Origin of the sequence: Dysgonomonas mossii (assembly GCF_004569505.1) — a bacterium.
In the GTDB taxonomy this organism is placed as follows: Bacteria; Bacteroidota; Bacteroidia; order Bacteroidales; family Dysgonomonadaceae; genus Dysgonomonas.
The window spans coordinates 173,015-230,685 of sequence record NZ_SPPK01000003.1; the positions used below are offsets into that span (position 1 = coordinate 173,015).

General features: G+C 37.3%; 43 protein-coding genes and 1 tRNA gene (1 of these 44 cut by a window edge). 22 read left to right on the plus strand and 22 right to left on the minus strand.

Annotated features, from left to right (window positions below):
* Both E4T88_RS10690 and E4T88_RS10695 read right to left on the minus strand, forming a co-directional pair.
* Nucleotides 1-265 carry the 5' portion of a DUF5004 domain-containing protein gene (locus E4T88_RS10690; protein WP_135105436.1) on the minus strand. The gene continues 224 nt to the left of window position 1, outside the view, so the window shows 265 of its 489 coding nt (coding positions 1-265); the start codon lies at nt 263-265; its stop codon lies beyond the left edge, outside the window.
* Between the two features lie 204 nt (nt 266-469).
* Nucleotides 470-1,060 (minus strand): bifunctional nuclease family protein, encoded by a 591-nt coding sequence (locus E4T88_RS10695; protein WP_006841702.1) that lies wholly within the window; start codon nt 1,058-1,060, stop codon nt 470-472.
* A gap of 220 nt (nt 1,061-1,280) precedes the next feature.
* Between E4T88_RS10695 and E4T88_RS10700 the strand changes: the two genes are divergently transcribed.
* On the plus strand, nt 1,281-3,074 hold the full coding sequence (locus E4T88_RS10700) for a helix-turn-helix domain-containing protein (protein ID WP_135105437.1): 1,794 nt from the start codon (nt 1,281-1,283) through the stop codon (nt 3,072-3,074).
* A gap of 496 nt (nt 3,075-3,570) precedes the next feature.
* Here the strand turns inward: E4T88_RS10700 and E4T88_RS10705 are convergent, their stop codons facing one another.
* The 7 genes from E4T88_RS10705 to susR form a co-directional block, all read right to left on the minus strand.
* Complete coding sequence (locus E4T88_RS10705; RefSeq protein ID WP_228093898.1) at nt 3,571-5,757, minus strand: glycoside hydrolase family 3 C-terminal domain-containing protein; 2,187 nt, start codon at nt 5,755-5,757, stop codon at nt 3,571-3,573.
* A 135-nt stretch (nt 5,758-5,892) separates the two neighbouring features.
* Nucleotides 5,893-7,347 (minus strand): endo-1,6-beta-glucanase, encoded by a 1,455-nt coding sequence (locus tag E4T88_RS10710; protein WP_135105439.1) that lies wholly within the window; start codon nt 7,345-7,347, stop codon nt 5,893-5,895.
* Nucleotides 7,348-7,421: 74 nt separating this feature from the next.
* Nucleotides 7,422-8,870, minus strand: coding sequence for a glycoside hydrolase family 30 protein (locus E4T88_RS10715; protein WP_135105440.1), 1,449 nt, complete (start codon nt 8,868-8,870; stop codon nt 7,422-7,424).
* A 71-nt stretch (nt 8,871-8,941) separates the two neighbouring features.
* Nucleotides 8,942-10,309 (minus strand): DUF5016 domain-containing protein, encoded by a 1,368-nt coding sequence (locus E4T88_RS10720; protein ID WP_228093882.1) that lies wholly within the window; start codon nt 10,307-10,309, stop codon nt 8,942-8,944.
* Nucleotides 10,310-10,333: 24 nt separating this feature from the next.
* Nucleotides 10,334-11,854, minus strand: a complete 1,521-nt coding sequence (locus E4T88_RS10725) for a RagB/SusD family nutrient uptake outer membrane protein (protein WP_135105442.1) — start codon at nt 11,852-11,854, stop codon at nt 10,334-10,336.
* Nucleotides 11,855-11,866: 12 nt separating this feature from the next.
* Nucleotides 11,867-14,857, minus strand: a complete 2,991-nt coding sequence (locus E4T88_RS10730; RefSeq protein ID WP_135105443.1) for a SusC/RagA family TonB-linked outer membrane protein — start codon at nt 14,855-14,857, stop codon at nt 11,867-11,869.
* Nucleotides 14,858-15,163: 306 nt separating this feature from the next.
* Nucleotides 15,164-16,810 (minus strand): SusR family glycan utilization regulator, encoded by a 1,647-nt coding sequence (gene susR, locus E4T88_RS10735; protein WP_135105444.1) that lies wholly within the window; start codon nt 16,808-16,810, stop codon nt 15,164-15,166.
* Nucleotides 16,811-17,058: 248 nt separating this feature from the next.
* Here susR and E4T88_RS10740 point away from each other — a divergent pair, with 248 nt between their 5' ends.
* Entirely contained in the window at nt 17,059-18,447 is a 1,389-nt protein-coding gene (locus E4T88_RS10740; protein WP_135105445.1) for an alpha-L-fucosidase, read from the plus strand.
* Between the two features lie 576 nt (nt 18,448-19,023).
* Here the strand turns inward: E4T88_RS10740 and E4T88_RS10750 are convergent.
* On the minus strand, nt 19,024-22,602 hold the full coding sequence (locus E4T88_RS10750; RefSeq protein WP_135105447.1) for a glycoside hydrolase family 2 TIM barrel-domain containing protein: 3,579 nt from the start codon (nt 22,600-22,602) through the stop codon (nt 19,024-19,026).
* 271 nt (nt 22,603-22,873) lie between these two features.
* Between E4T88_RS10750 and E4T88_RS10755 the strand changes: the two genes are divergently transcribed.
* The 3 genes from E4T88_RS10755 to E4T88_RS10765 all read left to right on the plus strand — a co-directional run bounded on the left by E4T88_RS10755 (nt 22,874) and on the right by E4T88_RS10765 (nt 26,211).
* Nucleotides 22,874-23,587, plus strand: a complete 714-nt coding sequence (locus tag E4T88_RS10755) for a terminase small subunit-like protein (protein ID WP_135105448.1) — start codon at nt 22,874-22,876, stop codon at nt 23,585-23,587.
* A 256-nt stretch (nt 23,588-23,843) separates the two neighbouring features.
* The gene (locus E4T88_RS10760) at nt 23,844-24,707 is read left to right on the plus strand and encodes an AraC family transcriptional regulator (protein ID WP_135105449.1); all 864 of its coding nucleotides are present in this window, start codon (nt 23,844-23,846) and stop codon (nt 24,705-24,707) included.
* Between the two features lie 196 nt (nt 24,708-24,903).
* Nucleotides 24,904-26,211 carry an alpha-L-fucosidase gene (locus E4T88_RS10765; RefSeq protein WP_135105450.1) on the plus strand — a complete coding sequence of 436 codons (1,308 nt, stop codon included), beginning with the start codon at nt 24,904-24,906 and terminating at the stop codon, nt 26,209-26,211.
* Nucleotides 26,212-26,296: 85 nt separating this feature from the next.
* Here E4T88_RS10765 and E4T88_RS10770 read toward each other — a convergent pair whose 3' ends face one another.
* Complete coding sequence (locus tag E4T88_RS10770; protein WP_135105451.1) at nt 26,297-27,358, minus strand: tyrosine-protein phosphatase; 1,062 nt, start codon at nt 27,356-27,358, stop codon at nt 26,297-26,299.
* Between the two features lie 228 nt (nt 27,359-27,586).
* On the opposite strand from E4T88_RS10770, the gene E4T88_RS10775 reads away from it, so the two are divergent.
* The 5 genes from E4T88_RS10775 (at nt 27,587) to E4T88_RS10795 (ending at nt 32,612) form a co-directional block, all read left to right on the plus strand.
* A complete protein-coding gene (locus tag E4T88_RS10775) occupies nt 27,587-28,543 on the plus strand; it encodes a tyrosine-protein phosphatase (RefSeq protein WP_135105452.1) in 957 nt (318 codons plus the stop codon).
* 290 nt (nt 28,544-28,833) lie between these two features.
* Entirely contained in the window at nt 28,834-29,238 is a 405-nt protein-coding gene (locus tag E4T88_RS10780; RefSeq protein ID WP_006841719.1) for a DUF5856 family protein, read from the plus strand.
* Nucleotides 29,239-29,391: 153 nt separating this feature from the next.
* The gene (locus E4T88_RS10785; protein WP_135105453.1) at nt 29,392-30,249 is read left to right on the plus strand and encodes an N-acetylmuramoyl-L-alanine amidase-like domain-containing protein; all 858 of its coding nucleotides are present in this window, start codon (nt 29,392-29,394) and stop codon (nt 30,247-30,249) included.
* A gap of 4 nt (nt 30,250-30,253) precedes the next feature.
* Entirely contained in the window at nt 30,254-31,153 is a 900-nt protein-coding gene (locus E4T88_RS10790) for a CPBP family intramembrane glutamic endopeptidase (RefSeq protein WP_135105454.1), read from the plus strand.
* A 49-nt stretch (nt 31,154-31,202) separates the two neighbouring features.
* Nucleotides 31,203-32,612, plus strand: a complete 1,410-nt coding sequence (locus E4T88_RS10795; protein WP_135105455.1) for an undecaprenyl-phosphate glucose phosphotransferase — start codon at nt 31,203-31,205, stop codon at nt 32,610-32,612.
* Between the two features lie 7 nt (nt 32,613-32,619).
* Here the strand turns inward: E4T88_RS10795 and mltG are convergent, their stop codons facing one another.
* The gene (gene mltG, locus E4T88_RS10800; protein ID WP_135105456.1) at nt 32,620-33,633 is read right to left on the minus strand and encodes an endolytic transglycosylase MltG; all 1,014 of its coding nucleotides are present in this window, start codon (nt 33,631-33,633) and stop codon (nt 32,620-32,622) included.
* A gap of 22 nt (nt 33,634-33,655) precedes the next feature.
* Nucleotides 33,656-34,879, minus strand: coding sequence for an S-adenosylmethionine:tRNA ribosyltransferase-isomerase (locus E4T88_RS10805; RefSeq protein ID WP_135105457.1), 1,224 nt, complete (start codon nt 34,877-34,879; stop codon nt 33,656-33,658).
* A gap of 87 nt (nt 34,880-34,966) precedes the next feature.
* Between E4T88_RS10805 and E4T88_RS10810 the strand changes: the two genes are divergently transcribed.
* The 3 genes from E4T88_RS10810 to E4T88_RS10820 are packed head-to-tail and all read left to right on the plus strand — an operon-like array spanning nt 34,967 to nt 36,953.
* Entirely contained in the window at nt 34,967-36,013 is a 1,047-nt protein-coding gene (locus tag E4T88_RS10810) for a DUF2027 domain-containing protein (RefSeq protein WP_135105458.1), read from the plus strand.
* A gap of 33 nt (nt 36,014-36,046) precedes the next feature.
* Nucleotides 36,047-36,631 (plus strand): LEA type 2 family protein, encoded by a 585-nt coding sequence (locus E4T88_RS10815; protein WP_006841726.1) that lies wholly within the window; start codon nt 36,047-36,049, stop codon nt 36,629-36,631.
* A 46-nt stretch (nt 36,632-36,677) separates the two neighbouring features.
* Complete coding sequence (locus E4T88_RS10820) at nt 36,678-36,953, plus strand: GNAT family N-acetyltransferase (protein WP_135105459.1); 276 nt, start codon at nt 36,678-36,680, stop codon at nt 36,951-36,953.
* A 79-nt stretch (nt 36,954-37,032) separates the two neighbouring features.
* On the opposite strand, the gene galE is transcribed toward E4T88_RS10820, so the two are convergent.
* Both galE and E4T88_RS10830 read right to left on the minus strand, forming a co-directional pair.
* Nucleotides 37,033-38,067, minus strand: coding sequence for a UDP-glucose 4-epimerase GalE (gene galE, locus E4T88_RS10825; protein WP_135105460.1), 1,035 nt, complete (start codon nt 38,065-38,067; stop codon nt 37,033-37,035).
* Nucleotides 38,068-38,175: 108 nt separating this feature from the next.
* Nucleotides 38,176-39,237 carry a S66 peptidase family protein gene (locus E4T88_RS10830; RefSeq protein WP_135105461.1) on the minus strand — a complete coding sequence of 354 codons (1,062 nt, stop codon included), beginning with the start codon at nt 39,235-39,237 and terminating at the stop codon, nt 38,176-38,178.
* Between the two features lie 276 nt (nt 39,238-39,513).
* Here E4T88_RS10830 and E4T88_RS10835 point away from each other — a divergent pair, with 276 nt between their 5' ends.
* From E4T88_RS10835 to guaA, 6 genes are all read left to right on the plus strand, one after another.
* Nucleotides 39,514-39,768, plus strand: coding sequence for an outer membrane protein assembly factor BamD (locus E4T88_RS10835; protein ID WP_135105462.1), 255 nt, complete (start codon nt 39,514-39,516; stop codon nt 39,766-39,768).
* A gap of 29 nt (nt 39,769-39,797) precedes the next feature.
* Nucleotides 39,798-41,492, plus strand: coding sequence for a glutamine--tRNA ligase/YqeY domain fusion protein (locus E4T88_RS10840; RefSeq protein ID WP_135105463.1), 1,695 nt, complete (start codon nt 39,798-39,800; stop codon nt 41,490-41,492).
* A 199-nt stretch (nt 41,493-41,691) separates the two neighbouring features.
* A complete protein-coding gene (locus E4T88_RS18285) occupies nt 41,692-42,828 on the plus strand; it encodes a hypothetical protein (protein WP_228093884.1) in 1,137 nt (378 codons plus the stop codon).
* Nucleotides 42,829-42,898: 70 nt separating this feature from the next.
* On the plus strand, nt 42,899-44,317 hold the full coding sequence (locus E4T88_RS10855; protein ID WP_135105464.1) for a tetratricopeptide repeat protein: 1,419 nt from the start codon (nt 42,899-42,901) through the stop codon (nt 44,315-44,317).
* Nucleotides 44,318-44,484: 167 nt separating this feature from the next.
* Nucleotides 44,485-44,557 (plus strand) — tRNA-Lys (locus E4T88_RS10860).
* Nucleotides 44,558-44,834: 277 nt separating this feature from the next.
* The gene (guaA, locus tag E4T88_RS10865) at nt 44,835-46,355 is read left to right on the plus strand and encodes a glutamine-hydrolyzing GMP synthase (RefSeq protein WP_135105465.1); all 1,521 of its coding nucleotides are present in this window, start codon (nt 44,835-44,837) and stop codon (nt 46,353-46,355) included.
* Nucleotides 46,356-46,423: 68 nt separating this feature from the next.
* Here the strand turns inward: guaA and trxA are convergent, their stop codons facing one another.
* Nucleotides 46,424-46,891 carry a thioredoxin gene (gene trxA / locus E4T88_RS10870; protein ID WP_135105466.1) on the minus strand — a complete coding sequence of 156 codons (468 nt, stop codon included), beginning with the start codon at nt 46,889-46,891 and terminating at the stop codon, nt 46,424-46,426.
* A 10-nt stretch (nt 46,892-46,901) separates the two neighbouring features.
* Nucleotides 46,902-47,066, minus strand: coding sequence for a hypothetical protein (locus tag E4T88_RS17980; protein ID WP_167755448.1), 165 nt, complete (start codon nt 47,064-47,066; stop codon nt 46,902-46,904).
* 291 nt (nt 47,067-47,357) lie between these two features.
* Between E4T88_RS17980 and mutS the strand changes: the two genes are divergently transcribed.
* From mutS to E4T88_RS10885, 3 genes are all read left to right on the plus strand, one after another.
* The gene (mutS, locus tag E4T88_RS10875; protein ID WP_185146742.1) at nt 47,358-49,940 is read left to right on the plus strand and encodes a DNA mismatch repair protein MutS; all 2,583 of its coding nucleotides are present in this window, start codon (nt 47,358-47,360) and stop codon (nt 49,938-49,940) included.
* 206 nt (nt 49,941-50,146) lie between these two features.
* Nucleotides 50,147-51,088, plus strand: a complete 942-nt coding sequence (locus E4T88_RS10880) for a UDP-glucuronic acid decarboxylase family protein (RefSeq protein WP_135105468.1) — start codon at nt 50,147-50,149, stop codon at nt 51,086-51,088.
* A 12-nt stretch (nt 51,089-51,100) separates the two neighbouring features.
* Nucleotides 51,101-51,760, plus strand: a complete 660-nt coding sequence (locus tag E4T88_RS10885; protein ID WP_135105469.1) for a porin family protein — start codon at nt 51,101-51,103, stop codon at nt 51,758-51,760.
* 96 nt (nt 51,761-51,856) lie between these two features.
* Here the strand turns inward: E4T88_RS10885 and E4T88_RS10890 are convergent, their stop codons facing one another.
* From E4T88_RS10890 to E4T88_RS10910, 5 genes are all read right to left on the minus strand, one after another.
* Nucleotides 51,857-52,975, minus strand: a complete 1,119-nt coding sequence (locus tag E4T88_RS10890; protein ID WP_135105470.1) for a glycosyltransferase — start codon at nt 52,973-52,975, stop codon at nt 51,857-51,859.
* Nucleotides 52,972-54,009, minus strand: a complete 1,038-nt coding sequence (locus E4T88_RS10895) for a glycosyltransferase family 9 protein (RefSeq protein ID WP_135105471.1) — start codon at nt 54,007-54,009, stop codon at nt 52,972-52,974. Before E4T88_RS10895 ends, E4T88_RS10890 begins: the two co-directional genes overlap by 4 nt.
* 21 nt (nt 54,010-54,030) lie before the next feature.
* Nucleotides 54,031-54,642 (minus strand): DUF4254 domain-containing protein, encoded by a 612-nt coding sequence (locus tag E4T88_RS10900; protein ID WP_135105472.1) that lies wholly within the window; start codon nt 54,640-54,642, stop codon nt 54,031-54,033.
* Between the two features lie 33 nt (nt 54,643-54,675).
* A complete protein-coding gene (locus E4T88_RS10905) occupies nt 54,676-56,220 on the minus strand; it encodes a YifB family Mg chelatase-like AAA ATPase (RefSeq protein WP_135105473.1) in 1,545 nt (514 codons plus the stop codon).
* Nucleotides 56,221-56,308: 88 nt separating this feature from the next.
* Nucleotides 56,309-57,445 carry a redoxin domain-containing protein gene (locus tag E4T88_RS10910; RefSeq protein ID WP_135105474.1) on the minus strand — a complete coding sequence of 379 codons (1,137 nt, stop codon included), beginning with the start codon at nt 57,443-57,445 and terminating at the stop codon, nt 56,309-56,311.
* Nucleotides 57,446-57,671: the final 226 nt, after the last annotated feature.

A 57,671-nucleotide genomic window follows, 5' to 3' on the forward strand; every position in this document is an offset into this window, starting at 1 on the left:
TCTTGGCTTTGAATGTGCTGTCGAGTTTGAATGCATATACATTATTTGCAGCATCATTCATTTCTTTAATCGCAGCTACTACTTTTTCTTTTATCTCCGGCTTAGTAACCTCTACTTCGGCATCCGTTTTTGTATGTTTCCATGTGCCGGAAATCACAGATACATCATTACCGTTGTCTTTATTGTCGTCATCGCTACACGACATAGCACCAAAACTAAAAATAGAAGCGCACAAAGCTAATCCTAGAATCTTTCTAAGTTTCATAATTTATTTCTTTATAATTAACAAATAATTTTTTACTCAAAGAGTGATATCAACCTCTAAAAAGAAACCTCCGGATTTGTTTCTTTTAAAAAGATGATCGGGACACGCTTTTCGTTGCATAAGCGAATCCTTATAAAACTTAAAAAAGGTTTAGGTTATGGAAATAATGGGTGTAGCGTATTTATTATAAGCTAATTGCGAAAATTACTTAGGGTCATCTTTTTTCTTAAGTAATTCGTCTCGGAGCAAGGATGCCAGTTCGTAGTCTTCTCCGTCAATAGCATCTTTAAGAAGGCTCTCCAATTCTTCTTCGTTTAATAAGGAATAATCCAGTGCCAAATTATCTTTTTCGTTTTCCGACGCATTATCTTCCGACGTATTGTCATCAAATACAACCGCCTGTTCTTGCATAATAATTTCGGAGGTATATACCGGTGATTTGGTTCTTAAGGCAATTGCTATTGCGTCCGATGTTCGTGATTCTATTTCTATTATTTCTGTTCCCTGGCGCAGTATCATTTTAGAGAAAAATACACCATCTTCATATTTGTAAATATTCACCTCGAGCAGTAGAATACCAAGCTGTGCCAATAAAGTCTGAAAGAGATCATGTGTTAATGGACGAGGAGGGATTGACCCCTGTAGTTTGAAAGCGATAGATTGGGCTTCAGGTGTTCCTATAACGATCATTAAGCGGCGTAACCCATCTTCTTCAGCCAATACTAGTCCATACGTTCCGGATTGAGACTGGTTGAAAGAAAAGCCAAGCACAGATAGTTTTATTTTGTTTTCCATTTATATTTCAAAATTATATATTTATTTCATTACTTTGATACAAAGCCCCGTTGTTTTAAAACATTTTACTTTCAGAATATCTCTAGATTCTATTTTTTTGAGATTTTCTTATGTTAATAGCAAAATTTATTTTATTTTGCATTGATTTTGGTATATAACAAAATAATAAGACAATAACACAAATTAAGAGGTGCCCTATAAACTTATAAACTACACAAGGATGAGAAGACTATTTCTGATTCTTTTCTTCTTATTAGCAGTATCTACCGTCAATGCTTTTAGCATAGACAGTATATACGTGAAACAATACAACAGAGTGCACTACTTCTGCTCTGATTCTGTTTTCTATAAATTAGCTCATCATGGATTTATTAAAAGCGTGGATGACTTGTCGGATTATTATGAGGATATATTTAATTATCTTCCTTTAGACAAACAGCTTAAGGAAATATCAAGGGTAAGGCAAGATGCAAAGAAGTATAATTCATCAGAGTTGGATATAGAAGCAGACTATATGTATGCTTTAGTTTTACCCGTGGGTGAAAATAATGATATCTCTTACAAAATAGCCAAAATGGAAGAGGTTGTTAAAAAGGCAGAGAGACAAAACAATATGGTAATGAAAATTAGGGCGATGGAAGCCATATTTAATATATACTGGAAGTCTTCTTTATATGCTAAAGCCTTTGCCCAAACTTACGTTATAGACGAACAACTAAAAAATATCACCGGTGAAGAATATCCCGGAAGAGGGTATGCTTATTATCAAATAGGAAGGGCATATTACTTTTTTCGTAACTATGATAAAGCTATCCCATATCTGCGGCAAGCTTTAAAGCCTCCAAAATATTATTTCGATCGTTCCAACTTGTTGGCACGAAATGCAATTGGCTCGTATTATAATTTGATTGGAAACATAGATTCGGCAGAGTATTATTTCAGATCGGCATATTTTAGTGTAGATAATGTAAAGCTGAAGCCGGTTATCGATGCGGTATCGCTTAGTAATATAGGAAAATGTTTGATTAGTAGAGGTAAGCCGGATGATGCAATCCCATATCTTCGTGCCGGACTAAACCGGATGCTCATGGATAATGATTATGAGCTGGCTTCTGATGTTAGTTTAGAATTAGCCAAAAGCTATCTTTTGAAGAATGATTTTAAAAAAACGAAGACCTTAATAGATTCTACTCAGCTATTTATACGAAGAACCGAAAACACAGATCTTTATCAATCATTGTATCCTCTGATGTGTTGTTATTATTCCAAAGTGGGAAATAAAGAGCTGGCACTTGCTTTTTTTGATTCCACGCTGATGATTAATAAATATTTTCAGGATAAGTATAGTAGCCTGATACTTCTAAAGGCTGAACAAGACTTATATGAGACCAAGGCTCGGGTAATGAATGAGGATATGAAAGCCAAGGAGGATGCTTTTAAATACAAAATATTCTATGGAAGCATAATTATGCTGATTATTTCGGTTGGGTTTATCTTTTCTATCGTATTGTATCATAGAAATAGGATGGCATATAGGGCTTTGGTATATAAAAATCAAGAGTGGGCAAGCGAGATGTTGCCTTATGCTTCTTATGAGTCCGCGGATGTATTACAGGAAGACGACAAATCAGAAGAAAAAGCAATAGAAGAGGAGCAACCTACACAAGAAGATGTTGCTTTGATGAAAGAAGTACATGAACTAGTTTCGAAAGAAAAGATTTTTAAAAATGCTGATTTGACTTTAGATTTAATGGCTAAACAAATGAGTATAAATAGAAATTATTTATCGAAAGCAATTAACCAAACTACAGGGAAGAATTTTAATACTTATATCAACGAATATAGAGTAAAAGAAGCTATAAAGATTTTATCAAATGAAAAGTCTGATGTCATTTCTATTGATGCTATAGCCTTTGATGTCGGGTTTAATAACCGCACATCTTTTTATCAATCCTTTAAGAAAATAACGGGACTTTCTCCCTCTGACTTTAGAAGTAATAAACCAACTGTATAAACTTCTAAAGGTCTGTCTAATAATCTTATATTTGATTGTAAGTTGTTGTTTGTTATGTGTTTATATATCTTGTGGTAAGGAATTATAAATATTAACCAATGTGTTGAATTTATCACTTACCTTTGATATTATTAAATTCCATAACAGAGGTCCCAACCTTAGTTAATTGAATTATTATTCTCAATTACACAACACACTTTACAAAACAAATTCAGTATGAGGGGCAAATCGAAAAAGATTTTGCCCTTTCATTTTTTTAGAGGTAATATGATGCGTTTGTATACATGTGCTTAAGCTTTTTATGTAAATTCCCGACATACTTTGATAATTAGGATTATATGGTAAAATGTGAGGACAATCTGTAAATATTTATAAATACTTATATTTATTATGTTTATTACTAGTGTTTTATTTGATGGCAGGGTTCTGCGTGCTTTTATACAAAAAAAAAGCACAGATCATTTGACCTGTGCCTTCCTGTTTTTATGTAAGGATTTTATTTTAGTTTAAATCCTACCTTCGATTTTATATCTGTTGAAGATGCACCGATGATTGCTTCAAAGTCACCATTTTCGGCAACCCAGTCATGTTTATCCGCATCAAAGAAGCTTAGGGCTGACTTGTCAATCGTGAAAGTCACCGTTTTTTCTTCTCCTGCTTTCAGGTTTATTTTTTCAAAACCTTTCAACTCTTTTACAGGGCGGGGAAGGGATGATTTCAGATCGCTTATATACAACTGAACTATTTCTGCACCGTCTCTGCTCCCTGTATTTTTTACATTTACAGAGAATGTGATTTTTCCATCTGCTGTCATTTCTTTCTTATCGGCAGATACTTTTCCGTACTCGAAAGTAGTATAGCTAAGTCCGTGTCCGAAAGGGAATAAAGGTTTAATTTTTTCCTTATCGATCCAACGGTATCCCACGAAGATACTTTCTTTATAAGTAGCTTCTTTGTTTACACCCGGATAGTCGCCTAGCTTATGAGCTCCGTTGTCTTCGAGCTTCACAGGGAATGTGAAAGGCAGTTTTCCCGAAGGGTTTGCATCACCTGTAAGAATTGAAGCCAAAGCCGTACCTGATTCAGTACCGTTATACCATGTTTGAACAATAGCCGGAACTTCGTTTATCCAAGGCATTGCTACAGCATTACCCGAGATATTTACAACAACAAAGTTTTTGTTTGCCTTTGCCAGTTCTGAAATTACTTTATCCTGACCATAAGAGAGACTCAATGATTCGCGGTCATTGCCTTCACTATCCTGTCTGTCACTTTTGTTTAATCCTCCGATAAATATAACCAAATCAACGTTCTTGGCAAGGCTTGTTGCTTCTGCTATCAATTCGCTTGCTGAGCGTGAGTCGTGAAGGTCTCTCTTTAGCTTTACGCCGTTGTATTCGCTTGTAGGGTCACCTACATAGCCACGAGCATATATAACTTCCGCTTGTGTTCCCACACGATTGATTATTCCGTCCAACGGAGAAATTTCATATCTAGCTTTTAATGAAGAGCTACCTCCTCCTACTGTCATTGGTTTAATTGCGTTTTCTCCAACTATGAGTATTTTCTTCGTTTTATTCAGATCGATTGGTAATACACCGTTGTTGTTCTTCAACAATACAATTCCTTCTTCTGCTATTTTGCGTCCTGCCGCTGCATGCTCCGGTGTTCCAAAAGAGCCCCAAGGACGTTTTGTGTTCATTGTAGTACGGAATGAAAGACGAAGAATATTGCGAACTTTTTTGTCTACTTCTTCTACCTTTACTTCTCCCGATTGTAATAGTTTCAAGAATGGTTTTGCCAGGTAATAATTGTCATAGGCATTGCTTGCCCCTTCGCTCAGTCCATCAGTCCACGAACCGAATTCCATATCCAGGCCATGATAAATAGCTTCCTTTGTGCTGTTTACTCCACCCCAGTCGGATACAACCACTCCATCAAAGCCCCATTCTCCTCGTAAAATGTCATTCAGTAAATATTGATTGTGGCAAGCCCATTGTCCTTTATATCTGTTGTATGCACCCATTATAGCCCAAGCTTTTCCTTCTTGTACAGCCGCTTTGAAAGCCGGAAGGTATATCTCGTATAGTGCACGATCATCTACATTTACATTTACTGTATGACGATCTATCTCCTGATTGTTGAGAGCATAATGTTTTACACATGCTGCGACTCCATTGGCCTGTACTCCCTGTATATAAGGCACTACCATATGTGAAGCCAGATAAGGATCTTCTCCCATATACTCGAAGTTTCTTCCATTGAGTGGCGTACGGTAGATATTTACTCCCGGACCAAGTAGTATATTCTTGTTACGATATCGAGCTTCTTCTCCGATGCTTTTTCCATACAGCGCAGACATATCTTTACTCCATGTTGCAGCCAGACATGTAAGAGCCGGAAAAGCGATACACGAATCGTTAGTCCATCCGGCCTGATCCCACTCATCCCACAAAACTTCGGGGCGAATACCGTGAGGACCATCTGTTGCCCAATTCTCAGGAATGCCTAAACGGGGAACTCCTGCCGAACTGAATTTAGATTGTGCATGGCACATGGCGACTTTTTCTTCCAGAGTCATTCTGGAAAGCGCATCTTCAACTCGTTGTTCAATAGGTTTTGTTTCATCTAAATAGATAGGCGTTTTGTTTTGCCCTATCATATTTAAGCTTATAGCTCCCATGATTAGGATGCCTAACAGCGTTTTTCCTCTTTTCAGCATAAGTATGTAATTAATAATTTAGTATTTTCTTCTTTTTGCAAAAATTGGTCGCAAATATAATCTTTTTATTATTCAGCTTTTAATATTTCAACCGATTCATTTCCAAATGCACGAAATTACAGAACTCGCCGGTACGTTGTAGCTGAATGATTTGTTTCCAAGTTGTACTGTAACAGTGTGCTGTGTAGGGGTGTCATTTAGCAATACGATAGAATAGGTTTTGTCGGGATTTTCAAATGCCGAATAGTAGATACCTTCTATTGTTTGTCCTTCCGACTTAATGCGATGGCTACCCGGTTTTATAACTTTTGACAGATGAGCCATTGTATAGTAATGACTATTTTTGTCTGTTGTTTTATAATCGTTAGAGTCTATCGTGATGCAACCCAAACAAATATCACATCCGCCCGGACGGTCGGGGCCATGCTTGTCGTCAAGCATATAGTTCCACATGATAACAGCTTTGTTATAGTTGTTGATCGTACCGATACAAACCTCACGCATGTTCCACATCAAGTCTTTTGCAAATGAATATCCTTCACCCCAAAGCCCGATTGACATTTCTGTGAAATATAAATTCTTGTCAGGACGGCTGTTGTGAATCTTCAGCAACTCCTCTTTATCACCTCCATAGGCATGAAAAGCAGCACCATCGATATATTTTGCAGCATCCGCGTCTTCATATATTTTCAATGGATATTGTTTCTGATCGAAGTTTTCGGCTTTATCTTCATCGTAGTTGTAATTATGATCATACACCAATATTTTAGTTTTTATGCCTGCTTTTTCAAATGCCGGGCCTAATGCAGATTTTACAAAATCTCGTTGTTCCTGCCAAGTCATATATAGAGACATGGAATTACCTCTGTTCAACGGCTCATTTTGTATTGTTACAGCATCTATCTTGAAGCCTTCTGCTTCCATTGCCTGAATATATTTTACAAAGTAGGCAGCATAATCTTGATAATATTTAGGATTTAGCTGTCCGCTTGTCCAAGAGTCGAAAGGTTTTAGTTCTTGCAGGTTGTTTACCTTCATCCATTTAGGGCAAGACCAAGGTGAGGCCATAATTTTCACATCCGGATTAATCGCCTTTATTTCTTTCAGAATTGGAAACAGATCGCGTTTGTCATATTCATGCATAGCGAAATTTTCTATTCCCGGTTTGTCACAATATGTGTATTCGTCTAACGAAAAGTCCGAAGCCCCCAGTGATATACGGATATAGCTGTATCCGTACCCATTCACCGGATCGAATGTTTCTTTCAGTAGTGTAGTTCTGTCCTCGGCTGTCATCTTTAAAAGATTATAACAACTTGACCCGGTTATGGCTGCACCAAAACCGTCCATTTCCTGATATTTCTCTTCAGGATATAGTGTTATTATATTGTCAGTAGCTTTTGTGTCTGATTTAGCAGAAAACGCTACCGAGTCTTTTTGCATTGTCTTTTCTTTATCTGCCGTAGTAGTGTATATTTCTACATACTCCTTCTTCTCGGTACAAGAGAATAGGATAGAACAGAAAAGCGCTGCGTAAACAATTTTTTTCATGAGCATTTAAATTATTCAAATTTCAAAAAGGAGTCTGCATAGAATGAATTCTATACAGACTCCACCAAACAATCTTATTTCAATATAAATGACGCAATAGCCAAATTCGGAACGTTGTACACGAACCGTTTGCTTGTTGCTTGATCTTTTACTGTAAGATTAATACTATTGCCGGATTTGTTGACAATCACAAGGCCTTTGCTGCCATCAGGATTTAAGAAAGCAGTAGCTGTAACTCCATCAGGAAGTGTCCCAAGAAATGAAGTACTAATCATTTTTGCTCCGCTTCGGCATACCTTACCAAAGTGCCCTAATAGATAATATTCGAGCTCTTTCTTATATACATCTCCATCTATAGTTACAATTCCTCTGCAATCTTCGCAAAATACTCCTCCCGGAGTAACGGGGCCATGTTGCGAATTAAGCGCAACGTTGAACATCATATAGTTGCTAGATCCGTTTTGTATACATGGTACAAGAAAGTCTGTAAGATAATAGAATAGGGTTTCCATTTCTGTACCTGTATTCCATCCTCCTCCTGATAATTCTGTTTCGTATATACTTTTATCAGGAAATTCTGCTTTAACAGGATTGATAGCCGATGGATTCCCTGCATAACCATGAAATGCTGTTCCGGCGATATATTGATTTGCGGTAGCATCTCGTAATACGTTGATTGCGTAGCTATAAATGTCGAAGTTGTGGTCTAGTATTAATATTTTAGTTGTAATACCCGCCGTTTTGAATTTAGGGCCAAGATATTTTCCTATTATTTCTGCTTGTTCCTGCCATGACATTTTCATAGAAGGGTGCACGCCTGATTCGAAATCGGCTTCGTTTTGCAATGTAATAGCATCAATTGTAATTCCTTCAGCTTTCATTGCCTCTACATATTTTACAAAATAGGTAGCATAAGCATCATATACTTCAGGTCCTTTAAGTTTGCCTTTATTTAATTGTCCACTACTCTTCATCCATGCCGGAGGTGACCATGGGCTCGCTATCAGCTTAATTTTAGGATTAATCGCTAGTATCTCTTTCAATACAGGTAATAAATCACGCTTGTCTATTTCAGGAATTGCAAAGTTTTCTATTCCCTCTTTATCACAATATGTATATAATGCCATCGAAAAATCGGAAGCCCCAATACATAGCCTTAAGCTTTCTAATCCTGCACCTTCTTTCGGATCGAACAGCTCTTTGAGAACCTTTGCCCGAGCTTCGGCACTCATTTGTTGGAGGAGATATGCCGACGAGCCTGTAAGACCACCACCAAATCCATCTATTGTTTGATATTTCACAGTGGGATCGAGGCGTAATACAACGTCTGTAATGTCATTCGAATACTTGATCGGAAGTTCTTTCATCATATAAACTTTCGATTGAGTAGTCAGCCACATTCTTACGTCATTATTCTCCGTAGGCCCATTCTGATCATCATCTGTTGATCCCGGATCGGTATTATGATCGGTGCATGCTATAGCCAGAAGCAGAGATAATACAGGTATTAAATATTTTTTCATGTTTTTTTATCGTTTATTATTGGCCTGTACTTTTTTCGTACAGGCCAATAAGGATCTAAGTTGTGCTTAATTTAAGGAAGAGTTACACTCTCTGCTGTAACTACCTTAGTTGCCAGATTGATCGTTATTTTATAGTTGCCTGATACCGCTCCTTCTGCAGCATACCAGTTACCATCAGTCTTCCCTAAATCTGTATCTTTGGCCAATATAGAAGGCATCGTGAAGTTTGTTGATTTCTTCTCATTAGCCCATGATCTGTTTTCAAATGGTTTGAAGTTCGCTTTAGATGCATCGAAGTAGACTACAGCCTGATATGTGTCTGCTGCCACTTTACGGAAAACAATAGCTTGCAATGGGGCGTTGAAGTCCCATGTTGTATGTGCTCCGGGTTTCACTTTCGACGGATAACCAAGACCTTCTCCGGCGGCAAGCAATACGTTTGGATATTCTCTTACCGAAGGATCTATTATGGCTACTTTGCGAGTTTCGCTATAATACAGATCATAGCTTCCTGTGTCGCCAATAAATTTGATCTTATCCTCAGCTGTACGTACAAAGTAATTGAGATCATATACAATATCTGTAGAAGCAAGATCGGCGAATAGGTTTATTTCCTGATCTTTCTCAAATGTGCGTGATAGTTTCTTAAATGCTTCACCACTCGCTGTTACATCGCCAAAGTTATCTATTACAAGGTCGTTAGGATTGTATTTGTCTCCGGCTAAGCTTGTTGTAAACTTATAGTTGTCAAATACAATATTTGTAATATAGTCAATACTTGTGTTCGCAGTAGTAATATAGTCACCGGTTTCATCTACCAATTGAACGGCTCCTGATTTACTTCCCCATACATGTCCTGAGAAATCGATCTGATTATCTGTAGTAATTTTCTCAGCAATTCTGTAACGGATACTATTTGCCTTGAGCTTAAGTTCAGATGATTTGTACTTATCAGATTTCAAAGCTTCAGGAGTTAAGGTAATTACCTGTCCATTATCCAGTACAAGATATAATTTGCTATAATAAGTCCTTTTTCCTTTCACTCCTGTGATAGTACCTGTCGTTTGATCTCCTTCAACATTCGTTAGGGTTAAAAGAACTTCAACGCTTGCGTCTTCCGGCAGTTCGCTTGTATAGGCAACCTTAAATTTAGAAGATACTTCGGTGCTATTACCAGCAGTGCGTATTGATTGCTGTGCAACAAGCACGTCGTTCACTATCATTTTCATTTCCAATGTCGAAAGAGGAGTCGTAGGATCAGAAACTTTCGCCGTGATAGTAACAGAATCCCCATAAGAAAATGTAGAAGGATTGATTGCCGCCGACTCAATTACCGGTGTTGAATGCGGAAATACTTTTCTTGTATCTTCTTCCTCACATGAGGCGAGGAGAATACATGAGCACAATCCGCACATAATTGCTTTATATATAGATTTCATATTTTTCTGCATTTAATTTATAGATTAATAGCCAGGGTTTTGAACAAGATTAACATTCAGGTCTAGTTCGCTTTGAGGAATCGGCCACACAAGTTTATTTTCATTCAGACGAGATGCATATGCGTTCTGATGGTCGGAAGCGGATCTCATTACCTGAATAAAACGACCTCTGCGTTTAAGATCCATCCAGCGTTTTCCTTCGAAAGCAAACTCAAAACGATTCTCGTTTTCTATCGCTAAGCGCATAACATCTTTCGTATTAGCCGGAGTGTCAGCCAAGTCTACACGTTTTCTGATTTTATTTACCAGATTTTTTGCTTCACCTATATTCCCTAATTCATTTTCTGCTTCGGCTAATAATAATATTGCTTCCGGAAGACGGAATATAACGATATTACCGGCCTCTTGAGATCTGAGTTTATAGCAATAAGGATATTTGTTAGAAGGCCAATACTTGTCTGTCCATTTACCTGTAACATCTCCAAACATGATAGATGCATCTCTACGTACTACATCTCCCGCAGAAGTGAATGCTTTGTACAAATCCTGACTTGGTGTATTGAATTTTTTCCAGTCGATGCCGTAGAACATCTGTGCTCCCCAGTTTCCTAAAGTAGACCAGCTATTGTAATCTACCTCGAAGATGGATTCCTTGCAATGTTCATTTACCAGATTTACACTAGGAAGGACTCCGTTAGAAGGTGTTTCGGCAACGGCAAACAAGTCATCGTAGTTATCCATTAATCCATAACGAGTATCGTCTACAACCGCTTTGGCGTACTGTTTTACTTTGTTCCAGTCTGTATTTTCAAAACCGTCTTTGGTAGCATATACTTGTGCTTGTATAAGATGTACAAGCGCTTTGGTAATCTTAAACTTGTTTGCTGAATAATCCATCACGTTTGCTTCGGCATATTCCAAGTCATTTACAATCTGGGTATAGATATTTTCTACAGTTTCTTGTTTAGGATACAACAATGGGTATATAGTATCAATATTGCTAATGCTTATTTCAGGTACATACTGTGTAATTAAAGGCACACTTCCATATATGCGAACAAGATTAAAATAACACAATGCTCTCATAAAATGAGCGTCACCTGCTATTTGGCCTCTACGTTGCTCTGTTAGAGCAGTATCTTTAATTTTAGGAATCCATTCTATAATTGTATTTGCCTTCGATATTTGAGAATATAGATATCCCCAGTCGCGCTTTACACCACCATTAGAAGCTGAAACTCTAAGCTCATCAAATTGCATGGTCATCTCTTTCGGTTCACCGGCATAAGCGTTATCCGATTGGGCATCATTCATTATATACCAGTCTAGTTGCCAAAATTCGTTAGCATAATCATTATATGCACCTGTTAGCAACTGTTCCATTTGAGTGGCTGTGGTATATTCGGTAGAATGGTCTTTACCTCCCGATCCCCAGTTTTCATTTGTTAGTTCCGAATCAGGTGACTCATCAAGGAAACTATTACATGAAGCAAGGGCCATACATGTAACTGTTCCTAATATTATATTTTTTATATTGTATTTCATTGTATTCAATTTTTAGAATGTTAAATTAAGTCCAAAAATAAATGTACGAGATTGAGGATAAGTTCCATAGTCTATACCTAACTGTGCTGCATTACCACTGTTTGTCCAGCTTAATTCAGGATCGTATCCTCTGTATTTTGTTAATGTAAACAAATTGTTTACTGTTCCATATACACTCAGTTTAGATAGACCCAATGGTCTTAACGTTTTTTGATTGAATGCATAAGATAGAGTCAGGGATTTCAATCGAATAAATGAACCGTCTTCAACAAAGCGTGAAGAGTTTAATGAATTGGTAAGAGCCCCTGCTCTTGGTACGTCTGTAATCATACCCGGACGAACCCATCTATTTAATACAGTTGTAGTTTGATTTTTGGAGTCGAACATTCCTTCCGAATCAATTCTTGAGGCGTTGAAAATGTCATTGCCATAAGATCCATTGAAGAATGCACTCAGAGTGAAATTCTTCCATGAGAAATTATGTGTAAATCCGAATGTGAAATCAGGTTGTGCATTACCGATAATTGTTCTATCTCCTGAATCAATCACTCCGTCTTTGTCTACGCCTGCAACTCCATTATTATTCAGGTCTTTATAGATGATGTTTCCTGTGTCCGGATTAACTCCTTCTGCAACGTATCCGTAGAATGCACCCAAAGGTAGTCCTTCTTTAATCATGATTACATCATCGCCATTACTCTCTATATTAGCTACAGTAAACTGAGGAGTTAAACCTAGTTTAGTAAGCTCGTTTTTATTAAACGACATATTAAGAGATGCATCCCATTTAAATTCACCTGTTAGTATCTGTCCATTCAGGTTAAATTCGAACCCTTTATTTACCATCTCTCCGTCATTACGCATCGGTAATGATGCTCCTACTGTAGAAGGTAATGTAATATATAATAAAAGGTCTGTAGTCTTTTTATAATATGTTTCAAATTCTGCTGTTAGTCTCGAATTGAACAATGATAAATCTAACCCTGCATTATATTGAGTTGTAATTTCCCATTTCAAGTCACGATTTCCAAGTCTTCCCGGAGTTATGGCAGGTCCTTGTCCTGTGGTTTCTTGTTTGCTAATATTATATTTATCATACAGGTCATAGTTTCCGATACCTCCTTGGTTACCATTACGTCCCCATCCGATTCTTAATTTAGCATCGTCAACGACTGAGGTTAGAGGTGCAAAGAATTTCTCACTAGAGAAACGCCATCCTGCAGATAGTGAAGGGAAATAGGCCCATTTATGATAAAGTTTTGAAGATCCATCTGCACGGAAATTTGCAGTGAATAAATAACGGCTTTCATAATCATATTGTACTCTGGCCAAATAAGACATCAATGAGTTACCATCTTTAGATGTATAAGCATTATTTATTTTGTTGGCCATATTCAGAGTCATTGTTTTGAATGTTGTATTTTTTACAAAATCCTCAACAGACATGTAAGAGTTGTTGTGTCTGTAGCGTTGCATAGTAATACCTCCCAAAGCAGAAAAATTATGCTTATCGTCAAATTTCTTACTATAAGACAACACGTTTTCACTTTGCCATGTCAAATAACCATCATCAACGTGTTCTCCACGTCCATTCGCTTGACGTCCATATTGAGTTTTAATCGGATCGATGAATTTATCCCAAGTATGTGAAGTATAGTCTACTGAGAATCTAGGTTTGAAATGTAGTCCTTCTAGCAGGGTGAAATCTAATTCCAGATTACCCATAAAACGATATTCTTGGTTCTTGTCATAAGTGTTTGCTTGCGCATAAGGATTTTCCCATGACGATTGGAATGGATTTGTCGAATATTGATCTGGTTTTTCAGGATCCCATATAGGCATAAATGGAGGCGTGTTGAGTATAGACATAATAACACCGCCACGACCAGAGTTTGCATTGTCTGTTGCATCCATGCGTGAATTACGAGCAAAACTTAGGTTTGATGCAATCTTGAACCAAGGCTTAACTTCGGTAGAAAGATTACTTCTGAAAGAATATCTGTCATAGTCGGCAGGAGAAATAATACCTTCTTCTTTTTGGTAGCCTCCCGACACATAATAATTGGTTTTATCTGTGCTGCCCGAAATAGAAACCTGATAGTTTTGTTGAACACCTGTTCCATACATTTCTTTGGCCCAGTCTGTATAATTCTGATTTGTGCGGTCTACACTTATGCCGATTTCACTCATCAAATCATAGTACTGATTTGTATTAAGTGTTTTTATTTTTTTTGTAACATTTGAGAACCCTGCATACATATTCACGTCTACCTGAGTTCTTCCTTTTGCTCCTCTTTTGGTTGTAATAAGAACAACACCGTTTGCTGCACGGCTACCGTAGATAGCAGCAGATGAAGCGTCTTTCAATATCTGCATGCTCTCAATATCAGTTGGAGAAATGTTGGTAATGTCATTCGTAATGATACCATCTACAACGTAGATCGGGTCATTGCCTGCATTAAGTGAAGAAGCGCCACGCACGCGAACCTGAATCCCTACTCCGGGTTTTCCTGATGGTTGTATTACTTGTACACCAGCTGCTTTCCCTTGAAGAGCTTGTTGTGCCGATATAATCGGTCTGTCTGCCCATTCGTCGGCAGATACGCTGGCTACAGATGTGGTGAGGTCGGCTTTACGCTGAGTTCCGTAACCGATGACAACAACTTCGTCCAGATTTTGTAATGCTTCTTCTAAAGTGACGTTGATAGTTGTTTTGCCCGCTACTGCAATTTCTTTAGTCTTCATTCCCACATAAGAGAATACAAGTGTAGCGTTGTTTGGTGCAGAAATAGAATATTTTCCGTCAACATCAGCCATTGTTCCGGTAGTAGTGCCTTTCACAGCTACACTAGCTCCGATAATAGGTTCTCCGGTTTGGTCGGTAACAATACCCGAGATGCTTACTACATCTTGAGCCATTACTGTACCGGAAACCAACAAAGCAAAAATTAGACAAATCTTATACAAGAATTGTTTACTTGTTCGTTTTTTATTACATTCCATGATTTCTTTAGGTTTAAATGTGATTTTGGATTTTTGGTTACATAATAGTGTATACTAATACTACTGTAAAATGTACAGATTAGAGGTTATAACTGAGAGTCATGCCATGGTATTATAAAAATTTAGATTATTGATTAGGAAATATTTATTTTCCGGTATTAATTATCTCAAAATTATGGGTATAAATGCCTGTAACTTTTTTTTGAACCAAAAAAGTAGTGTTTCGATATGCTTATATTTCTGTATTACAGTATATTGGTGTTTGTGCTGTAGGCTTAAAAAGTAGTGATCTTAAGGTGTTTTAACTTATCTGTTTCTCTGTATAATGCCAATTCTCATCACTAAGTTCTCAAACTCGTCACGCGATACAGCGGCTTTATTGCGGGCTTTGGTGCGGTAGTTATAGATGGTGCTCAATGAATAGCGAAGGAAGCTTGCAATCTTTACACTATCTGTTATTCCTAAACGGATCAGGGCAAATATCCGCAATTCGGTATTGAGTAATTCTCCGGGCTTAAGAACTATCTGCTCTTCGCTTATAAGAAGGGTATTGAAGTCTTCTACAAATGTAGGATAAAGACTTAAGAATATATTATCAAAATTCTTATATAATTCTTCCAGCTCATTGTCAACAAAGGCTGTTGACTTTAGTGTTTTGAACAAATCATCCAGTTGGTTATTCGCAGCCTTCTTATTCAGAGATTTGCGATAATCCTCCAATTTGGTGATGTATGTTGAGCACAAATCGAAGAAGTGCGCAATATATTCCTCTTTTATATGATTTGATTCAGATAGCTGAATATTTACCTCTTTGAGCTGCTTGTTGGTATCCGTAATTCCCTGATTCAAGTCGATCAGTTTTACATTCGCTCGATACAATTCTTTCCTTATTCGCGAAACTCTCTTCATTTGTTTGTAGACGTATATCACAGCAACGATAAGGAATACGGTGAGGATACTAATAAGTATAAGGTATAATTGTAGTTTACTTTTTTGTTTTGCCTCTTTCGCCTGATAGGCTGTATTAATAATTGAGTAAAACTCTGAAATACCTATCGTCCTGAATCTTACATTGCAAAAAACAGCGTCATCGATAGACGACTTGGTAAATTTATAAGCCTGATCTATGTCCCCTTCTTCATAGTAAACCAACGCCAGACTTTGCAAGGAGGCGTTATCTTTTATTGAGTTTTTAATATCCGATAGGGCTGAAAGAGCAAAATATTTTTTTTGCAGGTCCTGCTTCTTTTTATTCTCATAGACTTTCCCCAATAGATATGCCACAAAAGCATAATCCGGGTCATCTTCCGGTATTTCATCCATGAGTTTCAGAAGGCGGTTTTCGGCAATTTCTATTTGTCCTTGATAGAATATTTTCTCGGCATATGTTATTCGATACCTCACAGAACTAGAGTCTAAGGCTGTGAGTAATGAGTCTCTATAAGCTTCATTTATCTGAAAATAAGCGTGCCTGTCATTGCTTTGCGCATAATGTCCGTAAAACTGACTATTGGATTCAAAGTAAAGTGGAACTAATTTTCCGGATAATGATTTTCTGTCAATATGATTTAATATATCCTTTGCTTCGAGGTACATTCCTGTTGCAGAGTATAATAGCGACAAGTTTAGATTGGTTTCGTTGATAACGTCCATGCTATTTAACTTCTTCGCTATATCTTGATTCTTTTCCATATAGTAAACTGCCGAATCCATTCTGTATTTCCTGTATTCTTTCGACAGTTTGAAATTTATATCATATTCTTGTGCAAGAGAGAGATCTGATATGTGTAAGAGCTGTTTAAGGCTATTTATCTTTTGCTCTTTCTTTTCATCATAGTATTTTTTGTTATTTATTGCTTTATTCAGTTCATTAATATAACTGTTCCCTATATCGTTTGCAGATACGATAGTAGCAAGAGAATATAAAAATAGGATGATTGGGAGTTTTCTCATATCATAAAGAGCTTATGAAACAGGATCAGACTTTTTTACTTAATAGTGCGAAGTTAATCAAAAAAATGTATCAATATATTTTATTTAATTTTTTCATTCTTAAAAAAGTCTTCATAACAGATCAAAATATAACAAAAAATAATATCAATATAGATAGCTCAAAAGTATTATGAATTTTCTATATTATTTTCTGTTTCATCCTTCTCCAAAATACTTATATTCGCATAAATTAAAACCCTTTATTTATTATGAAAAAATGCCCATTATTAATTCTTAGCCTGTTTTTTATTTTGTCCGGCTATTCTCAAGTAAAATCATTACCCGATCTCCAGCAAGAGTTTATAAACCTGCGTTTTGGAATGTTTATCCATTTCAATATCCCTACCTTTATGAGTGATGATTGGGCCGACCCTGATGCTTCACCCTCAATTTTTAATCCTCGAAAGTTAGATTGTAATCAATGGGCCAAAACAGCAAAAGAAGCCAACATGACTTATGGATGCCTTACCACCAAACATCATAGCGGCTTTTGCATTTGGGATACCAAGACTACAGACTATAACGTGATGAATAGCCCATTGAAGCGCGATGTTGTAAAGGAATACGTAGATGCTTTCAGAAAAGAAGGTCTGGGGGTAATGTTGTATTACTCCATCCTGGATACACATCATAAATTACGTCCGGGCTTTATTAGCCCTAAGCATATAGATATGATAAAAGCTCAGTTGACAGAACTCCTTACCAACTATGGCGAAATAAAAGCCCTGATAATCGACGGGTGGGATGCTCCGTGGTCACGCATTTCTTACGACGAAATACCTTTCGAAGATATATACTATCTGATCAAGTCTTTGCAACCCAATTGCCTTGTGATGGATCTGAATGCAGCAAAGTATCCTACTCAGGCATTATTTTATACAGATATAAAATCGTATGAACAAGGTGCTGGTCAGCATATTTCTAAAGACAGCAATTCTCTGCCTGCTCTGTCTTGTCTGCCAATAAATTCGGCTTGGTTTTGGAAAGAAGATTTTCCTAAAACGCCAGTAAAAGATCCGGTGAAATTGGTTAACGACAATATAATACCATTCAATAAGGTCTATTGCAACTTTATTCTTAACGCTGCTCCGAACAGGGATGGATTGATCGACGATAATGCTGTTGCCGCTTTTCGCCGGATAGGTAAATTGTGGAAAAATGAAGGAGCATTAAATAACTTGCCCAAAAATGAAGCTCCGATTATCTCTTCGAATATAGCAAAGTTTAAGCCGGCAAATTCGAGTTGGAGCTGGGATATGCAGCTCATGGATTTTGCGAATGATGATAATTTCAAAACAGGATGGGAGTCAAATCCATTGGTAAGCAAACCATGGCTGGAAATAGAGCTAGGCAACAATGAACAGCCATTCAATATGATTACAATAACTGAGAAAAATAACAATAACGATATACAATCTTATAAATTGGAATACCTCCATAATGGAAAATGGCAGACTATTTTTTCAGGCACAAAATCGGATGTCATTAAAATACATAGGTTTGATAAGGTATGGGGAAATAAAGTTCGCATATCAATAGAGGAATCTAAGGGCTCTCCAACTATAGCAGAATTTGGAGTTTATAACGAACGAAGATAAATTGAAAAAGAGGAGATTTCTTAAAAATCTCCTCTTTTGTTTATTTCTAGATTTTCGATAAAGTAGATGTGTCTATTCTATCATTCCTCAGATTTGTTTTGCTCAGCTGGCTCTGTTTTGTATCAAAAAAAGCCTCTCTTTCCTTATATATCAGAATCTCAGTTGTTATCATTGTTATACAATAAACGACAAACGGAATAATTATAAAGTACGGAATATATTCTACATTTCCGTTAAAGCTGAAATTACTTAAAGCGAGAATTAGCAAATAAAGGAAAAACACGATGTATGAAGCTTTCTGTATTGTTCTATATTTCTTATACCTTTCCATAATCAGTGGCATTTAATATGTTACAAACTATAAGAAATTGTATTTTCTTAATGATCAAACGAGAAGTATATTCATACGCAATCCTTTCTTTAGAATCGTTTTTAATTTAGGTTAAGAGTAAATATAAGATTTAAAATGTAGATTTACAAATATTTTATAGAGTATTCACAATACGTCATACCTCCAAACAAAAAGGCTCGTAATGAATTTTCACTACAAGCCTTTGCTATTCTGTTAATGTTTGCTTATTCCACTCCTTGTATTCTGAACGAATAACCTAGGTTCTGATTAGCCGGAATCATGTATTGCGGCAGTGGCAGAGGTCCGCAACTTGCGTTACCTAGACCTTGTTGAATACAATCCAGACTTAAATAAACTTCGGGTTTACGGATCTCATTCAATTTGAAATCATGCACGGCTTCCCACAACGCCTGATCGGTGAAATGCAGAGCACTAAATCCTAACCTGTCTTTCGATTGGATTTTAATCCCTTTCTTATTTTGGTCTGTGATGGTAACCCATCTTACTTCTTCCCTATTACCCATGCTTTGCGCTCTCACATAGTGCTCTTGCTCCATTCCTTTTGCGGTGGTCTGATATTGCCCTATATATGCAGAAACCTTTCTGTCCCAATAGTTTTCGTGAGGGCCACGTCCATAATAACGGACATTTTCCATTCCCTCCGGCAATACGACTTGCAAGCCTAAGCGGTGAACAAATGATCCCGCAGAAGGCGACGTGAAATTCGCATCTACATCAATTGTTCCATCTCCGTAGATCGTATACTTTACAGTATATGGGATTCTTACTTCCTTCGGACTTTTTATTGTAGCTGTAGTGGCAGACAGAATAGTTACAGATTTTTTGTCCGGCGACAGTTGATAACTGAACATCGGTTTGTCATTCTCTGTCGTATAATAGTTCTGATCGGTGTATTTGTCGTTATTCACACTACGATACCAGTTGAGGTTAAATCCGCTTTGGTTGTGTATCATTTCCTTTCCTCCATATTGAAGAGAAGTCATTATGCCTGTTTGTGAGTTGAATGCAGTCTTGAAATTACGGCCGCCTATTACAAGGTTGTCACCTTGTGTGCTCACTTGTACGTCACTCATAGATGATGTATCAACCGAAGATAAAGGCTGTCTGCCGTTCAGTGCAAACTGTGCTGACGCCATTTCGTAGCCTGCTTTTTCCCAATTCGTATCGTTCTTTAGTGTGAAGTATATATTCAATAGATACTCGCTTCCGGCATCTAGATTTTTATTATATGGGACAGTGATTGTCGTTTTTTGGTTCGGTGCTAAGTCTATTGAAGGCATTGTTCCCGATTCGGATTTAACCCCATCTTTAAGAACCTCCCATTTTATATTAAACTCATTCAGATTGGTAAAGTCATACTTGTTTTCAATCTCAATTTTGCCTGTATTCAACGATAGTTCACGGAATTTGATGTATTGATATATTTTCTTTATCTCCAGCAGCTTTGCTGTAACTCTACGATCGGGAGTTGTTAATCCGTTACATACAAAGTCGAAGTCATTTGGTTTGTCTCCAAAATCACCTCCTAGGTAATATTGATTGTCCGGTTTTCCGTACATGTTCAATCCCTGATCTACCCAGTCCCAAACGCATCCGCCTATCATACGTTGCGATTTGTTTTCTATATAATCCCAATATTCGGCAATGTTGCCCGGAGCATTCCCCATCGAGTGAACATATTCGCACAAGAAATAAGGTTTGTCGGTATCTCTTTGGTCAAAAGCAGCCATACGTGCCAAATCGGGATACATGTGAGAGTCTATATCGGCTACTTCATTCTTGCCTTCATAGTGAACGGGGCGTGATGGATCGAGCAGCTTAGCAACTTTATACATCTCATCAAAGTTGTCGCCATTTCCACCTTCATTGCCCAAAGACCAGAAGATGACGGACGGATGGTTCTTGTCTCGTTGTATCACTCTTTCTATTCGGTCTTTGAATGCAGGAATCCAGCTCGGCATACCACTTATCGAATGATTTCCATGATTTTCGAGGTCGGCCTCATCCATTACATACAATCCGTAGTAATCGTATAACGCATACATCCTTGGGTCGTTAGGATAGTGGCTCGTGCGTATTGTATTCAGATTATGTTGTTTCATCATCACGATGTCCTGTATCATCGATTCTACAGGCACCGCTTTTCCGAATCTGGGATGAATGTCATGCCTGTTTGTTCCTTTAAAGAAAACCTGTTCATTGTTGATATAAACACGTTTGTTCTTGATCTCTATTTTTCTGAATCCAAACTTCGAGGACATTGCTTCCAATACATTTCCATTATTGTCTTTCAGGGTAATGATTGCAGTATAAAGGTTCGGCTTTTCGGCAGACCATAATGAAGGGTTCGTAACACTTGCCTGTATATCATATTCCTGTTCTTGGTTTGCCTTCAATGCTCCAACAGGTTGTGTGATGTTTGCAACCTCCTTGCCTTTAGTATCTAAAAGTGATACACCTAGAGTTGTCGCTTGAGATGCTTTTTTATAATAATTCTTTATCGAAGCTTTCACTTTGAAAAGGGCAGAGCTGTAATCATCACCTTTAAAATCTGACTGTAAGAAGTAATCACGTACATGTACTTTAGGTGCTGCGTATAAGTACACCGGACGATGAATTCCACTCAGGCGGAACATATCCTGATCTTCTATATAGCTAGCATCCGTCCAGCGATAAACTTCGGCAGCAATGGTGTTTGTCCCTGCTTTAACGTAATTTGTAATGTTAAATTCGGCAACATTGTTCGCACCTTGGCTATAGCCTACTTTTTTACCGTTGATCCATACATATATTCCACTGTATACACCATCGAAGTGTAAGATGATTTCTTTGCCATCCCAATCTGCCGGAATAGAAAAATCACGGCGATACGATCCTACGGGATTTACTTCTATCTCGTTGGTGTATCCTTTTTGCGGTTGTATAAATGGAGGATTATTCTTGAATGGATAGGTTATATTCGTATAGATGGGTGTTCCGTATCCGTGCATTTCCCAGTTGGAAGGCACAGGTATTTCTTTCCAAGACGAAACATCATAGTTTGTCTTATAGAAATCTTTAGGACGTTCCGAAGGTTTTTTTACCCAATGAAATTTCCAATCACCATTCAGAGATAAATACAAGGATGATGACGGTTCTTCCCACGGTTTATCGAAGCTTTTATCTTTTTTAAGGCTTTCTACAGAAGGGAAGGGGATATAAGTTACGTGTCCGGGTTCTTTGTTTATTGCAAAGATTGTTTCATTCTCCCAGTCGTTTTTACTTGGTTTTAACTTTTCCTCTTTAGGCGGTTTGATATTCGTAGGAACCAGCCTCCATGTTTGAGAAGAGTTTGGAAGTTGCGACAACTGCGCGCCGATGGCATCCTCTCCGGTGAAAGCCAGTGCCATTTGGCTTGCTTTATGAATGATGGCAAAAGCACCTGTACCTGTTACATTCAATTGCCATTGCTGGTTTATGTTTGACTTGTTACTGTCCCACTGAATGATTGGGTTGCCATTCCCTGTTGTCGTATTGTTGTTGTCAATACTTTTGTAAATAAAGGGGTTGGAGATCATGTAAGAACCGTTTGTCAACTTTTCTATTTTCCACACTTGCCCTTGGCTGCTCTTTTCATTTTTGGACAAATAAAGAGATGCGGCATTGTCGTGCACGTCTCTGTTATCTACTACAAAACCTGAGGGGCTAACAATCTTGTATAAGATGTTTGGGTTTATTTCCTGAGAGAAGAGTTTTGGGCATATTAACATACTCAGGAAAAAACAAAAATAAATAATTCGCATTCGCTTTAATTTTTAATAAATTCTGTTTTCTGATACTTTAAGGGTGTTTTTTCGAATGTTAAAGATAATATTTATATTCATAATAATACTAACCGCTGCCCCACATTCCCGATATATTGTATATTCTCTCATCAATTCATTTTTCTGGCAACTGTAGGGGCGATCCCTTGTGATCGCCCGAATATAAACGGGCAGAGACAAGCCACTGCCCCTACTTATTCATCACTTTTCTAAATAATTATCTATTATAAATAACATTATTATAACAGATATGGCAAAGTATACTGAAAAACTGGCAGAAAAGATTGTCTCGCTGATAGAAGAAGACACATACTCTATCACAGAAATTTGCAAACACCTGAAAATAACGCGCAAATCATTCTATGAATGGAGAGACAAGAAACCCGAATTTAGAAAAGCAATAGAAGCGGCAATTGAAAGCAGGGATGAGACACTGGCAATCACTGCCCGCCGATCGTTAAAGAAAAAGCTGGAAGGTTATACACTCACCGAGATACGGACTACCTATGTTCCTGACAAAGAGAATCCAGAAAAACTAGTACTGAAAACCCGGGTAGTCAGACAAAAAGAATATGCCCCCGATACACACGCTATCAGGCTGGTATTGTTGCACAACGAAACAAAGGAAGAAGAGAACAAAGAGCACAAGCCTTTAACGATAATCGTACAAGACCCCAAAACGAGAGATAGTTTGAATGAGCTGCGTGAAAAACTGATGAATAATAATGTACCAGTCGAAAAGAAAATAGAAAAGGAAGAGTTTATTTCTGAACCGACCGAAAAAATATCGCATTCTGATAATTTGCAGGATGTACAGATTGAAGAGGACGACGAAACAGTAACCCAAAAGAAAGAAGAATCGGAATATGTCTTTATCAGAGATTATTGCCTCCCTCCGCCCCATCTGTACCGAAAAGTGAAAAGGAGCGAAGTGAAAGAAGGTGACATAATACGACCGGACTGAAAAGTGTCACTTTTGTCACCTTTTTCTCAAACCACAGCGTAAAAAGAGCAACATAGCGTTTCTTCTAATGCAACAAATACGTGATTCTTTTTTTAATTAGTTAATAGAAAGATTATAGCATGCTGAGGTAATCCGAAAAAGACGAATATAAATCCTTTTTAGTACTTATTAAAAGTTTACATTCACTTATACTGAAAATTTCTCCTAATAAATGAATATCTTTGCATAAAATCGGGAAATAAAAACGACAACCTGTATGTCTAAAACCGCAGAAAGACCTAAATTTATATTGCTGAATGTCGGTTATTCGGAGCTAAATGCAAACTGGAACTGGAAGTCAGTGTATAGTCCTTTTGCCCGTATATATTATGTAACCGGAGGCAAAGCGATCACATACATCAACGGAGAGCCATTTTCTCTGAAACCGGATCATCTATATCTTGTTCCTCCGTTTACAATGCACGACAATGAGTGCGATAGCTTCTTTTCGCTTTACTATATTCACTTTTATGAAGAAACGGTGAGAAAGGAATCGATATTCGATCAATACGATTTTCCGATAGAAGTTAAATCCGACTCATTAGGCTTAATGCTCAACAAGCGATTGCTTGAAATCAATCCGGGAAGGCATTTGAGGCATTATGATCCCAAACTGTATGATAACCCTCGTACATTTGATCAGTATGTGGCAGATAACAGCAAGATGTCGATACACTCGAGATATGAAACGCAAGGAATTTTGTATCAGCTTATATCCAGATTTTTCACATTAGCTAAAACTAAATCGGATAATAAAGATGTGCGCATAAGCAATACACTCAGGTATATACATGAAAATACAGGGAAGGATATTACATTGGCCGAGCTTGCAAATGTAGCTTGTGTTTCCGAAGATCATTTGATTCGGGTATTTAAGAAAGAAATGAACTGCACACCCCTCAGATATGTGAACATGAAAAAGATAGAAAAGGCTCAACTACTTCTGCTTACTACCGATATGCCAATAAGGGATGTGGCAATGGAGCTGTCTTTGGATAATATCTCTTATTTCAACAGGGTTTTTAAGCATCATATAGGAAAGACTCCCAGCGAATACAGAGAGACATATAACAATTTATAATTAAACGCTTGCCGATCGTTTTTATACTATATTGAGAAATATAGGTGATAGATAATATCGAATTTGTACTATTGGTTTATCGGAAAAGTAGAAGTGGGTGACACTCTAATTGTTTATTTTTGTATCTACCTCAGGTATATAAAAAGCTCATATTAATTAAATTGAGAATGACCTTAATGTCTAAAATAAAAACAAAATGAAGAAGTATTTTTTATTGTTTGCTTTAATATTCGTTATGGCAAATTTGTCCGCACAAACGAAAGCCGGAAAACCCGATGTTAAGTGGTTTGAAGATGCCCGCTTTGGTATGTTCGTCCATTTTGGACCTTATAGCGTGCTGGGTGATGGCGAATGGGTGATGAACAACCGCCCGATAAAAACGAATGAATATAAGCGACTCCAAGATTTCTTTAATCCGCAGGAATTTAATGCGGCAGAGTGGGTTCGGATAGCTAAAAGCGCAGGTATGAAATATATTGCGTTTACCTCTCGTCATCACGATAGTTTCAGTAATTGGGATACCAAGCAGTCGGATTGGAATATAATGAATACCCCTTATGGCAAGGATATTGTTAGGCAGCTAGCTGATGAATGTCATAAACAAGACATGAAACTTGTATTGTATTATTCGATTCTGGATTGGATGCGTTCCGACTATCAGTATGAAACAGGACGTACAGGAAAAGGATCGGGACGTACAGAAAAAAGTGATTGGAACAGCTATATTAATTTTATGAAGGCGCAGTTGACTGAGTTGTTAACCAATTATGGACCAATAGCCGGTATCTGGTTTGATGGTCATTGGGATCAGACAGAACATGAAAATAGAACAGATCAGTCTACTTATGTTGATTGGCATTACCCTGAAATATATGAACTGATTCATCACCTACAACCTGAATGTTTGATAGCAAACAATCATCACTTACCTCCTTTTGAGGGTGAGAGCTATCAGATATTTGAACGTGATGTGCCGGGCGAAAATAAAGGAGGGCTGAGTGGACAAGAGGTGTCTAAACTTCCGTTGGAAACATGTCAGACCATAAATGGATCTTGGGGATTTGATATTACTGATGATAAATATAAATCGACAAAGGAACTTTTGCATTTGCTTATCCGTACAGCTGGGACAGGCGCAAACCTGTTGTTGAATGTAGGCCCAATGCCGAATGGAAAGATTCAGACGGAATGTGTAGAAAGGCTTCAACAAATGGGAGAATGGATGGATAAGTACGGATATACTATATATGGTACAAAGCAAGGCTTTACTCTTCCTCAATCGTGGGGAGCAATAACCAATAAGGGCAAGACCTATTATATTCACATTCTGGAGAAAGATACTCCATCCGTTACATTAAACATTCCTAACATAAAGTCGGCGAAGTGGCTGAATGTAGATTTCAAGCTTGTTTGGAATAGAGATAAAAAGACCGGAGATGTGACATTTACAATCGATGGAAAGCTGGATGATATAAGTTCGATTATAGAAGTAGAGGTAAAATAACAGGCTATAGCAAATACAAAAATGAGACTTGGATTTGCCGTTGATTGCATCCAAGTCTCGTTATTATATAAGTTTATTGTTTCGTTTAGTGCAGTAATATTGCTTTCAGCTTTTTCCTCTTCTCGGGAGTCAGCTTCAATTCATGGAGCATGTAGTCTTCTACCGATCCCCGTTTTTCTCTGATGCAGGAGATACCATATTTCAAGTATGCTAAATCTGTTCGTGAAAGCATTGTGAAAGCTTCTTGCCGCGATTCTGAAAGGCTATCAGCATTCCTTACCAGCTTTGTGCGGTCGATCACCATATCTGAAGCCATATAGTCGTCTTCTATTATATCCATAGGTACATCGAGTGCTCTGAGCAGGAAGAATGTAGCCAGCCCCGACTGGTCTTTGCCTAAGTAGCAATGAAAAGCAATCGGGTAATTGTTTTCATCGCATAGGTAGTCGAAGAATTCTGCATACTGACTGGCAAAGTTGTTGATCATATCCTTGTATGTGTCCTGTGTATATATAATAGCATCACCACGAAGGAATCGGCCATCCATTACTTTTTGTGATATAGAGTTGTATCCATTATAAGCAATAGGAATGCGGATGTTTTTGAAGGCTGTATATCTTTCTATATTTTTCTTCATTATATCCTCCGACCTGAGGTCAATAACGGTTTTTATTCCTAGGCTACTCATTTCTAAACTGTCATGAGTTGTCATGCGGAAAAAGTTTCCGGAACGGAATATCTTACCCCATCGCACACGTTTGTTATCGTTTGTGATGTATCCGCCAATGTCTCTGAAGTTTTGAATACTATCCATTTCAAAGAATCGGTTTGTAACAACCTCAGAGAGTACGCCTGCGACCTTTATGCGGAAATATTTTCGTTTTTCAACAGTGTCCGATTCATTCTTTATAACGGCAATGTAGTCATTCGAGTTGGTTATCAGTTTTGCATTTGAAGGAAAAGAACTGTCATTATCCGAAACGAATATTTCAACAGGAGTGTTGTCTACTTCCGGATACAACTCCCATTTCAGGATGTAATTTCCTTTACGATCCTGTTCACACATTACTGTCACCGTAGTTGGGTTAGGGGAGCAGTTGTATAAAAATAGTATGCTTATTAACGAACTTATTAGCTTAATCTTCATGAAAATAACTATTTATCACACTGTTGTATTTCAACAAAGATACATTAGTTGTAAATCCTTATCAATACTTTGTGTCTTTTTTGTAAACATTTATCTTTTTTTACATATTCTCTGTTTTAATCGGCCAGTTAGCAATATTTCAACTAATTCTGTATATTTGTCATGGTTTTATAAAAATCCTCTTTAGCATTTGCTATCATTATCAAGAAATGAAACTTTAAGGAATCAATGGATACGGCTATATTAAAGGCGCAAATAATACGTGATAAGTATACTAAAGCCGCAAGTTTCAGACTGGAAACTGAAGGTAATTGGTCCTTATACGCCGGCGATTCATTCGATAGTATAAACCATAAAGAGCCAATACTTATCGGTAATGGTAGTGGGATATATCCTTTGAATGTGAGCACATCCATTCGTATCTATTTTGAGCTGCATAACAATGGCGGGATTCTAAATCTGTCTGAACGCCATCTCCCAATGGAAGGGTGTTATAATTTTCGCGACTTAGGTGGCTTCAAGACCAAAGACGGTAGATATACTAAATGGGGTAAATTGTTTCGTGCAGATGAGTTGTCCAGCCTGACCGATGGCGATATCGCTTATTTGGCAAGTATTCCTATAATATCCGTTGTAGACTTTAGGGCACAAGCAGAAACGAAACGTTATCGAGATAATTTACCATCAACAGTTCAATTTACGTATCCCATTGCCATTACTCCGGGTAACCTGAGTAGTGAAGGCATACAAGCGAATCTTCTGAAAACGAATATCGACAGCCATATGAAACACATGAACCGTCTGCTAGTAAGTGACCCGGCATGTGTGCGAGCTTATCGGATCTTCTTTGCCATCATACAAAATAATCTGAGTGCTCCATTAGTCTTTCATTGTTCTGCCGGTAAGGATAGGGCGGGTATGGCAGCTGCTCTTGTTCTATACGCATTGGGAGTTGATGAAGAAACTATTATGCAAGATTACCTTTCTTCCAAAATATACCTGAGTGATAAATACGATGCATTCATTGCCAAGTATCCACGAGCGGAACCTATTTTTACAGCGAAGCGTATGTTTTTGCAAGCCGGTATTAACCAGATAAAACGAGATTATGGGACTATCATGAATTTCCTTACTAAGGAGTTGAAGGTAGATCTTATAAAGATGAGACGACTTTACCTAGACTAACATTCTTCCACAGTTGATATAAAATCATATCGACTCTAGGGGTAATATATCAATATCTTCCTGAATTATGTTTTTTTAAACATTCAGCACCATAATAGGCTTAATAGAGTAAACAAAGAGTTGCATTATATCGTTTTATAATATGCAATGCGTTACTTGTATTGAGAGAACGATCATAGGTAGCGTCTATGTCAGTATCTAGATATTCAATTGTATATATTTGGAATTCTCTCTTTTTATTATTATATTTGTCTATATAAAAACAATTTTAATAAATAAATTTTATCATCATGAGTACTTCAACATTAAAAGAAAAAAAGAATGTATCAGTAAATGCTGATATTGCAAAATTTGTTGGAAAGATGTTTTCTTTCAACAATAGTTTAAAACTTTATCATTGGCACGTTACAGGTAAGGGCAGCTATGCGCAACACATTGCATTAGACCAAGCCTTGGAAGACCTTCTTGACGTTACAGATCGTCTTGTAGAAACTTCTTATGCAGTAAAGGGAGATTTAGATATTGTAATTCCTGAAACAGCTAATCCTGCAGACATAGTAAAACATGCCGAGGAGTTTTTCAAATATACTGAATCTCAGAGAGAGTTGTTTGCAGAAGCTTTTACACAGGCAATTATAGATGACTATCAAGAAGCTATACAGCAATTGCTTTATCGCCTAAAACGTCTCCAATAATTGACCAATAGTTTCCGCAATGATAATAATATTGAAAACGGGAGTCTAGAATAATAGACTTCCGTTTTTTCATTTAAAAGAGAAAACGAACATCTTTAATTTCATATATTTGCAAATAGGTAAAAACTATACCTAAGTATTAAATGATAGGTTATGAAATTCTATAGATTTTTTGCTTTGTCTCTTTTAATCATACTTCCTTTTCAAATGAAGGGAGATAATGGTGTAATATATCAGAAAGAAGACTCTTTGACTTTTGTTCGCTACATTGAGCAATTTAAACCACAGAAAGACCTTCCCTTTAATCAGTTATTGATAAAAACTGCTAAGTTCTTTCTTGGCAAGCCTTATGTTGCATCTACTCTGGAGGCTTCAGGCGATGAAACTCTCATTATAAATCTTAGAGAGCTGGACTGTACAACTTTTGTCGAAAATTGTATTGCTCTCACACGTGTCATAAAATCAGGAGATAGTTCTTTCGAAAACTACTGCTCTTGTTTAATCAATATGCGTTATCGTGGCGGAGAAATTAAGGGCTATACTTCTCGTCTTCATTATACAAGTGATTGGATATATGAAAATGAAAGGAACAATCTATTGAGAAATATCAGTACAGATATCGGAGGTAAAATAGTAAATCATCCGCTGAGTTTTATGTCGGGACAACCTCAATCGTATAAACATCTGAAAGATAATGAGGCAAATGTCTCAAAAATGAAAGAAATAGAAAGAACAGTGAATAACAGGAATAATTATAGAATTATTCCTGTTGAATCTATATCTAACAATAAAGAAAAAATAGAGAGTGGTGATATTGTTGTATTTGCGACCTCACTTCAAGGTCTTGACTATTCTCATATAGGTGTTGCATATTGGCAAAACGGAGAACTTCACTTTATACATGCGTCGAGTAAGCAGAAGCAGGTTGTGATAGAGAAGAAGACTTTGGTTGAGTACTGTGCCGACTCAAAAAGCTGTTCAGGAATAAGTATACTCAGGATCAATAATTAATAAAATGGAGCAAAATAACAAAGGCTTATTATACGGAATGGGCGGTTGGGCCCAACTTTTCTTTTTTATTTTCTTAGCTTTCTCAGGGCTAATATTTACAACTTTAATAATTTCTCTTAGTGGACACTTGGACGAATTGAACCAATCTGTAAAGATTACAAGGATGGCATTGACTGTCCAGGCTTCATTTTTCTTTATTATACCTTCGCTGGTATTTGCTTTTTTGTCACAGAGCAATACTAAAGAATATCTGAAAATAGATGAATCTTACAATGTTACTTTTCTACTATTAGGAGTTTGTTTAATAGTCGTAATACAGCCTCTTATCAATTTTATTGGATACTATAATCAGCAGATCGTATTACCCGAATCGATGTCTGCTATTCAGACTTGGATGAAAGAGAATGAGCTGGCGGCAGAAAAAACGACAGGTCTTTTATTCCTCGATAAATCAATGGCCGGGCTTATCCTAAATTTATTAATTATTGCAGTGGTTGCCGGGCTCGGTGAAGAGCTCTTTTTTAGAGGGTGTTTGCAGCAAATCATACAAAAAATAGTAAAGAATCAACATTTTGCCGTTTGGATAGCTGCGATCGTTTTTAGTGCAATGCATTTTCAGTTTTATGGATTTATACCTCGTGTATTACTCGGAGCTGTTCTCGGCTATATGTTTGTTTGGTCAGGGACAATCTGGGTTCCGGTTGTGGTACATACTGTAAATAATGTAATAGGAGTTGTACTCGCATTTGTATATTATGGAACACCTCAATACGAAGATTTGAGTGTTTACTCTTTGGAGAAAAATATGTGGATTACGATACTTAGCCTTATTTTTACTGTTATCCTTATAATATTTATGTACAAGAAGCGATATAAGACACCTGAAAATGCGGAATTACGTTAAGTTTTAGTGACAAATAGTTATATTTGCATCTTTATATTTATATAGTGCTATGAATGTAACAGAAGGAAAAGACGGATATGGATTTATGATTGATTGGATAATTCGCATTGGCGATTTACTTCTTATCAACATATTTTTTTTAACAGCATTTTATATCTACCATGAGCCGATACATATGACGACTGTGTATTCCGAAGAGTTCATGATAGCATTTTTGCTTATAAACCTATGCTATTTTTTTGTAGCTTCCTTTGTAAATGTTCAGATTGCAACCAATGTTATATATTTAGATAATATCGCGCAGAAATCTACTATATTTATTGCGCTATATGCATTCTTGGTTACTACCGGATTTTCTGTATTCAACGTAGTTGCTATCCCTGTTATACCATGGATTATCGGCTTCTTTATCCTTGCTACATCGTTTATTATTTGGCATATTATTTTCAGAATAGCCCTAAAATATTATCGTAGAAAAGGTTACAATTATAGGCAGGTTGTTATAATCGGAGGTGGTACGAATGGGATAAAAATACATGAATCACTATTGTTCAGTGACTTTGGATATAAAGTAATGGGTTTCTTTGACGATAACCCGGATAAGAAAGATGTATTGCCAAATTATTTAGGAAAGGTGTCTGAAGTTAGAGCATATGTTCAGCAGGTGAAGATTGATGAAATCTTCTGTACCTTACCTAATAACAAGGAAGAGACGATAGTGGATCTAATTACTTATTCTGAAAAGAATATGATTCGTTTCCATTTAGTTCCTGAGTTTCATAAATATATAAAGCGGCGTTTTGCTCTAACGTTCTTAGAGTCTACTCCAATTCTTAGTCTTAGAAACGAGCCTTTGCAGCATTTTTCTAATAGATTGGTAAAACGGTCTTTTGATCTTATTCTTTCTGTATTTGTCCTTCTTACAATATTTCCTATTGTCTATATCATATTTGGAACAATAATCAAGGCAACATCGAAGGGGCCGGTCTTTTTTAAGCAGAAAAGAACAGGAAAGGGAGGCAGAGTTTTCAACTGTTATAAATTCAGGTCTATGCGCCCGAATAAGGAAGCTGACAAATTACAAGCTACTTCAGGAGATCCGCGCGTGACAAAAATAGGCGCTTTCATGCGGAAAACAAGTATAGATGAATTTCCTCAATTTATCAATGTACTAAAAAATGATATGTCAGTTGTGGGGCCACGCCCACACATGCTTAAGCATACGGAGCTTTACTCTTCTATTATCGATAAATTTATGGTGCGCCATTTGGTGAAGCCCGGTATTACAGGATGGGCACAAGTCACAGGATATAGAGGCGAAACCAGGACTGTTGAGGAAATGGAAGGTCGTATCGTTAGAGATGTTTGGTACCTCGAAAACTGGACATTTTTCCTCGATCTGAAAATCATTTATCTGACCATTGCAAACGTCTTTAAAGGAGACCAGAATGCTTTCTGATCATTCATTATTTAATTCCTCTAGCATCCAAAGCCTTGATATATAAAGACCTGTTTCTTAAATGCTCCTGATAATTTGCCGCAAAATTATGATATCCTGAAAAGTCTTCTTTTGCACACATGTACAGATAATTATGTTTTGTATAGTTCAGTACAGCATCTATCCCTTTGATGGATGGAATACGAATAGGGCCCGGAGGCAATCCTTTTACTCTATAGGTATTATATGGAGAATCAATTTCGGTATGCACATTTAAAATACGGCGTAGACTAAAATCGCCAACAGCAAACTTCACAGTAGGATCTGCTTGCAATACTTGCCCGATGTGTAAACGATTCATATATAGACCTGCAACTTTAGGGTATTCATCCGAATATGTACATTCTTCTTCCACAATAGAAGCAAGCGTAGAAATCTCAACAGGAGTCAGCCCTATTTCTTTTGCCTTCTCTAAACGATCGTTAGTCCAAAATTTTTCATATTCTTTCTTCATTCGCTGTAGAAAATTATCGATGGTTACATCCCAGTAATATTCGTACGTGTTGGGTATAAACATGGCCACTACAGTTTGAGGATTAAATCCGAGTTCTTTGCATTTAGTAGAATCTTCCAGTGTGTTAAGTAAAGTTTCTTTATTTATCATTAGCTGCTCTGAGATGCGTTGAGCTAGATCTTCCTTTGTCCGTATATTATTAAACTTGAGTTTTACTGGAGCCTGATGTCCACTTCGTAAGTCTTTTATTAAATCATATACACTCATGTCCGGCGTTACAGCATAGCGTCCGCTTCTTATATTCGATTTGTAATCTAATAAAAGAGCGAGTATGTCAAAGCTCGAAATGCTTTTTATTTTTGCACTATCCTTTATCTCTTGGTGCAATGTATTATAATCTTTGTCATCATCGATATATAGATATACAGTTTTATCTATATTGAATCCGGTACTAAAAATCCGGTATCCATAAAAGAATAAACCTATAACAAGAATGGCCAGAATAATATATATACTTTTCTTTTTCATAAATTTTACTCTTTAGTTTATGTTAATCTTTTAATAATAAAGAACTATCTCCATAACTTAGAAAACGATAATCAGAGGAGAGGGCATGTTCGTATATATTTTTCCAATTATTGTTACCTAAAAATGCTGATACTAACAACAGGAGTGTACTTTGAGGTTGATGGAAGTTGGTTACTATGCCATCTACTATTTTGAACTCATAGCCGGGTGCAATGATAATTTGAGTATCTGCAATCAGCGTGCTTAGTGAATTCGCCTCTAAATATGCTAAGATATTTTTTAAAGCATCCTTTTTTGATAGCCTGTTGTTCGAATCACTGTAGGGCATCCATTGTGATACGTGTAGATGTGACTGCTTTTGGCTTTCGAGTGATACTCCGATATAGTAGAGGCTTTCGAGTGTGCGAACGGATGTTGTGCCTACTGCGATTACTTTTCCTTCGAATCTTATTAGCTCTTCAATGAAACTCTTTTGTACCGATATAAATTCAGAGTGCATTACATGATCTCCTATTTCATCCGATTTTACCGGGCGAAAAGTTCCGGCTCCTACATGGAGAGTAACCTCTGCCAGTTTCATGCCCTGATCCTTCAATGATTTCATGACTTCGGAGGTAAAATGAAGCCCTGCTGTAGGTGCGGCAACAGATCCGTCTATTTTAGAATATACGGTCTGATATGTTTGTTTGTCTTGTTCTTCCGTTGCCCTGTTTAAGTATGGTGGAATTGGTAATTCTCCCACAGCATCAAGCAGCTCTGAAAATGTCACTCCTTGATTATCCCACTCGAAGTCTATAACGTGAGCGTCACCATGAGATTTTGTACGGGTAGCCGTGAAGTTTACAATTTGCTCATTTACATTTATTTGCCGGGTAAGGCTTCCCTCTTTCCACTTCTTGAGGTTACCGATCAAGCATACCCATGAGCATTTTTCAGTTTGTTGAAAATTTAGCTGATAGTCGTTCGGTATACAAGGTTCAAGGCAGAATATCTCTATCTGAGCTCCGGTTGTTTTCTGAAAATGAAGCCTTGCTTGTATTACTTTGGTATTGTTAAATACCATAAGACAATTTTCGGGCAGAAAATTATTTATATTACTGAAAACAGTATCGGTTATTTTCTCGTTCTTATATACAAGAAGTTTTGAGTTATCCCGTTTAGTCAGGGGATATTTGGCAATACGGTTATCCGGAAGATTATAATTATAATCTTGAATATGTATTTTTTGAGGGCTGGATATTTCCACTTATTACTTTTTTTATCCGACAAAAATAAGGAACTTTGCGTGAATAAAAAAGCTGAATAATAGCTTAAAAAAGAATAATTAAGATTTATGAAGATCGGAGATAAAGTTCGTTTCCTCAATACTACAGGTGGTGGTGTTGTACGGGGATTTCAGGGAAAAGATATTGTGTTGGTAGAAGATGAGGAAGGGTTTGATATTCCCGTTCTTATCCGTGAGACAGTCTTGATAGAGCCTGCAAACGATATGCAGGTGAGACAATCGACCAAATCTTCTCAGCAAACGTTTGTTCAGCAAACATTAACGATAAAGCAAGAAGAGGAATATAAGCCCGAGGAGACAAAAGAGGGAGAGCTCTTGACTGTCAATCTTGCTTATCTGCCTGTGGATATAAAGAGCCTTAGTAATACAAACTTTGAGTGCTATCTTATCAATGACAGCAACTATTATTTGTCGTACAACTATATGGGTAGGGCTGAAGCAGGATGGGTTAGTAGAGCTACAGGGGTTATTGAGCCGAATACGAAACTCTTTCTCGAAGAGTTTGAGAAGGCAGAGTTGAATGATATAGAGAAGGTCTGTTTACAGTTTTTTGCGTATAAAAAAGGGAAGCCCTATTCTTTAAAAAATGCATATTCTGTTGAACTTCGGATTGATACAGTTAAGTTTTACAAACTTCATAGCTTTAAAGAAAATGACTATTTCGAAGATGATGCTATGCTATATTCTATTGTTCGTCGCGATTTGGCAGAAAAAGAATTTATTATTTCTCCCGAAGAAATAGCTTCTGCTATGCAAGAGAAAGAAGTCTCGCAACGTCCTCGCATACAGCCAATCGTAAAAAAAGAACAAAGTACGATTATTGAGATTGATTTACATGCGGATGAATTAATCGATAATACCCAGGGGATGTCTTCTTCTGATATTCTTGAATATCAAATCAACAAATTCAAAGAGGTGATGGATGAAAATAAGCGGAACAAAGGGCAGAAGATTGTATTCATACACGGTAAGGGTGATGGCATACTAAAGAACGCTATACTGAAAGAATTAAGCTCAAAATATAAATCAGCATATTATCAAGATGCTTCCTTCCGTGAATACGGCTATGGAGCAACGATGGTCACTATAAAGTAATTTCGAGAAAATGTAATAATTACAGACTAAAAAATGAAGAAGAAAATCTTATCACTACTTATCATCATGGCTATATTTATTAGTTGTGATAGTGTTCAAAAGAGTTTGTCGGGTACATATAACATGATAAACTGCGAGTATAACTATAAGTCAATCTCGGGTTTGACTGTTTCGGGTATTAATTTGTCGAATGGACTCTCTGTAACTTCTATACCAAAAGTAACCTCTATTTTGAGTGGAAATGCTTCCTCTATTCCTTTGAATTTTACATTAAATTTGGATGTGAAAAATCCGAATACGTCTGCTGCTATGATGAATGGGTTGCAGTACATAATAAGTGTTGACGATATTCAGCTTACTACTGGCTCTCTGAATCAAGCACTCAGTGTTGAAGCGGGACAAACCAAAACCTTGCCTATTGCAATAGGGGTAGACCTGGCAACTCTGATGAAGAATAACTCTAAAGATGCGGTTGTGAACATTGCTAAAAATTTCATCGGTATAGGAAATAAAGAATCGAAGGTCTTTGTTCAGCTCAAACCAACATTCCTTATTGGTAATGTTCCTATCACTTCACCATCCTATATACCTTTGGTATTCAATTTTGGAGGGAACTAAACAGAAGGTTAGATTGTTTATACTTTGTAACCAAACAAATGGGAATATGGAATATAATATTAAGCATAATGAACTCAATAATCGTTTTGAGACAGAAGTAGAAGGTAAGATCGCTCTTGTGGACTATAGAGTGAATGACGGAGTTTATGTGGTGACTCACACCGAAGTTCCAAAAGAGTTGGAGGGTAGGGGTATTGCAGCAGCACTGACTAAATATCTGTTAGACTATGTTCGCGAAAACGGACTGAAAGTTCATCCTGTATGTCCTTATACAAAAGTATATATACAAAAACATCAAGAATATAATGACCTTTTGGCGTAAAGGAAATGTTTATCAAAAAGGATATTAATAAAAAAGCAGCTGATTAATCAGCTGCTTTTTGTATTGTATATTGAAGCGATTACATAATTCCTTTTTCTCTTAGCTTCAATTGCCAATTCCACGCAGACTTTATTGTGTCTTCTATGTTTTCTTTGGCAGTCCATCCCAGTACGGTATTTGCACGTTTAGGATCAGCCCATATCTTTTCTATATCACCTTCTCGGCGACCTACTATTTTATAGTTTAATTTTACACCCGATACCTGTTCAAATACTTTGATAAGTTGCAGAACCGAAACTCCGACGCCTGTACCAAGATTGAATATTTCAACTTTTTCCAGTGATTTCTTTCCTGTCATACGATCTATTGCTATCACGTGCGCTTTTGCCAAATCTACAACATTGATAAAGTCGCGAATGCATGAACCGTCAGGAGTGTCGTAATCGTCGCCAAATACACTTAACTGTTGACGTACTCCTATTGCAGTTTGAGTGATATAAGGCACAAGGTTTTGAGGGACTCCGTTTGGAAGCTCTCCTATTTCTGTCGATGGATGCGCACCTATTGGGTTAAAGTAGCGTAGTATTGTACTTTTTATATCAGCACCCGAGCGTACCACATCTTTTATTATTTCTTCATTTATTTGTTTGGTATTTCCATAAGGCGATTCCGCCGGCTTCACCGGGGCTGTTTCGTCTATCGGATTCTTGTCCGGCTCGCCGTATACGGTGCACGAAGATGAGAATACAATGTTTTTGATGCCAAATTCAGGCATCAGATCGAGTAGATTGATCAACGAATTCAGGTTGTTTCTATAATATAGTAGTGGCTTTTGAACCGATTCGCCCACTGCTTTACTGGCGGCAAAGTGTATAATACCATTGATATCCGAATGAGTAGTAAACAATTTTCTCAATCCGTCGATATCGTTGCAGTCCAGTTTTTCAAAAATAGGGCGTATGCCTGTTATGCGTTCAATGCCATCAATGGAATCTGCTGTCGAATTAGATAAGTCATCAATAATAACGACAGAGTAGCCTGCGTTTTGTAACTCTACTACAGTATGAGAGCCAATATATCCGGCACCACCCGTAACAAGAATTTTTCCTTTCATTTTCAGTGTTTTTTAATTGAGCCTTAAAGATACAAAAAACATGTTGTTTGCAACTATATAGTTCTCTGATCTCAACGAAACTTTTATAAAAATAGAAGAACGAGTATCTTAAATAACAGATCTTTCGAGTAGCTTTACTGTCATATTCGTTGCATCTAATTCTGCTTTTATTCCGATGGGAAAAGTAAAGTTATTATCGATGTGTCCAAATGATAATCCATGCACTGCCGGAATATTTAATGGCTTAATCCGATCCTCGATTACTTCCCTGAGCGTAAATGAATTTGGAGCGGTTGACTTTTCTGATTTGTCGCAATCTTTATTAACTCCGATTGCAATTCCGGCAGCTTTAGTTAATTCTCCTGTAGCTATCAGTTGCGTCAGCATTCTATCAATTCTGTATGGTTCTTCTCCAACGTCTTCAATCATCACGATTTTGTTCTTTAAGTCTATTTGATAAGGAGTTCCTATCATAGAACAGATGAGAGTCAGATTGCCCCCTGTTAGTTCCCCTTTCGCCTTGCCGTGATTTATTGTATATCGTTCATATATCTTCTCTTCTTCCGCTTTCAGGAGGTCTTCCGGTGCACTTACTATTGTATATTTGTCGGTCGGATTAACTGCAATATCTTTGAATTGTTTTCTCGAATAGTCATTATCCAGTAGCTTAGCCACAGGACCATGAAATGTTATCAATCCTGTCTTTTTATATATCGAATTGATGAGGGCCGTATCGTCGCTAAATCCCATAATAAGCTTTGGATTTTTCTTGATCAGGCTGTAGTCTACCATATCAAGAATCCGGGCACAACCATATCCTCCGGCGGCAAAGATTATTCCTTTTATTTCAGGATTTTTAATCATATTGTTAAATTCCTCGGCTCTTTCTTTGTCCGTTCCACTAAAATAGCCATACTGGTCGAGGATCTTTTCTGAATATACCGGCTCAAAGCCAAGTTGCCTTATATTCTCTATGGATGATTGCAACCCGCTTTCGCTTAACAGCCAAGCCGGAGCCATCAGCCCAATTTTATCGCCGAGGTTTAATCTGGCGGGTTTTATAACTTTATTCGTTGCTTTGTATGCTTCGTTTCTTGCTGCCAATTTGCTGGGAAGCAACGAAACCAAAGACAAACCAATCCCTACATTCAAAAAGCTTCTTCTATTCATATCTCTTGTTTATGATTTTGCCGGAGGATTTATCTTCCGTAAGATCATGTTCGTTAATGTTCTGACAAATGACTAACTTAAGACAAAGATATAATATTGGCACTGTTTTCGTTTCAAGATTTCCATATTCTTCATTGATTAAAATTTAAACGATTACTCAATCCTCAAAAAAAAATCTATGTGAAAGTGTAAAATGCATCACCTTCAACTTATAACTCACAACTTACAACTCATAATCCAAAAAAACATATCTTTGTATCTTAATTTTTTTATGAAATGAAACATTTTGTGTCTTTTATTTTTATTTTATTTATGTTCGCCTCCTGTTCGTCATTGGATAGTGACGCAAAAAAAGCGGCTGAACTGAATAAAGAATCCTTGAAATATGTAAAAGAACTTGATTTAGAAAAGGCGGAAAAATTATATATGGAAGCTCAAGAAATCATATCTGAATACAAGGGCACGGATAAAAATGAGGAATTTCTGCAAGCATATTACAAGTACCTTACAGAAGAAACAAAAGCAAACTAATCTGGGAATAAATAAAATCCTATACTTATATGTCTGAAAATACGTTGAATACGGAAGAACCTAAGAAGAGTCTTAATTTTATAGAGGCTATTGTTGAGAATGACCTGAAAGAAGGTAAAAATGACAGCCGTGTACAGACTCGTTTTCCGCCCGAACCGAATGGATATTTACATATCGGGCACGCAAAAGCTATCTGCATAGACTTTGGTATAGCACAGCAGTATGGAGGAGTATGTAACCTTCGGTTTGATGATACCAATCCTGTAAAAGAAGAAGTGGAATATGTAGATTCTATCATGGACGATATACACTGGCTGGGATATGACTGGGCGAATGTATATTATGCATCCGATTATTTCCCTCAGTTGTGGGATTTTGCAGTACAATTGATAAAAGAAGGAAAAGCTTATATAGACGAGCAATCGGCCGAAGAAATAGCGAAGCAAAAAGGAACTCCTACCGAACCCGGAGTTGCCAGCCCATATCGTGACCGTCCTATTGAGGAGAGCCTCGATCTATTCCAAAAGATGAACGAAGGTGTTTTTGAAGAAGGAAGTATGGTGCTTCGTGCTAAGATAGATATGGCTGCTTCGAACATGCATTTCAGAGATCCTATTATATATCGTATTATCAATCGTCCGCATCATCGTACCGGAACTACATGGAAGGCTTATCCAATGTACGATTTTGCACACGGACAATGCGATTATTTTGAAGGTGTGACTCATTCGTTGTGTACGCTTGAGTTTGTTCCTCATCGTCCGCTTTACGATTGGTTTATAGATCAGTTGGCAACAGACAGTTATCGCCCTCATCAATATGAATTCAATAAATTGCAATTTACATATACTTTGCTTAGTAAGCGCAATTTGCGAGCGATGGTAGAAGAAGGTATTCTTAGCGGATGGGATGACCCACGTATGCCTACTATTACGGGATTCCGCCGGAGAGGGTATACTCCTGAGTCTATCCGTATTTTAATGGATAAGATAGGCTATACAAAGTATGATGGTGTTAACGATATTGGCTTGTTTGAGTTTGCTATACGAGAAGACCTCAATAAAAAAACGACTCGTGTATCAGCTGTTCTCGACCCTGTTAAGCTTGTGATTACAAACTATCCTGAAGATAAGACAGAAGTGATGGTGGCTCAGAACAATCCTGAAGATGAAAACTCGGGAAGTCATGATATCTTGTTTTCTCGCGAACTGTATATAGAGCGTGACGATTTCATGGAAGATGCTCCTAAGAAATATTTCCGTCTTACGCCGGGTAATGAAGTGCGTTTGAAAAATGCTTATATCGTAAAATGTACAGGCTGTAAGAAGGATGAGGCAGGAAATGTGATAGAGGTATATGCTGAGTATGATGAGCTCACAAAAAGCGGTATGCCCGAAAGCGGACGCAAGGTGAAAGGAACTATACATTGGGTTTCCGTTCAAGATTCTTTCGATGCTGAGGTGCGTTTATACGACCGCTTATTTATGGTTGAAAATCCAGCTGATGATGGAAGAGATTTCAGAGAACTTTTGAACCCCGATTCATTAAAAGTGCTTAAAGGCTGCAAGATGGAGTCTTATCTCAAAAGTGCTGTGGAAGGGGATAAATTCCAGTTTCAACGTACAGGCTATTTCTGCGTAGATAAAGATTCTACTCCCGGGAATATGGTCTTTAATCGTACTGTGTCTCTTAAAGATTCTTGGGCAAAGGCAAAAGATAAGTAATTAATTTTATCTATTATATAGTATTGCGTTCTTTACGTTGTGAAAATATTTCAGGCGTATGGAACGCAATTGTTTTTAGGTGACAGTTTGAAGTATCGTAAAAAGTGTCACTTTTTGCGTGATAAGTAGGGAGCTGATGTATTTCTGATTCTTGTTATGATTGGATTTTTTTTTAGGCGTTGTAGATATGATTCGCAGAATGAAATTAAAGTATAAAATATTATTATTCCTGTTGTCCGGATTTATAGTTTGGACAATAGCGATACAATTTCAAACCTATACTTATCCCGATAAAAAGGAGCTGAATCTTCGATTAAATTATCTCGAACGAGTAATCAAAGAACCTTTAGCCTCTCATTCTGAAGTTATGCTTTTAGGGAGGGAAAGTTATGAGTTTATGTTATTTTCATATTCTTATTCTACTTATGCCTTTACTAATTTGGCTGTTAAAGATTCTACATACAAAGAACGGGTTCTACCTACTATAAAGGAAAGTATAATAAAGGTTCTGGATAATAAAATAACCTCTTTTTACAACGTACCAGAAAACTTTACCGAGCTGGATTCTGTTCCTGATTACTCGGTGTTATATTTAGGACATTTAAACTTGATGCTTGGCTGTTATCGATTGCTTTCTGATGATACCACATTTGATAATCTGAACGATAAAATAGCCAAATCCCTTTACCTTCGGTATCGGAAGACTCCATTTCTTAATCTCGAATCTTATCCGTCGGCAATATGGATACCCGATAATACGGTTGCTTTAGCTTCATTGGCTCTTTATGCTCATAATACTGGAAGTGGATATGATTCTGTGTGTAGAGATTGGGCGCAATATGCTAAAGCTCATTATATAGATAAAAAAACAAGGGTATTATGTTCTACCGTTAATCCTTTGACCGGAGAATTTGGTGAAGAGCCTCGAGGTTCGATGTTGGGGTGGAGTATCATGTTTATATACCAGTTTGACCCTGTATTTGCTGTCGAGTTATACGATGCTTATAAGAATTCGTTCAGTAATGAATTCATGATTTTCAGACTCTTTAAAGAGCGATATCGGAGTAGTGAGATAAGCCTCGGAGATATTGATTCAGGTCCTGTGCTTTTAGGCTATAGCATTCCTGCAAACGAATTTGCTCTAGGTGGAGCAGTGATAGCGAAAGACTTTAAAACGGCTCGAAAATTGCAGCGATTGATCAACTTTGGTACTTCTAGCTCGGATGAAAATGGGGAACTGAAATATAATGTACGTTTTGTAGATATGAATATTAGTCCGATGGCAGACGCTTTGGTTTTAAATTCATTAACTATAACGAGATGGATTAAAGATTGATATTGCAAGTTGCACTGAAACAATTTAAAAAAGAGTTACCTTTGTAGCCTTTTATGGATTAAATATAATAATGTCGAAAAAAGATATATCAATACTTGTAACAAAATATGAGCAGTCGGTAGAGTCGGGCAAGCCTATTTATCTTGATGCAGACGAATTTGACGAACTGGCAGAATATTATGATTCTCTCGAGAAAACAGATGTAGCAAGGAGGATTGTTGATGCCGGACTGACGATACATCCGGCTAATAGTTCTTTGCTGGTGAAGAAGGCTAAGTTTGCAGTCTACGACGGTAAATATGCAGAAGCTTTAGAGATCATAAATATGTCGTCATCAGAATATGACTTTGATCTGTATCTGCTTAAAATAGAATGTTACCTCCAGCTGGAGCTTTATGTGGAAGCATATAAGCTGACCGAAGAAATGCTAGAGAAAGAAGAGGATGAAGATCCTGAAACAATCTTCGCCGAGCTAGGATTTCTTCATGTTGAGGCTGACTGTTTTAAAGAGGCTGTTTCTTACTTTGAGGAAAGTCTGAAGCATAATCCCGAAAATACAGATGTATTGTCTGACCTGGCCTATTCGTACGAAATGCTCGATAATTTTGATGCAGCAATAGAGACTACAAATAAAATTCTGGATATTGAGCCGTATACGTATGAGGCTTGGGTTAATCTGGGGAAACTATATTCTCTCAGAGAGGAGTTTGAGAAGGCGATAGATGCCTTTGACTTTGCTCTTACGATTAACGACTCGGATGACAATGTGCTGAAGTTAAAAGCTCACTGTTTGTCATTGACCGGAAGAGCAGAAGAGGCGATTGAGATTTTTAATGAACTATTGCAAACGAGTTCAGGGGATATCTCTATATATTTCCTGTTGGCAGAATGTTATCAGTCTCTTGATATGTTTGACGAGGCCTTGTCGGCTCTGGAAGAATATGAAAAGTTGAATGGAGAGACTTCTGAATCTATTTCGAGAAAAGCATACGTTTTTCTACAGCAGAAAGAATATAATAAGGCTTCACAAATAGTGAAGAAGGCACTGGCTTCAAATCCTGACTTTTTTGACTTGAATATGATTGCAGGGGAGATTGAGTTTAAGCAGGAGCATTATGATAAGGCAAGAGAATATTACTTAAATATCTATACTGAGGATAACGAAAATTTTCATCTGACCGACAGGCTGGCTCTGGTTAGCATCAAGGAAGAAGATTATGAGAAAGCAGCTTATTATACAGAAAAGCTATTAGACCTCGATCCCAATAATCTGGCAGTGAAAGAGCGGTTGGCTTTGCTCTATTTTGAGATGGACGATAATGAGCATTTCAATGAAATACTGGATCAGTTTACCGATAAGGAGCTTCTTTCGTTGTTTCAGCTTATCTATATTCCGCAAAATCCGAACTTATTTGATAGAGATACTTTGATAATTTATCTGAATAAAGCTCGTGAGGCAAGAACCCTATTCAAAAATTTGAAATATTAACATTTTTCGATCATTGTATATAGTGTATTATTTTTCAGATTATTATCTGTCAAGTATAATGATAAAGAATAGCGAATTGAAGGATTGTAGGGAATTTTTTATTCCATTTATTTGGTAAATAAATATTTTCAACTACCTTTGCACTCGCTTTGATAAAGCAACAGGGAGATTCCGTAGCTCAGCAGGTAGAGCACATCACTTTTAATGATGGGGTCCTGGGTTCGAGCCCCAGCGGGATCACTAAAAAAAGCCTTTCAGAAATGAAAGGCTTTTTTATTTTTGCTCTATAATAGCTGTTTCAGCGAGCTAGCCCTTTTCAAATATCTCATTTGTCATTTAAAGGATAACCAACATAAATATTTTCTCATCAGAAATTATAGCATCCTTCCCAAACATCAAAAGGTAATATGACATAGAAGTTTCAAGATCGTAAAAAAATAAAATAGCTCTTTAGTAAGAGCAAAAAATGATGTATCTTTGTGCGCATTAAATAAACATCCCTTACTTATCTATATTTATGCACGAAAAAATCATTATTCTTGATTTCGGGTCACAAACCACCCAACTTATTGGTCGCAGAGTAAGAGAACTCAATACATACTGCGAGATAGTGCCTTACAATAAATTTCCATTCGGAGACGAAACTGTAAAAGGAGTTATTCTTTCGGGGAGTCCATTTTCGGTAAACGACTCTGATGCGTTTAAACCTGAGCTTAGTGAAATAAGAAAAAACTATCCTGTTCTGGGTATTTGTTACGGAGCACAATATTTGGCTTATACATCGGGCGGAAAAGTAGAGAAAAGCGACTCTCGCGAATACGGGAGAGCTCATCTTGCCAAAATAGACTCTTCAGAGCCTCTGTTTGATGGAATACAAGCAGGCACGCAGGTTTGGATGTCGCATGGAGATACTATAACATCTCTTCCTCACGATTTTAAAACTATAGCCAGTACAAGTGATGTAGAGGCTGCTGCATACAAAATAGATGGAGAACCGACATGGGCTGTACAATTTCATCCCGAAGTTTTTCATACAACAGATGGTACACGTTTGTTGAGTAATTTCTTGAATATATGTAAGATGAAGCGCGACTGGTCGCCTGCTTCTTTTATAGATACGACTGTCGCAGAACTCAAAGAGCAATTAGGAGACGACAAAGTGATACTTGCACTCTCGGGAGGAGTAGACTCGTCAGTAACGGCAGTCCTTTTGAATAAGGCAATCGGTAAAAACCTTACGTGTGTGTTTGTTGATCATGGCTTGCTTCGTAAGAATGAATTCGAAAATGTTTTGAAAGATTATGAGCATCTTGGTCTTAATGTGATAGGTGTTAATGCTAAAGATCGTTTCTATAAAGCTCTTGCAGGTGTTACTGATCCAGAGCAAAAGCGTAAGATAATAGGTAAAGGCTTTATTGATGTTTTTGATGAAGAAGCACATAAACTCACTGATATAAAATGGTTGGGACAGGGTACTATTTATCCTGACATTATAGAATCTTTGTCGATAACAGGAACGGTAATCAAATCGCATCATAATGTTGGAGGTTTACCTGAAAAGATGCACTTGAAGTTGGTAGAACCTCTTCGCCTGTTATTTAAAGATGAGGTACGTCGTGTAGGTCTTGAGCTTGGCATGAAGGAAAATCTTATCAAGCGTCATCCGTTCCCGGGTCCGGGTCTTGGAATTCGTATTCTTGGCGAGATTACTCCCGAGAAGGTCGAGATTGCTCAGAATGCTGATGATATCTATATCTCTATGCTACGCGAATGGGGTCTGTATGATAAAGTATGGCAGGCCGGAGCAATATTATTGCCAATCCGTTCGGTGGGAGTAATGGGCGATGAACGTACCTATGAGAATACAGTCGCTTTACGCGCCGTAACTTCTACAGATGCTATGACTGCCGACTGGGCACACTTGCCTTATGAGTTTTTAGCTAAAGTCTCTAATGAGATTATCAATAAGGTGAAAGGTGTAAATCGTGTCGTTTATGATATATCTTCAAAACCACCGGCAACTATTGAGTGGGAATAAGATATTGACAAAATATAAAAAAGGACTTCAATTTGAAGTCCTTTTTTTATGTCATATACGAGAGTCTTTTATTCCTTTTCTAACAAAACTTTGTCTATAGCTTCTTTTAGGGCATTTTTAGGGAGGGCACCTTGTGCCATCTGTGGCGTTCCGTTCATCGGGATGAATAGTAGGCTTGGTATACTTCTGATTCCAAATAGAGCAGATAACTCAAGCTCTGCTTCGGTATCTATTTTGTAAATATATATTTCCCCATCATATTCTTTTGCTAATTCCTCCAAAACAGGAGCTACAGCCTTACATGGTCCACACCAGTCTGCGTAAAAGTCAATTAACGCGGGTTTGTCTCCCAAGTATTTCCATTCGTTCGGATTGGCTTCATAATTAGCCACTTTCTTTAAGAAATCTATTTTGTTTAAATGTATTGTTTTCACTTTGTTTTCTGTTTTAGCAGGTTCCTCTGTCTTGCTACTGTTAGTTTGAGCATAAGTTGTAAGCGAGATTCCTGCGATCAATACTAGTAATAATAATCTCATTCTATTTATATTATTTTTCTTTGTTTATTTCTTTCGATCCGGCATATTGCTGATTCTCATCTATCTGGCAATATCCTGTTATGCAGCAGGAAGTATTCACTGCCACGATAAAGATACCTAAAATAAATTGCAAAGAATGAGTAGCTACCCACTTCTTTATATACCGTTTCATCATTTTTTCTTTTTCTAAAAACAGCTACAAATATAATATGTATTTTCCTTTAGAATATATTTCTATGGTTAAATAAAATGAATAATGATATGCAGAATTTGATAGCGATTAAATTGTAAGAGGATTTAAAAAAGATAAAAAACAAATAAGTTTTAACTCCGTTTTTCGAAGCCAAAATAAAGATTCATCACACTTTCATTTATTTTTTTCTATCTTTGTTTTCTTATAATTGATTCATAAAAACATCTAAACTATATAAATACTGTGTCAAAAAAGGTAGCTGAAACCCCACTGATGAAACAATATTTTGAGATCAAGAGCAAGCATCCTGATGCTATATTATTGTTCAGAGTAGGAGACTTTTACGAAACATTTTCGGATGACGCTATCGATGCTGCCGAGATATTGGGAATCACGCTTACGCGTAGAGGAAACGGTACTGCTCAGTTTGTAGAATTGGCAGGATTTCCACACCATGCATTGGATACATATTTGCCAAAGTTGGTACGTGCCGGAAGGCGTGTCGCTATTTGTGACCAACTGGAAGATCCTAAGCAAACGAAGACCCTTGTAAAGAGAGGTATTACCGAGCTTGTTACCCCCGGGGTCTCTATTAATGATAATATACTAAATCATAAAGAGAATAATTTCCTTTGTGCCATTCACTTTGCAAAGAATACCTGTGGAGTTTCTTTTTTGGATATTTCTACCGGAGAATTTCTCGTTGCAGAGGGTACAAAAGAATATATAGATAAACTACTTACAAACTTTTCTCCTAAAGAGGTGCTCTTAGAGAGAAGTAAGAAAAAAATGTTTGAAGAGTCGTTTGGCTCTCGTTTTTTTATTTTCGAGCTCGACGATTGGGTGTTTACCGAAGATACAGCAAAAGGTCGCCTTTTGAAGCATTTCGAAACCCGCAATCTGAAAGGTTTCGGTGTAGAGCATCTGACAAACGGAGTTATTGCTGCAGGGACAATTCTTCATTATCTGGATGTTACTCAACATACTCAGATAGGGCATATAACATCTCTCTCTCGTATAGAAGAGGATAAATATGTACGTTTGGATAAGTTTACAGTGCGTAGTCTTGAGATTATCTCAACGATGAACGAAGGAGGCAAAAGCCTGTTGGACATCTTGGATAAGACAGTCTCTCCGATGGGTGCACGCATGCTTCGCCGTTGGCTTGTATTTCCGCTCAAAGATGTAAAACCTATCAATAGCCGCTTGTCGGTTGTGGAATACTTCTTTAAGGATATTGAACTGAAAACTTTGCTCGAAGAACAGCTTGCGTTGATCGGAGACTTGGAACGGATTATATCTAAGGTTGCCGTAAACAGAGTTTCTCCGCGCGAAATCGTTCAACTCAAGGTGGCATTGAAAGCGATAGAACCGATAAGAAATGCGTTTTTGGCTTCGGACGAACCAAGTCTGAGAGAAATAGGAGAAAGGCTCAACCCTTGTCCGGTGATACATGATCGTATCGAAAAAGAAGTGCAACCCGATCCCCCTTCTTTGATTAATAAAGGAAATATAATAAGAAAAGGAGTAAATCCCGAACTGGACGAACTTCGAGATATAGCCTACTCCGGAAAAGATTATTTATTAAAGATACAGCAACGGGAAACTGAAGTTACAGGCATATCATCCCTGAAGATTAGTTTTAATAACGTATTTGGCTACTATATCGAGGTCAGAAATACTCATAAAGATAAAGTCCCTGAAAGTTGGATACGCAAGCAAACGTTGGTAAATGCAGAGCGCTACATTACTCAGGAACTGAAAGAGTATGAAGAAAAGATACTGGGAGCCGAAGAGAAAATTCAGGCCTTGGAATCTAATCTATTCAATGAGCTTGTCCTTAGTATTGTAGAGTATATACCCGCAATACAGGCAAATGCAAGCCTTATTGCTCAGACCGATTGTTTACTTTCTTTCTCCAAAGTTGCAAAAGAGAATAAATATATCCGTCCCGAGATAAATGATACGGATGTTTTAAAGATAAAGAACGGTCGACATCCCGTAATAGAGAAGCAGTTACCGCTTGGGGAGAGTTATATTGCCAATGATGTATCTCTGGATAGTAACAAGCAGCAGATAATAATAATTACCGGGCCTAATATGGCGGGTAAGTCGGCATTGCTTCGTCAAACTGCACTTATTACACTGATGGCACAGGCCGGAAGTTTTGTCCCTGCCGAATCGGCTCAAATAGGATTGGTGGATAAGATATTTACTCGTGTAGGAGCTTCTGACAACATCTCTGTAGGCGAATCTACGTTTATGGTAGAGATGAATGAAGCTTCTGATATTTTGAATAACTTATCACCTAAAAGCCTTGTTTTGTTTGATGAATTAGGGCGCGGAACAAGTACCTATGACGGTATTTCTATTGCATGGGCTATTGTTGAGTACATTCACGAACATCCTAAAGCAAGAGCAAAAACCTTGTTCGCAACGCACTATCATGAGCTGAACGAGATGGAAAAATCCTTTAAGCGGATAAAGAACTTCAATGTTTCGGTTAAAGAAATAGACAATAAAGTTATATTCCTCCGTAAACTTGTTCCCGGAGGGAGTGAACATAGCTTTGGTATACATGTGGCTAAGATGGCGGGAATGCCTCAAAGCATTGTTAAAAGGGCGAATTCGATATTAAAGCAATTGGAATCGGATAATCGCAAACAAGGTATATCGAAACCGATTAAAGATATTAAAGAAAACAGAGAGGGGTATCAGCTAAGCTTTTTCCAACTTGATGACCCTGTTCTCAGTCAGGTAAGAGATGAAATTAAATCATTAGATGTAAACAATCTGACACCAATGGAGGCTCTAAACAAACTGAATGAGATAAAAAAAATAGTATCCGGTAAATAGGAGAAAATATACTCTAGATACGTATAACTTTATAAAATAATAAGAAAATTTGCTGATCAAATTCATAAATAGAATCTGATAAATTCAAACTATTGCAAAACTGTACTTTAGGTAGTTTTTCTTTCAATAAAAAAACTATATTCGTCAAGTTTTTTTGTTTCTTTGTGTTTTAGAATAAATTAAATAACAGCTATTTCTGTAAAATAATGAATCGCAAAAAGATATTGGTCACCGGTGGTGCGGGATTTATTGGTTCACATCTTTGTGAAAGACTTTTGAAAGATGGGAATGAAGTTTTATGCTTAGATAATTATTTTACAGGCTCAAAAGATAATATCATACATCTTTTAGATAATCCATATTTTGAATTAATCAGACATGATATAGTTCATCCTTTTCATGCAGATGTAGATGAGATATACAATTTGGCTTGCCCTGCTTCTCCTGTACATTATCAGTACAATGCGATAAAAACTATAAAAACGTCTGTGGTAGGAGCCATCAATATGCTTGGTTTGGCAAAACGCCTGAAGGCAAAGGTGCTTCAAGCTTCTACAAGTGAGGTATATGGCGACCCCAATGTACACCCTCAGCCCGAATCTTATTGGGGGAATGTAAATCCGATAGGAATACGTTCTTGCTATGATGAAGGAAAGCGTTGTGCCGAGACCTTATTTATGGACTATCACCGTCAGAATGGAGTGAGGATAAAGATTGTACGTATATTTAATACTTACGGACCTCATATGAATCCCAATGATGGTAGAGTTGTATCTAATTTTATTGTGCAAGCACTCAAGGGAGAAGACATTACGATATATGGTGATGGCACTCAGACCAGAAGCTTTCAGTATGTAGATGACCTTGTTGAAGCGATGACCCGAATGATGGCGACCGACGACTCTTTTATTGGTCCTGTAAATACAGGAAATCCGGGAGAGTTTACAATGCTTGAACTTGCAACCCTCATTCTCGAACTTACAGGTTCAAAGTCGAAACTTATATTTATGCCTTTACCTAGTGATGATCCTAAACAGAGAAGACCCGATATAACTTTAGCAAAAGAAAAGCTAAGCTGGGAACCGAAGGTGCAACTGAGGGATGGATTGATTAAAACGATTGACTATTTTGACAAAATCTTAACATAATGTGTTATAATAATGAATGCAATTTACAAAACAACAAAACTATTAGCTGTAATGCTTCTGCTAGCAACAGCCGGAAATGCACAAGATAATGTAGCAATTGTAGGAGTAAGAGCCGGGATAAACCTTTCCGGACAAGATGGAGTGCCAAGAGGTGAGCTGGACAGTTATGCCAAAGTTGGCTTCAATATAGGCGTGACGGTAGATTTCAGATTATCAGATAAAATGTATTTGATAACGGGTATGGAATACACAGTAAAAGGTTCTAAAGGCAAAAAATATGTAGAGGCGACATCAGATGCTCCGGGTCACTATTTTATTAATAACGATAAGCCTGCTTATTTACAAATACCGCTTCATGTAGGTTACCTCTGGCCTATAAACAGGGATTTTCGTCTGATGTTTCATGCGGGACCTTTTATGGCATATGGCATAGGCGGTAAAACGCATTGGACATATGTTTATGACGATAAAGAGTTTAGAAAAAAAGAAGACTTTTTCGGTATTGGTGTCGGAAAATTTGACTGGGGATTAGGAGGCGGTATTAATGCCGAATACGACAGATATGTTTTGGCTATAGGGTACGATCGCGGATTGAGAAATTTTGCACCCGGATATAATGATGGAAAAGCCAGAACAAGAAATATGTATATTTCAGTAGGATACTTATTTTAAACGCAAACAGGATTGTGAAACTCAATAATCATTCCTGCCTATAACTAGGCGAGGACAATTCATTTGGATTTTTAGGAGTGCACTAGAAGGCAGATGTTACAAGCGGGATAAAGAAGATTCGGAAAATTGGATGAAGCTTTTCCAGGATAATCGTTTTTTCTCTTCTTTAATTTTTTCCCTATAAATAGAGATCTTTTTTTCATCCGAAAAGAATTCCAATACAGCTTTGGCAATGTCTGTATTGGTTGCAGTCGGTGCTACTACCCCAATTTGAGCATCTTTTACACTATTTCCTAGTTCTCCTACATTTGTCGCTATTATAGGGAGTTCCATCTGTATGGCAATCGCAGTAACCCCACTTTGTGTAGCAGACCGATAAGGTAATACTAAAACATCTGCTGCCGAGAAAAAAGTGGCGACCATATTATCCGGAATATATTGCTCGAATACTTTTATATTATCCTTTAATCGAGACTTCTCGATAAGTTTTTTATACTTTTCAAAATCGCCATAGCTTTCTCCTGATATGATAAGTTGGAAGCTATCGTCAAGATAGTCCATTGCTTCTATAAGTAAGTCGAGGCCTTTATATTCTCGGATGAGACCAAAAAATAAAAGATTCTTTTTGTCACTTCTTATTCCCAGTTTATCGCAAGCTCGCTCTTTTTCTATCGTTTCGCCATAATTATCATATATCGGATGCGGATGTAAAAATATATTTGCCCCTTTGCAAAGCGATAATACATCTTTCCTGACTGTTTCACTTAATACGATGAAAGCATTACATCTATTGAAAAATAGTTTTGTAAGAGGCTTATCTATAACTCGTTTTTCGTGAGGAATCGCATTATGTACAAGTGCTACTATTTTTATCTGCTTGTTTAGCATCAGGCAAACGGAGCTGTAGGCAGGCACCATAAATGACATCCAATAGGAGATGATCAGTATGTCAGGCTTGTATTTATTTATTTCCTTTGCTGTTTTTATATAGCTGAAAGGGTTTATGCTATTCAGCGTACGACAGCTTTCTATATCCGAATATTCATTGTCCGGGACATACTGGCTTTTTCCCGGGAATAGAAAATTAGGGTATAATGTTGTAAATGAAAATGCCTTCACCTCATTGTTTCCCGATAGCCCTCTGTAGAGTAATTCGCTAAATTGGGCAATTCCGCCTCTGTAGGGAAAAAATGGTGATAGGATAGCTATTTTCATGATTCTTTTTTATTCAGTTCTTTATGGATACGGGATACGACCATATCTTCCGAAATTCTCTCTAAGCAAGCATAATCTTTTCGTTGGCAGGGTAGGTCTCCATATACCGAGCAGGGTCTACATTCAATATCTATTTGAATAGCATTGTCTAAGTCTTGATTGAAGCCATAAAATCCTAAAGACGGGTGTGTTGCACCCCAGATTGATATTACGGGAACCTGAACAAGAGAAGCCAGATGCATATTTGCAGAATCCATTGAGAGCATTACATCCAGATATGATATGAGCATAAGCTCTCTTTCCAGATTTAATTTCCCCATTGTATTTACTGTATTTGGATACATTTTAGCCCATTTAGACAGAACTCTATCTTCCTCTTTCCCTGCACCGAACAGAAATATAGTAATATTCCCTTCTTTGGATAGTTTCTCAATCACTTTTTCCATTTTTTCCAGAGGGTATATTTTGCCCTTATGCTTAGAAAAAGGAGCAATTCCAACCCATTTCCCGGTTTTTTCGGTAGCGATAGCCCTTAAGCTAGAAAAGTCTTTGGGTATAAACTGTAATACATTCGTAAAAATCATGGGAGCAGGAAATCCCAAATCGTCAAATACTTTTTGATATCGTTCGATAGTATTTTTTAAAGGGGGCTGTAAGTTCTTATTAGCAATCATTTCTCTTTTTTCTTTACGCCCTTTGTCTATATAAGCCACTTTACGTCCTGTCATTTTCATAAAGAAACGGATGGCTTTAGATCTCAGAACATCATGTTCGTCGGCGACATGAGAAAAGCCAAGAGTTGCAACCCTCCTGATTATTCTGAACATTCCCACTATGCCCTTGTGTCTGCCGGTAACGTCTACCGGAATAACATTAATGTTGAAGCCTAAGTTTTCGAATAGAGGGGCAAAAGCTTTACGCGTCATTACCGAAAAACGGTCTTGAGGATACTTTGCTGCAACAGAAAAAATGACAGGTACAAGAATTGCAACATCCCCAAACGAGGAAGTGCGTATTACTAATACTTTAGCCATAATTGCAAAATTAGTGTTAGGTTATTTTGATTCTTTTCCATATAAAACAGGATTAAGAGCAGGGTCGTTATACATTTTCATTTGCTTGTATACCTTCATATACTTGTTTCCTGCTTCTATGTCCTCTAATAATTCTTCAATAGCTGTGGATAAATCTTCACGCTGGGCTAACAGTATATCTAATTTTTTAGAAACCTGTTCGTGATGATTTGCATCCGAATCTTTTCTGTCTACCTCTTGCTGCATGTGATATATTTTGAGAGCAAGTATCGATAAACGGTCGATAGCCCATGCCGGGCTTTCTGTATTGATACGGGCATTTGGTTGTATCTTTATGTCTTTATATTTATCAAGGAAATAGCTGTCGATTAATTCAACCAAGTCAGTTCTGTCCTGATTAGACGTATCTATTCTTCTCTTTATTTTTAGAGCTTCTGTTGGGTTTATTTCAGGGTCGCGAATAATGTCTTCCAGATGCCATTGAACTGTATCAATCCAATTTTTCAGGTACAGGAAATACTCGATACTTTTTTCTTCAAACGGGTTGTTTATTGGAGTATCAACATGATCTGCCTTATGGTAATCATTTATTACTTGCACAAAAATGGAATTACTTAATTCGGTAAAAGTCATGATCTAGATTTTTAGTATTACTTATTTATTAATTTATTTTTTACTCGCCCACGTTTCCCTATCCAAATTTCGGTAATTTATTGCTTCTGCCAAATGTTTTGAATGAATTTTTTCAGAATTATCTAGATCCGCAATGGTTCGAGACACTTTTAGTATCCGATCGTATGCTCTTGCTGATAAATTGAATCGATCCATTGCTGTTTTTAATAATTGCAATCCCTCGTTATCGGGTGAAGCATATTTAGCGAGCATTTTGGGTGTCATCTGAGCATTACAGTAGATGCCTTCTTCATTCTCGAAGCGTTTCCTTTGGTGTTCTCTAGCAACAATTACCCGCTCTCGAATAACGTTGCTTGCTTCAGCAGGTGTTTTATCCGATATCTTTTCAAATGGAACTGGTACTATTTCTATATGGATATCTACCCGGTCGAGTAATGGCCCCGATATCTTATTCAGATATTTTTGTACTGCTCCATTGGGGCAAACACATTCTTTTTCGGGATGATTGTAGTATCCGCATGGGCACGGATTCATCGAAGAAATCAGCATAAAGCTTGCAGGATACTCCACTGTAAACTTTGAGCGTGATATGGTTATTCTTCTATCTTCAAGCGGCTGTCTCATTACTTCGAGCACACTCCGGCTGAACTCGGGCAATTCGTCAAGAAATAATACTCCGTTGTGAGCCAAACTTATTTCCCCCGGCTGAGGATATGCCCCGCCTCCAACCAGTGCTACATCAGAAATTGTATGATGTGGACTGCGGAACGGACGTTGAGCCATCAGTGCTGTTTCTGTGCCTATTTTTCCGGCTACGCTGTGTATCTTTGTTGTTTCAAGGGCTTCATGCAGGGTGAATGGTGGTAGGATGGAAGGCATTCGTTTAGCCATCATCGATTTCCCTGCACCGGGAGGACCGATCATAATGAGGTTGTGACCTCCTGCTGCGGCAACTTCCAATGCTCGCTTTACGTTTTCTTGTCCTTTTACGTCCGAGAAGTCGAAATCGAATAATTGTTGGGCATTATAGAACTCGGTGCGAGTATCTACGATTGTTTTTTTCAGATCGTGATCTCCATTAAAGAAGTTCACTACCTCTTTGATGTTGTCTACACCATATACCTCGAGATTATTTACAACTGCTGCCTCCCGTGCATTCTTATTCGGCAGTATAATTCCTTTAAATCCCATTGTTCGAGCCATTATGGCTATCGGTAAAACACCTTTAATGGGGAGTATGCTACCATCGAGAGAAAGTTCTCCCATTATTATGTATTCTTCAAGTTTGTCCGGCTTCACACTGTCTGATGCCGCTAATATTCCTATAGCTAAAGGCAGATCGTAAGCTGTGCCTTCCTTGCGTATGTCGGCAGGAGACATGTTTATGACAACTTGTTGTCTTGGGAATTTGTATCCGTTTACTTGCAATGCCGAAATAATACGTTCATGACTCTCCTTCACTGATGCATCAGGCAGTCCAACCAGCATGAACTTAATTCCCTTCGAGCAGTTAACTTCTATGGTGATAAGTGTAGCCTCTATTCCTTGAACAGCAGCTCCAAAAATTTTGACCAACATCTATTGTATTGTATATAGTAGTAAAGTTGTACTTTTATTAGTACTACACAAATATAAGGAAAAAAAAGGAATCCTTAAGTGTTAACGACTATTTGCCGGAATCAACCAGCTCATCCATCTTTTTTATTAAAGCGGTAACGGGGAAATCTCTGTCGGTTATATTACCCGAAGGCGATATAAGTACATTGTATGGTATCTCGCGTATATAATAAGTATCGAATTCCTTTGCAGACCATCCGCCTTTTACGGGTATGATAGTCCATTTTACAGAATCTGTGAAACTCTTTGATATAGGTTCATCTTCTATATCTTTGATTATGGATATGAATTCGATATTCTTTTTCTGTTTCTTCAATTCGTTATAAACCTTTAGGGCATCCTTTTTTTCTAACTTGCACACTTCACAAGTTGTAGAAGCAAATGTTAATAGCACATATTTCCCTTTAAAGTCGGACAGCTGTACATTTTTTCCATTTGCATCTTTCAGGTTGAAAACAGGTGCGATTGCTCCTACCGATGATCTTTTTACTTTATCTCTAAATTGTTTTAGGTCGGCAGTTAGCTGGAAGTCAACCGCTTTTCCTTTTAGTAAAGCAAGATTTTCATCGAGGCGGGGAATAGATGATTCGTCTTTGAAAAATGTGTTGATTAACATCACGCTTGCTATCTTTTCCGGATTTGTTTTTATATAGTTAGCCGCAATGTTAGATAATTCGAAGTTTATATTCTTTAATTCTACTACGTAGTCTTTAACTTTGAGCGTATCATTGTTGTCTGAGTTTTTTCTGTCGGCAGCAATCAAGATGTCCGCCCGATTCTTTAGCAACTCTTTGTTTTGATTCTTAAATGTTGTGAGGTCATCATTCACATCTCCACCCTTCACGTTTATCAAGTCGGGGTATAATGCATCTCCTTTTAGTTCTACATCCCATCCTTTGTTTACAAGTATGTAGGTGCTTTTTGTATTCTGGTTGAAATAAAGGGACATTTCTGTAAGGGTGTCAACTGCTCCTTTGAACGAAAATTCTCCTTTTGCATTTATCGGAATTGTATCTATAACAACGGAGTCGCCGACTTCATGAGACATTAGGAAATAATTCCCTGTAAGATTCTCCAGTTTTCCGGATATCTCATATTTCGATGTCGCTTTTTTGTCACAGGATATCATTACTGTAGCGCAAAGTGTAACGATTCCTATGTAGCGTAATGCATTATAGATAGACATTCTTCCTGATTTTGTTAAGTTATATATCTTCCCCTTGATATTTTGAACGTGTAAAGATACTATTTATTATTTAAACGTTTAAAAAAATAAAATTGTTCTAAAAAAAACTAATTTAAGGAAGGCTGATGAACTTGTTTCTTCCTGTTAAAATAGATTCGGACTGAAAAAGAGTCGTTTATATTCAGAATATTTGAACTTTAACCCTTGATCTTTTTCTTATTATTGT

Bases quoted from the DNA above. Each gene is read 5' to 3' on its own strand.
- E4T88_RS10695 (WP_006841702.1), bottom strand. From the start codon at position 1,060: ATGGAAAACAAAATAAAACTATCTGTGCTTGGCTTTTCTTTCAACCAG.
- E4T88_RS10700 (WP_135105437.1), top strand. From the start codon at position 1,281: ATGAGAAGACTATTTCTGATTCTTTTCTTCTTATTAGCAGTATCTACC.
- E4T88_RS10705 (WP_228093898.1), bottom strand. From the start codon at position 5,757: ATGGGAGCTATAAGCTTAAATATGATAGGGCAAAACAAAACGCCTATC.
- E4T88_RS10710 (WP_135105439.1), bottom strand. From the start codon at position 7,347: ATGAAAAAAATTGTTTACGCAGCGCTTTTCTGTTCTATCCTATTCTCT.
- E4T88_RS10715 (WP_135105440.1), bottom strand. From the start codon at position 8,870: ATGAAAAAATATTTAATACCTGTATTATCTCTGCTTCTGGCTATAGCA.
- E4T88_RS10720 (WP_228093882.1), bottom strand. From the start codon at position 10,309: ATGAAATCTATATATAAAGCAATTATGTGCGGATTGTGCTCATGTATT.
- E4T88_RS10725 (WP_135105442.1), bottom strand. From the start codon at position 11,854: ATGAAATACAATATAAAAAATATAATATTAGGAACAGTTACATGTATG.
- E4T88_RS10730 (WP_135105443.1), bottom strand. From the start codon at position 14,857: ATGGAATGTAATAAAAAACGAACAAGTAAACAATTCTTGTATAAGATT.
- susR (WP_135105444.1), bottom strand. From the start codon at position 16,810: ATGAGAAAACTCCCAATCATCCTATTTTTATATTCTCTTGCTACTATC.
- E4T88_RS10740 (WP_135105445.1), top strand. From the start codon at position 17,059: ATGAAAAAATGCCCATTATTAATTCTTAGCCTGTTTTTTATTTTGTCC.
- E4T88_RS10750 (WP_135105447.1), bottom strand. From the start codon at position 22,602: ATGCGAATTATTTATTTTTGTTTTTTCCTGAGTATGTTAATATGCCCA.
- E4T88_RS10755 (WP_135105448.1), top strand. From the start codon at position 22,874: ATGGCAAAGTATACTGAAAAACTGGCAGAAAAGATTGTCTCGCTGATA.
- E4T88_RS10760 (WP_135105449.1), top strand. From the start codon at position 23,844: ATGTCTAAAACCGCAGAAAGACCTAAATTTATATTGCTGAATGTCGGT.
- E4T88_RS10765 (WP_135105450.1), top strand. From the start codon at position 24,904: ATGAAGAAGTATTTTTTATTGTTTGCTTTAATATTCGTTATGGCAAAT.
- E4T88_RS10770 (WP_135105451.1), bottom strand. From the start codon at position 27,358: ATGAAGATTAAGCTAATAAGTTCGTTAATAAGCATACTATTTTTATAC.
- E4T88_RS10775 (WP_135105452.1), top strand. From the start codon at position 27,587: ATGGATACGGCTATATTAAAGGCGCAAATAATACGTGATAAGTATACT.
- E4T88_RS10780 (WP_006841719.1), top strand. From the start codon at position 28,834: ATGAGTACTTCAACATTAAAAGAAAAAAAGAATGTATCAGTAAATGCT.
- E4T88_RS10785 (WP_135105453.1), top strand. From the start codon at position 29,392: ATGAAATTCTATAGATTTTTTGCTTTGTCTCTTTTAATCATACTTCCT.
- E4T88_RS10790 (WP_135105454.1), top strand. From the start codon at position 30,254: ATGGAGCAAAATAACAAAGGCTTATTATACGGAATGGGCGGTTGGGCC.
- E4T88_RS10795 (WP_135105455.1), top strand. From the start codon at position 31,203: ATGAATGTAACAGAAGGAAAAGACGGATATGGATTTATGATTGATTGG.
- mltG (WP_135105456.1), bottom strand. From the start codon at position 33,633: ATGAAAAAGAAAAGTATATATATTATTCTGGCCATTCTTGTTATAGGT.
- E4T88_RS10810 (WP_135105458.1), top strand. From the start codon at position 34,967: ATGAAGATCGGAGATAAAGTTCGTTTCCTCAATACTACAGGTGGTGGT.
- E4T88_RS10815 (WP_006841726.1), top strand. From the start codon at position 36,047: ATGAAGAAGAAAATCTTATCACTACTTATCATCATGGCTATATTTATT.
- E4T88_RS10820 (WP_135105459.1), top strand. From the start codon at position 36,678: ATGGAATATAATATTAAGCATAATGAACTCAATAATCGTTTTGAGACA.
- galE (WP_135105460.1), bottom strand. From the start codon at position 38,067: ATGAAAGGAAAAATTCTTGTTACGGGTGGTGCCGGATATATTGGCTCT.
- E4T88_RS10830 (WP_135105461.1), bottom strand. From the start codon at position 39,237: ATGAATAGAAGAAGCTTTTTGAATGTAGGGATTGGTTTGTCTTTGGTT.
- E4T88_RS10835 (WP_135105462.1), top strand. From the start codon at position 39,514: ATGAAACATTTTGTGTCTTTTATTTTTATTTTATTTATGTTCGCCTCC.
- E4T88_RS10840 (WP_135105463.1), top strand. From the start codon at position 39,798: ATGTCTGAAAATACGTTGAATACGGAAGAACCTAAGAAGAGTCTTAAT.
- E4T88_RS18285 (WP_228093884.1), top strand. From the start codon at position 41,692: ATGAAATTAAAGTATAAAATATTATTATTCCTGTTGTCCGGATTTATA.
- E4T88_RS10855 (WP_135105464.1), top strand. From the start codon at position 42,899: ATGTCGAAAAAAGATATATCAATACTTGTAACAAAATATGAGCAGTCG.
- guaA (WP_135105465.1), top strand. From the start codon at position 44,835: ATGCACGAAAAAATCATTATTCTTGATTTCGGGTCACAAACCACCCAA.
- trxA (WP_135105466.1), bottom strand. From the start codon at position 46,891: ATGAGATTATTATTACTAGTATTGATCGCAGGAATCTCGCTTACAACT.
- E4T88_RS17980 (WP_167755448.1), bottom strand. From the start codon at position 47,066: ATGATGAAACGGTATATAAAGAAGTGGGTAGCTACTCATTCTTTGCAA.
- mutS (WP_185146742.1), top strand. From the start codon at position 47,358: ATGAAACAATATTTTGAGATCAAGAGCAAGCATCCTGATGCTATATTA.
- E4T88_RS10880 (WP_135105468.1), top strand. From the start codon at position 50,147: ATGAATCGCAAAAAGATATTGGTCACCGGTGGTGCGGGATTTATTGGT.
- E4T88_RS10885 (WP_135105469.1), top strand. From the start codon at position 51,101: ATGAATGCAATTTACAAAACAACAAAACTATTAGCTGTAATGCTTCTG.
- E4T88_RS10890 (WP_135105470.1), bottom strand. From the start codon at position 52,975: ATGAAAATAGCTATCCTATCACCATTTTTTCCCTACAGAGGCGGAATT.
- E4T88_RS10895 (WP_135105471.1), bottom strand. From the start codon at position 54,009: ATGGCTAAAGTATTAGTAATACGCACTTCCTCGTTTGGGGATGTTGCA.
- E4T88_RS10900 (WP_135105472.1), bottom strand. From the start codon at position 54,642: ATGACTTTTACCGAATTAAGTAATTCCATTTTTGTGCAAGTAATAAAT.
- E4T88_RS10905 (WP_135105473.1), bottom strand. From the start codon at position 56,220: ATGTTGGTCAAAATTTTTGGAGCTGCTGTTCAAGGAATAGAGGCTACA.
- E4T88_RS10910 (WP_135105474.1), bottom strand. From the start codon at position 57,445: ATGTCTATCTATAATGCATTACGCTACATAGGAATCGTTACACTTTGC.